Genomic DNA, 54,517 nt, shown 5'->3' on the forward strand with positions numbered 1-54,517 from the left:
CCGATCATGGTGAACTCGCCGTTGCGGAAGCGGAAGCCCGGGTCGCGCGTGGTGCGGAAGGAGAAGAGCGTGTCCGTCCAGTGGTGCACCGACAGCACCCGCTCCTCAAAATACTTGCTCATGGCCGGTTCGGTCCTCGAATCCCTGCGAGCCCCAGATCGGCGGCTCTTCTCGCACGTGCGGCAGTCCCGTCAAGGCATGACGGGGCTGCAATCGAATCGCAGTTCTTCTGCTTGGAATCGCTCTGAAATCTTAAAAAGGCCGTCCCTGCCTCACAGCGGCTTCAGGCCGCCCTCGATTTCGGCCCGGCGGGGCTCGAGGAAGGGCGGCAGGGCGAGACGCTCGCCGAGCGTCTCCAGCGGCTCGTCGGCGGTGAAGCCGGGCCCGTCCGTCGCGATCTCGAACAGGATGCCGTTCGGCTCGCGGAAGTAGAGGCTGCGGAAGTAGTAGCGGTCGACCGGCCCGCTCGACGGCATGCGCCGGGCCTTCAGCCGGTCGGCCCAGGCTGCGTAATCCGCATCGGGGATACGGAAGGCCACGTGGTGCACGGCGCCCGCGCCCTGCCGCGCCGGGGCCGAGACGTCCGGAAGGAGCTGGATCTCGGCCGCCGCCCCGCCCTGCCCCATCGCGAAGACGTGAACCGGCCCCTCCGGCAGCTCGAAGTCCCGCACGTGCCGCATGCCGAGCACGTCGGTCAGCACGGCGGCCGTATGCTCGGGCGCCGGCACCGCGAGGCGGATCGGGCCGAGGCCGAGGGTCTGGTGCTCGGCCGGCACCGGGCTCTCCGCCCACGGGTTGCCGGCCCCGTCATCGGCCACGAGGGCGAGGCGCTGGCCCTCGCCGTCCTCGAAATCGAGGGTGAGGCGGCCGTCGCGCGCGATCGCGCCGGCATGGTCCACGCCCTGGCGTGCCAGATGCTCGCGCCACCAGTCGAGGGAGCCGACCGGCACGCGCAGATGCGTGCGCACGATGCTGTTGCTGCCGCGGCGCTCGGGCGCGGTCGGCCAGTCGAAGAAGGTGAGGTCGCTGCCCGGCGCGGCGATCCCGTCCGCGTAGAACAGGTGGTAGGCCGAGACGTCGTCCTGGTTCACCGTCTTCTTCACCAGCCGCATGCCGAGGATGCGGGTGTAGAAGGCGAAGTTGTCCGCCGCCCGCGCGGTGATCGCGGTGAGATGGTGGATGCCGGTGAGTTGCATGGGTCTCGCGCTTTCGGTGGCCGGGACGGAGGGCGCGTGCGCTCCGTTTCCCGGGTCACCGGGTCGCCCGCGCCACCCCGATATGGGCTGCGCGGGCGCGTTCCGTCAGAAGTCGGTCGGACGGCCCGCCGCGACGACGAGCATCTTGCCGTCCGCGTAGGTGCGGGCGGCGGCGCGGCGGATGTCGGCCTGGGTCACGCCTGCGACCATGTCGTTGCGGCGCGCGATGTAGTCCATGCCGAGATTCTCGAAGGCGATCTGCACGAGCTGGTGCGCGATCTTGGTCGAGGTGTCGAAGCCGAGCGCGTAGGAGCCGGTCAGGTAGTCCTTCGCCTTCTGCAGCTCCTCGTCCGAGGGACCGTCCGCCACGAGGCGGTTGATCTCGTCGCCGATCACCGACAGCGCCTCGCCGACGCGCTCGTTCTTGGTGGCGGTGTAGCCCCAGATCATCGCGGTGGCGCGGTGGCTCACCAGGGACGTGCCGACCGAGTAGGCAAGACCGCGCTTCTCGCGCACTTCCTGGAACAGGCGCGAGGTGAAGGCGCCGCCGCCGAGGATGTGGTTGAGCACGTAGGCCGGGATGAAGTCCGGGTCGCGCCAGGGAATGCCCGCGAGGCCGAAGCGGATCACCGATTGCGGCACGTCGAGATCGACCAGCACGCGGCGGCCGAGATCCTTCACCGTGGTCTGCGGCACGGCACGGAGCGTGCCCGCCTCGGGCAAGGCGCCGAAGGCGCGGTTCAGCCCCTCGGAGAGCTGGTCGGCGCTGATGGCGCCGACCGCGGCGACCTTCACCTTGCTGCGGCCGACGATCAGCGCATGCATGGCGAGGAGGTCGTCGCGGGTGATCGCCGCGACGCTCTCGATCGTGCCCGAGGAGGGGCGGCCGTAGGGATGGCCCACGAAGCCCTCCCGGAAGAAGCGGCGGGAGGCGAGCACGCCCGGATCGTTCTGCTGGTAGCGCAGGCCGGCCATCATCTGGGCGCGCACGCGCTCGATCGCGTCCGGGTCGAAGCGGGGCTTGGCGAGGGCCAGGGCGAGGAGGTCGATCGCCTCGTCGGCATGCTTCACGAGCATCTTCAGCGAGCCGCCGATGGCGTCGGGGCCGGCATGGAAGGACAGCTCGATGGCACGCGCCGCCAGGCGCTCCTGGAAGGCGTCGGAGGTGAGGTCGGCCGCGCCCTCGTCGAGGAGGCGCGCGAGCATCTGCGCGCAGCCCGCCTTGCCCTCGGGGTCCTGCGCCGCGCCGCCCTCGAAGGTGAAGGCGAGCGCGATCATCGGCACGACCGGCGACTCCACGTGCCAGGCCTCGACGCCCGCGGCGCTCGGGACGGGGAGCGCCTTGGTCGGCGAGGAGGCGGTGCGGGTGTCGGTCTCGGCCAAGTTCATGGGAACCTCGTTGTTCTCGTTCGGCCGTGCGGGCGGCCGGTGCGGGCGCGGATCGTCGGTCGCCTACTCGGCGGCGATCGCGACCGGCGCGTCGGCGTCCCTCGCCTTCGTCAGGTAGCCGGTGACGGAGCGGGCCGGGGCGAGCCAGCGCTCCGCGGCGGCGGAGAGGCGGCCGAGCGTCACCGCCTCGATGTCGGTCGGCCAGCGCCGGACCTCCTCGACGGTCTCGCCGATGGCGAGCGCCGAGCCATAGATGCGCGCGAGCGAGGACTGGCTGTCCGACGAATAGACCGTCTCGGCCACGAGGCGGGTCTTGGCCCGCTCGATCGCCTCGGCGTCCAGCGCCTCGGCGGGTGCGCGGCGCAGGACCTTGTCGACCGCGTCCTCGAGCTGCTCCAGCGAGACGCCCTCGGAGGGCACCGCGTAGACGGAGAAGCGGGTGTCGTCGATCGCCGAGCCCATGTACCAGGCGCCGGCATTGACCGCGATGCCCTGCTCCAGGACCAGCTTGCGGTAGAGGTAGGAGGTCGAGCCGCCGCCGAGCACCTCGGCCAGGAGCTCCAGGTCGTGGCAGCCGCCGTCGCGGGCGGTGATGCAGGAGGGCGTGAGGTAGAGGCGCTGCAGCGTCGGCTGCTCGACCTTCGGATCGGCGACCGAAACCCGGCGAAGCGCCCGCGGCTCGGGCTCGCGGGGACGCACGCGCACCGGCCGGGCACCCTGCGGCGCGACGCGGCCATAGGTGGTCTCGGCGAGCCGGCGCACCTCGTCCGGGGCGACATCGCCCGCCACCACGAGGATGGCGTTCTCGGGGGTGTAGAAGCGCTTGTAGTAGGCGAGCGCGTGCTCGCGGCTCAGGGACTCGATCTCGTGCATCCAGCCGATGATCGGGATGCCGTAGGGATGGTGCACGAAGAGCGAAGCGGCCATCGCCTCGGAGAGCTGGGCGGAGGGGTCGGTCTCGACCCGCATGCGCCGCTCCTCCAGCACCACGTCGCGCTCGGGGCCGACCACAGCCTCTTCGAGGACGAGCCCGTTCATGCGGTCGGCCTCGAACGCCATCATCGTGCCGAGATGGTCGCGGGCGACGCGCTGGAAATAGGCGGTGTAGTCGTAGCTGGTGAAGGCGTTCTCCTGGCCGCCCAGGGCCGAGACCGTCTTCGAGAAGGCGCCGACCGGATGGTTCTCGGTGCCCTTGAACATCAGGTGCTCGAGGAAGTGGGCGATGCCGGACTGGCCGAGCGGATCGTCGGCCGAGCCGTTACGGTACCAGACCATGTGCGTGACCACCGGGGCGCGGTGGTCGGGGACGACGATCACGTCGAGGCCGTTGTCCAGGCTGAAGGCCGTCACCTCCGGGCCGCCCGCCTCCGAGCGCCCGTGGGGCGCCGCATCGGCGCGGCCGGCGCTGGCCCGCGGGCCTTGCGGAAACAGGGTGGGCGTCCCGTGCCTGAACAGATGCATACGCTCTTCCTCATCGCGGTCGCAGGGCGGAGTCCCTAAACCCCACGGGCAACCGTACCGGGCATCCCGAGCCGGCAATTCCCGTACCGGAGCCCATGTCTCATGTCGCGACGCCCTGGCCCTGTCGCAACCGGGCCACAGCGGATGTCGGCTACTGCCGGCGCTGCTGCTCGCGCAGATAGGTGCCGGGATCGGCCTCCTCGCGCTCGCGGCTGGGATTGTTGATCGGGTCGCTCGCATTGCGCACGACCTTGCGCGGCGGCTTGCGGTAGCCGGTCGGCGGCGCGGTCAGGCTGTCGCGGGTCGGCTCGACGTCGGAGGGCTCGGTCCGCTCGTCGGTGGCGCTCTTCATCAGGTCGAACGGATTGACCCAGAACGAATCGCGATTGCTGTCGCCCGGTTTGTACTCGTTGGTCCGCGGGATCTGCGCATCGGCGCGGCGGCCGCCGCGGATCTCGTCCGGCGTCAGCGTGGCGTTGTTGTCGTCGTAGCGGCCCTGGACCTGGTTGCCGCGCGGGGTGCGCCGCTCGGCCAGCTCGCGCTCGCGGGCGACGACCTCGGGCTCCTTCGGCCAGGACGGGTTGGCGACCTTCGCCCTGGGGGCGGGCAGCGCCTTGCCGTCGAGCTTCGGCGGCATCACCAGGGGCGCCCGCTCGCGGTAGTCGATCGGCGCCTGGTCCTTCTCGACGAGGCCGAGGGTGCTGAGCGTGTCCCGCATCACGGACCCGCTCTCCTGCGCGCCGGCCGCGGTCGCGGAGACGATCCCCGCAAGGGCGGCGGCGAGATGAACAGTCCAGCGATACCCGGTCATGCTGCCCCACAGGTTGGCCGGGTTCCGCTCGGCCCCCGCGGGGCCTCACGCCGCCGCGACGACGCGGCCTGATCCGGCTGCTCCGGCCTGATCCCGGTTTTCGGCGATCGTATGGCGCCTTGACTGCGCTGCACCAGGGCTTGTGACCGAGCCCTGTGGGTTGCTGTGGGATGTGGTGTGCCCGTCACAGCGGCGGCGCGGGGTCTCCGGACGCGCTGGACCGACCCGCCGGCCGCAGGCTGTCGAGGATCAGCCCGGCGACGCCGGCCACGATCGCCGCATCCGCAACGTTGAACACGTACCAGGACCATTGGCCCGCATGCAGGTGCACGAAGTCGAACACCGCGCCGTAGGCGGCCCGGTCGACCGCGTTGCCGAGGGCGCCGCCCGCGATGAGGCCGAGCGCGATGCCGAGGAGCCGTGAGCCGGCCCGGCGCATCCACACCGCCAGGGCCGCCGCCGCGACGAGGGACAGGGCCACGAGGAACCAGCGGCCGAGCCCGCTCTCCTGCTGGAACAGGCCGTAGGAGACGCCGCGATTCCAGACGACGACGAAGTCGACGAAGGGCCCGAGGCGCCAGGGCTGGCTCAGCACGAGGTCGGTGCCGAGATAGAGCCAGAGCTTCGAGGCCTGATCGAGCGCGAAGGTGGCGAGGAGCGCGGCGAGGCCGAGGCGGAACGGGGTCACCGCTCCGCCCCGCAGGTCGGGTCGGCCGGGATCACGCGGCGCTCGCGGCCGGGTGCGCGGCGTCCCACTCGCGCAGGGCCCGGGCGTCGCGCGGGGTCACGTCCGGATAGTCCGGATCCTGCCCGACCTCGGGCGTGACGCGCCAGGAGCGGGCGCATTTGCGCCCCTCCGCCGGCTGCGGCTCCACGGCGACGCCGCGGACGTCGTCGAGGCGGAAGGCTTCGGACGCCCCCTCCCCCGCGCGCACGGTGATGTCCGAGGTGATGCAGATATCGGCGAACTCGACGCCGTCGAGGGCGGCAAGGAGGTCGGGATCGGCCACGTGCACGACTGGCGCCGCCTCCAGGCTCGCGCCGATGCGCTTGGCCGCGCGCTCGATCTCGAGGGCGCCCGTCACCACCCGGCGCACCCGCCGGATCTTCTGCCAGCGCTCGGCCAGGCCATCGTCGCGCCATTCCGCCGGGGTGTGCGGCAGGGTCTGGAGATGGACCGAGCCGTCCTCGGACGGATAGCGGTCGAGCCAGGCTTCCTCGGCCGTGAAGGCGAGGACCGGCGCGAGCCAGATGGTGACGCGGCGGAAGGCCTCGTCGATCACCTGGAGGGCGGCGCGGCGGCGCACCGAGGAGGCCGGGTCGCAGTAGAGCGCGTCCTTGCGCACGTCGAAGTAGAAGGACGACAGGTCGCCGGTCATGAAGCCGTTGAGGTGCGCCACCACCCGCTTGGTATCGAAGGCGGCATAGGCCTCGCGGATCTCGGCATCGAGCTCGGCGAGCCGGTGCAGGATGAGCCGCTCCAGCTCCGGCATCTCGGAGAGCGCGATGTCGTCGCCCGCGACGCGGTGCGCCAGCGAGCCGAGCATCCAGCGCAGGGAGTTGCGCAGCTTCCGGTAGGTCTCGGCGAAGGTCTTGATGATCTCCGGGCCGATGCGCAGGTCGTCGGTATAGTCGGAGGCCGCGACCCACAGGCGCAGGATGTCGGCGCCCGAGTCCTTGATCACGCTCTGCGGCGCGACGACGTTGCCCTTCGACTTCGACATCTTCAGGCCCTTGCCGTCGAGCACGAAGCCGTGGGTCAGGACGATGTCGAAGGGGGCCCGCCCGCGCGTGCCGGCGGATTCGAGCAGCGAGGACTGGAACCAGCCGCGATGCTGGTCGGAGCCCTCCAGGTACATCACCCGGTCGTCGCCGCCGCCGCGGCGGCGCGTCACGCCCGAGAGGCCCGGGAACTGCTCGGGATCGTCCAGCACGAAGGCGTGCGTCGAGCCCGAATCGAACCAGACGTCGAGCACGTCCGTCACCTTCTCGTAGGCGGCCGGGTCGTGGTCGGGCTTCAGGAAGCGCGTGCCGTCGGCATCCGTGAACCAGGCATCCGCCCCCTCCTCACGGAAGGCGTCGAGGATGCGGGCGTTGACCGCCGCGTCGCGCAGGATCTCGCCGGTCTCGCGGTGGACGAAGACGCTGATCGGCACGCCCCAGGCGCGCTGGCGCGAGACCACCCAGTCGGGGCGGTTGGCCACCATGCCGTTGATGCGGTTGCGCCCCTGCGGGGGCACCCACTGGGTGTCCTCGATTCCCTGCAGCGCGACCTCGCGCAGGGTACGGTTGCCGAGGCTTTCCACCGGCCGGTCCATGCCGATGAACCATTGCGGCGTGTTGCGGAAGATCACCGGCTTCTTCGAGCGCCAGGAATGCGGGTACTGGTGGCGCAGCACGCCGCGGGCGATCAGCCCCCCGGCCTCGCTGAGCGCGGCGATGACCGCCTTGTTGGCGTCGCCCTTCTCGCCCTTCGGCGTCAGCACGCGGGTGCCGGTGAAGCCCGGCGCGGCTTCCGTCAGCACGCCGTCGGCATCCACCGTGTAGGGGATCGTGGTGTCGATGCCGCGCTCCCGCAGGAGCCGGCCGTTCGCCATCCAGAGCTCGAAATCCTCACGGCCGTGGCTCGGCGCGGTGTGGACGAAGCCGGTTCCGGATTCCTCGGTGACGTGGTCGCCGTCGAGGAGCGGCACGTCGAAGCCGTAGCCGCTCGCGTGCAGCGGATGCGCGAGCGTGAGGCCGCCGAGCTTGGCGGCGTCCACGTCGGCGACGCGCTCGAAGCCCGCGACGCGGGCGGCCTTGAACACGGAGGCGGCGAGCGAATCGGCGAGGATGTAGGTCTCGCCGGGCTTCGCCCAGTTCTCCTCAGGCGCCTCCGTGACGCGGTAGAGGCCGTAGGCGACCTTGCGCGAATAGGCGACGGCGCGGTTGCCGGGGATCGTCCAGGGCGTCGTCGTCCAGATGACGATGCGCGCGCCGGAGAGGGCGCCCTCGGCGCCCGCGCGGATCGGGAACGGCACGAAGATCGTGTCGCTGACATGCTCCTCGTACTCGATCTCGGCCTCGGCGAGCGCGGTCTTCTCGACCACGGACCACATCACCGGCTTCGAGCCGCGATAGAGCTGGCCGCTCATGGCGAACTTCATCAGCTCGCCCGCGATGGTCGCCTCGGCGGGGAAGGCCATGGTCGAGTAGGGATGCGACCAGTCGCCGGTGACGCCGAGCCGCTTGAACTCGGCGCGCTGCACGTCGAGCCATTGCGCGGCGAAGGCGCGGCATTCCTGGCGGAACTCGACGACCGGCACCGCATCCTTGTTGCGGCCCTTGGCGCGGTACTGCTCCTCGACCTTCCACTCGATCGGCAGGCCGTGGCAGTCCCAGCCCGGGACGTAGTTGGCCTCGTAGCCGAGCGTGCCCATCGCGCGGACGACCACGTCCTTCAGGATCTTGTTGAGCGCCGTGCCGATGTGGATGTTGCCGTTGGCGTAGGGCGGGCCGTCGTGCAGCACGAATTTCGGCCGGCCGCGGCCCTTGGCGCGCAGCTTCCCGTAGAGGTCGATACGCTCCCAGCGCTCGATCAGCAGCGGCTCGCGGGTCGGCAGGCCGGCCCGCATCGGGAACTCGGTGCTCGGCAGGTAGAGGGTCTTCGAGTAGTCACGGCCGGCATTCTCGGCGGCGGTCTCGGGGGTCGGCTCGCTCATCGGTTCGGGCGTCCTGGAAAGGGGCGGCCTGCATCAGGCCGTGCGGGCTTCTCGGCTGGCGGGCCGGCGGAGCTCTCGGCCGGCAGGGTGCGGGGAACCGCGTCCCGGCGTCCGCCGCACGGCGCCGCGGGGGCGCTCAGGCGGAGGCCGGGCCCGTAATTCGCGTCGCCGGACGGCCGCAGGAGAAGGCAGCGCTCAGATGCATCGGCCGGCTTCTAACAGCGGCCGGCCTGCCGCGCCAGACCGCCGGCCCGGACCGCCGGCATTGCGCACTGTTCCACAGGAAAGCGGCCGGGACCCCTGCCACCTTTCGCGAGCTGGGCCGTTGGGAACGTAGCGCCACGAGCCGGCAAACGGCCCTGCGCTGCCAGTCTTGAGGAACCCGCCATGAAGCACATCCTGATCGCGGCCGCGCTCGCGGCCTCCACCCTCACGCTCGGAGCCGCCGCACAGGCGCAGGGCCTCGTCGGCGGCGTCGAGCGCGGCTCCTCCGAGGGCAACCGGGTCGGCGGCCCGATCGGCGGCGTCGTGGGCGGCGCGGTCGGCGGCGCGGTCGGCACGGTGAACGGGGCGCTCGGGGTCGATCCCGGCCGGCGCGCCTACCGCACGGGCCTGCGCTCGCGGCCGGGCTACCCCCACCGCCGCTACCGTCACCGCCGCCACCGCTGAGGCGGCCTCCGGAGTGCTGCCCGATCGCGCCGCGACCGGGCAGCACTCCGGCGGCTGGCACGTCGGCGGGGGGCGTGAAACGTCGACCGACAGGAGGGTCGGGTCGTCAACCTGTCCAAACCGTCATGTTCCGAAAACCTTCCCACAAGGCCGGACGGGCCTAGATCGAGCCACGGTCAAGGTGCCGCCGTCGCGGCGCCGACCGGAAGGACAACAGGAGGAACCTGCCGATGTCCAAACGGACGATTCTCGGCCTCGCCGCCGCCCTCACGCTCGGCGGTCTCGGCGCCGTCACCACGGCCCAGGCCGCTCCCCTCGGCGCCGGTTCTGCCGCGAGCCTCGCCGGCACGGCCCCGATCGAGACGGTGGCGCAGGGCTGCGGTCCCGGCTGGGCCCGCGGCCCCTACGGTCGCTGCCGCCCCTTCGCCGCGCCGCCGCGCGCCTATGGCCGCCGCTGCTTCTTCCGCCCGACCCCCTATGGGCCGCGCCGCGTCTGCCGCTGGTAAACCGGCTCACGCCGAACGGTCGCCGAGGCCCCAGGCCTCGGCGATCAGCCCGTAGGAGCGGCGCCGGGCCGCCTGATCGTGGATCACCGACACGATCATGATCTCGTCGGCCTCGGTCTCCGCGGCCGCCGCGAGGAGCTTGGCCCGAAGCGTCACGGGCGAGCCGACATGCAGGCGCGCGCGTCCCTGTTCGATCCGCACCTGCTCGGACGTGCTGTAGGGATAGTGCTCGGCCTCCTCCAGGCTCGGAACCGGCCCGTACGCGCCGCGCTCCCGGCGCAAAGTCGCGAGCCGGGCGCTCATGGCGAGCCGCTCGGCCTCCGCATCCGTCTCCGCGCAGATCGCCGCCAGCGCCAGGATGGCGTGGGGCCGCTCGCCCCAGCGCGAGGGCTGGAACTGCTGCCTGTAGCTCCGCAGCGCCTCGCCCGCGTCGTGGCTCGCGAAATGCTGCGCGAAGGCGAAGCCGGTGCCGATCTGGGCGGAGAGCGCCGCGCTGTAATCGGACGAGCCGAGCAGGAAGAGCGGCGGCAGGGGCACGCCCGCCGGCATCACCGAGATCCTGCGGAAGGGATGGCCCTCGGGGAAGGCGCCCGTCTCCCACAGCATCAACTCCTGCAGGCGCTCCAGGAAGTCGTCGCCGGCCCGCGGCGCCTCGCGCCGCCGCAGCGCCTGGGCGGTGATCCCGTCGGTGCCCGGCGCCCGTCCGAGGCCGAGATCGATCCGGCCCGGGAACAGGGCCTCCAGCAGCTTGAACCGTTCGGCCACCATCAGGGGGGCGTGGTTCGGCAGCATGATGCCGCCCGAGCCGACCCGGAGCCGCGTCGTCTCCGCCGCGATCCGCCCGATCATGATCTCGGGCGCCGGGCTCGCGACCGAGGGCAGCGCGTGGTGCTCGGCCAGCCAGTAGCGGTGGTAGCCGAGCCCATCCACGTGGCGGGCCAGCGCGAGGCTGTCCTGGAGGGCGTCGGCCGGCGTCGCGCCGGCATTGACGAAGGAGAGGTCGAGGACGGAGAGCGGCAGCATCGCCCTCAGATGAGGATGCCCGAGCCCTTCCGTGAGGGCGCGGCTGGCGCGGGAGCCCTGCGCCACAGGCGTGACAGGGCCCTGGAACCGGGCCGGAGCCACCTTGCCGGCTCCGGACCAGACGCCTACGGTCCCGCCGCCGCGCCGCGGCCGACTCTTCTACAAGACCTCCGGAGCATCCCCCCATGGGCTTTCTGGCCGACGCCCTGTCCCGCGTGAAGCCGTCCGCGACCATCGCGATGACGCAGAAGGCGCGCGAGCTGAAAGCCTCCGGCATGGACGTGATCAGCCTGTCCGTGGGTGAGCCGGATTTCGACACGCCGGACCACATCAAGGAGGCGGCGATCGACGCGATCCGCCGCGGCGAGACCAAGTACCCGCCGGTCTCCGGCATCGTGCCCCTGCGCGAGGCCATCGTCCGGAAGTTCAAGCGCGAGAACGGCCTCGACTACAAGCCGAGCCAGACCATCGTCGGCACCGGCGGCAAGCACGTGATCTACAACGCGCTGCTTGCCACCCTGAACCCGGGCGACGAGGTGGTGATCCCCCGCCCCTACTGGGTCTCCTACCCGGAGATGGTGGCGCTCGCGGGCGGCACCGCGGTCTTCGCCGAGACCGACATGGCGCATGCCTTCAAGCTTCAGCCCGAGGAGCTCGAGCGGGTCATCACCCCGAAGACCAAGTGGATCATCCTCAACTCGCCCTCGAACCCGTCGGGCGCCGCCTACAGCCACGCCGAGCTGAAGGCGCTCACCGACGTGCTGATGCGCCATCCGCACGTCTGGGTGCTGACCGACGACATGTACGAGCACCTGACCTACGGCGACTTCACGTTCGTCACGCCGGCCCAGGTCGAGCCCGGTCTCTACGAGCGCACGCTCACCATGAACGGCGTCTCGAAGGCCTATGCCATGACCGGCTGGCGCATCGGCTACGCGGCCGGCCCTGAGCACCTGATCAAGGCCATGGACTTCATCCAGGGCCAGCAGACCTCGGGCGCCACCACCATCGCGCAATGGGCGGCGGTGGCCGCGCTCGACGGCACGCAGGAGCACCTCGCCCGCTTCCGCGCCGCCTTCCAGGACCGGCGCGACCTCGTGGTCTCGATGCTGAACCAGGCGACGGGCCTCAAGTGCCCGATGCCGGAGGGGGCCTTCTACGTCTATCCCTCCTGCGCCGCCCTGATCGGCCGCAAGACCGAGGCCGGGAAGACCATCGAGACGGACGAGGATTTCGTCACCGAGCTGCTTCAGACGGAAGGCGTCGCCGCCGTCCACGGCTCGGCCTTCGGCCTCGGCCCAAACCTGCGCATCTCCTACGCGACCTCCAACAAGGCGCTGGAGGAAGCCTGCACCCGCATCCAGCGCTTCTGCGCCTCGCTGCGGTAGAGCACTCTTGAGCCGAAGCGCACGCCGGTTCGGCTCAGAGAGCGCGTCACACAATGGCTTAGAGCCGCTCCGCCTTGGCTGGACAGTTCTCGTCCGGCCAAGGTTGCTCAGTCGGCAAGGCCGAGCATGACCGACAGCATGTGATTCAGGGCAAGCAACTCGGTTCCGGCGAGCCGGCCGAAGACGGGACCGCATTTCGCTCGCGATAGTGCGGTGACCTTGTCCACCATCACCTGCGACGCGACGCGCAGCCCGGTGTCGGGATCGGCCGGAACGGTCAGCCGGTAGATCGGCGCCTCGCGAAGCGTGCTTGTCAGAAGGCAGACGAGCACGCTGTCCGTTTCGGACAGCCAGTCCGATTGCACGACGACGGCTGGTCTCGGCTTGCCGTAGTCACCAGGAGCCGAGACGGTGATCAGATCGCCGCGCCTCACGCCTCTGGCCAGTCGGTCGCCGCCTCGATGAAGCGCAGCGCGTCCTCGTCCTCTGCGGCCCCGCGGAGCAGCGCCGCCTGACGCCGAGCCTCGGCCTGGAACTCCGAAGCTGACGGATCGGGCACCCAGACGCGCAGCAGCTTCATCCCGCGGCCGCCCTGGCTGCGCCGATCGCGATGGGACTTCGTCGGACCGTCGTCGGGCTTCGTCCGAGCCATGATCGCACTCCGATTCCGCGCCACCATGCCAGTCGGAGGGCGCCTTGCCTATCGGCAGCGGTCGCCCGCATCCCCAAGCATCGACCAGCGAGATTGCCGTCTCGCGCATCGGAACGTCGTGACGGCAACGCTAGTTCTTCCGGGGATTGGGACCAGGAGGAAAACCATGCGGATCGTCGCCACAGTGTCGGCCATCGCGTTGATGACGCTCGCGGGCGTCGGCGCGGCAGAGGCGAAGGGCTGCATCAAGGGCGCGATCATCGGCGGCGTCGCCGGCCATTACCTGGCCGAGCGCGGCATCGTCGGCGCCGTCGCGGGCTGCCTGGCCGGCCGCGCGCTCGCCAACCGGCGCGCCCGGCGTGAGGTCGATTACGGTTCCCGGGTCCGGGCACCCGATCCCGGCTACGCGTCGCGCGGCTATCCGCGCCGCGACTACAGCTACTGACGGGACCCTATCGGCTGGAGGGTGAGGCGACGGAGCCCGTCATCACGGGCTCCGGCGCGGCTTGCGCGCGGCGGGCGACCTCGCGGCGGTCGTGATCGAGCTTGTCCGCGGAGATGAGCGCCGCGGCGATCATCGCCCCGAGCGCCAGGGTCACCTTGGCCGCCTGCCAGATCCGTCCGAGCATCGCCGCAACTCTTCAGCCGAACCGGGACGCCCTCCGGCGCCACGGGCGAATTGTGCGCTGCACCCCTTCTCAAAGGTTTACGCGGGGGCGGCCATCCACGATTCAGTCGGCGGCTGTTGCAGCGAGAGCCTGGAACACGAGGGCGTGGCGCCGGGCCAGCGCGTCGATGTCGTGGGTGTAGCCGCCGCCGATCACCGCCACGAGCGGGATGCCGCGCGCCCGCGCCTGCGCGACGACGAAGCGGTCGCGCGCCTGGAGGCCCGCATCGCTGAGGCAGAGGCGGCCGAGCCGGTCGTCCCGGTGCGGATCAACGCCCGCATTGTAGAAGACGATGTCCGGCCGCAGCCCGTCGAGGAGGGGCGGCAGGCGCGCGGCGAGCAGATCGAGATAATCCGCATCCTCCAGCCCGTCCGCGAGGCCGATATCGAGGTCGCCCGCGATCTTGCGCGTCGGATAGTTCCGCTCGCAGTGGATCGACAGGGTGAACAGGTCCGGGTCGTAGGCGAGGCAGTCGGCAGTGCCGTCGCCCTGGTGCACGTCGAGATCGACCACGAGGGCGCGGCCGATGGCGCCCTCCGCCTGGAGCGCGCGGGCCGCCACCGCCACGTCGTTGAAGACGCAGAAACCCGCCCCCTGCTCGTGCCGCGCATGGTGGCTGCCGCCGGCCGTACTGCCGGCGAGCCCTTCGGCGAGCGCCAGGCGCGCGGCGAGCAGCGTGCCGCCGACCGAGGCGCGGGAGCGGCGCACGACGGTCTCCGTCACCGGCAGGCCGATGGCGCGCTCGATCTCGCGGGGCACGGCATGGGCGAGCACCGCATCGACGTAGGCGCGGCTATGGGCCATGGCGAGAAGGTCGGCGGAGGCCGGCTCCGGCGCGACGAAGCCGAGGGGCGCGAGGCCGTCCTCGGCGACGATCTCGGCGAGCCGCCCGTACTTCCGCATGGGAAAGCGGTGCCCGTCCGGCAGGCTGGCCTCGTAGGCCGGATGGAACACGATGGGCGGGATCATGCGGGCTCGGTTCGGCGCGGTGCCTGCGTGAACGTCATACGACTGATACAGCGCCACTGTTAGGGGGCTGCGGAACGGCGCGGCGGCAGGTCGCGCCCGGGACCGAGCCGGGGACGATGGCCGCATGATCGAGGCGAACGCGACCGTGCTGGCCTTGGGCGTCTGCGGCCTGCTCACCGTCGTGAATCTCGTGAGCTTCGGGCTCACGGCCCGGCGCATCGGGCGCGTGCGCGGCCCCTCCGCCTTCCCGGTGGATGCGCCCGTCTCGCTGGTGCGCCCGGTCTGCGGCCTGGAGCCCTTCAGCGAGGAGACGCTCGGCCGCAGCTTCCGCCTCGCCTATCCCGATTACGAGATCCTCTTCTGCGTAGCGAGCGCGCAGGATCCCGTCCTGCCGCTGGTGCGGCGGCTGATCGCGACGCATCCGCAGGTGCCGGCGCGGGTCATCGTCGGCGACGAGCGGGTGAGCGACAACCCGAAGCTCAACAATTGCGTGCGTGGCTGGGAGGCGGCGCGGCACGACTGGATCGTGCTCGCCGATTCGAACGTGCTGATGCCGCCCGACTACCTGCAGCAGATGCAGGCGGCCTGGCGGCCCGAGACCGGCCTCGTCTGCTCGACGCCGGTCGGCGCGCGGCCGGGCAGCTTCTGGGCCGAGGTGGAATGCGCCTTCCTCAACACGCTCCAGGCCCGCTGGCAGTACACGGGCGAGACGCTGGGCCTCGGCTTCGCCCAGGGCAAGAGCATGCTCTGGCACCGGCCCTTCCTCGAGGCGCGGGGCGGCATCCGGGCGCTCGCCGCCGAGATCGCCGAGGATGCGGCGGCGACGAAGCTGGTCCGCGCGGCCGGCCGGCGCGTCCACCTCGTTCCGGCCCCCTTCGAGCAGCCGCTGGGCCCCCGCCGCCGGCGCGAGGTCTGGGCCCGCCAGCTGCGCTGGGCGCGCCTGCGGCGGGTCACCTTCCCGCTCTTCTTCGCCCCCGAGATCGCGAGCGGCCTCCTCCTGCCCGCCATCGTCGCCGGATGGTTCGCGGGAACCGCGGAGGCCGCGATGGGTCTCGCCGCGATGGTCGTGACGTTCTATGCGGCCGAATACGCGCTCGCCTCGCGTCTCGGCTGGCACCGCTCGCCGACTATCCTGCTCGCCTTCCTCGTGCGCGACGCGATGATCCCGCTGCTCTGGGCCCGAGCCTGGATGCGCGACGCGGTTGTGTGGCGCGGCAACGCCATGGACATCCGTCCGAAGACCGCGCGGCGCTTGCCTGCGGAGGCCGGCGCGGCCTAACCCGGGCCGCGGGGCTTCAGGGCAGGCGTGCAGGGTGAAGATCGGCGGGCAGGCAGTGGGTGACGGGCTTTGCCGGCTGGCTTTCCGCCTTGGCGCACGGTCTACGGCTGGTTCCGGGGCTGGATCGAGAAAGGGCTGTTTGAGAGCTTGATGCGGGTTTTAGCGCGCCATCAGCGGCGGCGTTGCGGACGTCGGCCCGATCCACGGCTGGTGATCATCGACACACGGAGCGTCCCGTGCATCGGGGTGCGCGGGCCACGCGGCTACGACGGAGCCAAGAAGCTGGTCGGGCGCAAACGCGTGGCGCTGGTCGATGCCGAAGGCCACGTCCTCGCTCTCGCCGTCGTGCCGGCCAACGTGCAGGATCGCGACACGCTGCCCGCCCTCGATGACGGCAAGGAGCCGTGGCCCAGCCTGCGCCTGGCCATCCGCGATGGCGCCTTCACGGCTGGGCGCTGCCAAGAGTGGTGCAACCTTCACGGCATGCGCCACCGCGTCGTCGAGAAGGGCCCGGACCAGAGGGGGTTCGTCGCTCTGGAGCGACGCTGGCTCGTCGAGCGGACCTTGGGTTGGCTCAGCCACGGGGGCGGCCTGCTGCGCGAGCGCGCCGGCCGCCTCGATGTCGCCACCGGCCGTCTCGCCTGCGTTGCCAGCCTCATGGCCGCAAACGCCCTCAACAATCCGGCCTGAGATCACGCGCTCAAACAGGCTTTGAGCTGCATCGTGCCCCTCCGCACGCCGTGCCTCTTCCACGGGCTGTAGACCGATTTCGCTTCCGACGGAGGCGCGGGATGGAACCGATCTGGCACCCTGACCAAGCCGGAGACGACGATCCGGAGCCCTGGCAGATGGAGTAGGGCTGCGGCGCTCATACTGCGCTCGCGGTATCGATCGGACCGGCGGATTGCTGGCATTGGTCTCCGAGCCATGATGCAGCGTCAGTGTCATGGCTGTCCCCTTCCTCAAAGCGTGCGTAGCCGCTGGCCGAAGCATCGAAGGCGCTGTCACCGACCATCTCCATAGGTGACGAGATCCGGACACTCGCGGGCTGAGCGGCACGTTGCCCAGCCCGCATTTTCATCTCTGCGATACCCGACGCATCGAACTGCTTGGCGAATGCATAGGCTGGCACCGCTGACCTCATGCAAATTTAATAATCGCCTGACAGAATGAGGGCGAATCAAAGTGCGAGAGCAGCACTATGCAGGAAGAGCGTCGTATCGAGCCGCGGACGGATACCCTCAAGACAGGTCGTTTGCTCATCCCAGGCAAGCGCGAAATGTTCTTTTGCCTGACGCACAACCTGTCTGCGCGTGGAGCGAAGATCGAAGTCGAGGATCCGATGCGGGTCCCGGACGAGTTCGATCTCGTCGCGACTGAAGGAGCCGCCATGCTGCGTTGCCGGGTCCTCTGGCGCATCGGCACGAAGATCGGCGTGGTCTTCATTTGATCGTCCGAAGTCTTCCTCGATCGAGGCTCTGGGCCTGCCGTAGTGCTCGGCGCGGATCTGGAGGTGACCTGTGGCTGAATCTAATCCGTGTTGATGTGCAGGACGCCAGCATTCCCTAGGCTTCGGCAGTTGCCCGAGCCGAGAGGATCGTGTGAAAGAGCTGCCACCGCCCCCGGATTGCCCGTTCATCCGAAGGCTTCTCGATCTTCTGTTCATGTGCTCGCTCGGCATAAGTCCGGCGCGGGGCCAAATGCTTTTCAGTGAGCTCCTTACCCTAGAGATGGACGCGGAGCGTGGACAGGCTCCTGACGAGAGCCTGCGCGTCATCGCCACCGTCCGGCAGATTGCTGGCCGCGCGCTGGCAGCGCCACCTCCGCCAGGGTTGAATGGGTCCTGAGGGCCGCTCCCCGTACAAGCGTGGTCCTAGGGTCTGTCGTCACCTGATCCAATCGAGGGCTGCGGCGAGGCAGAGGACGCCTGTGAAGCTTGCAGCTTCTGCCGAGCAAGTTTCGAACCTTCCCAACCCGAGAGTCGGCTCTCGGCAGATGATTGATCTGGGTTAATGGTGTAGATTGGGGTGCTCACTGAGGTAGAGCGCCATGACGAAGTCGCAGCCAGACCATAAGCTCGGCAGCTCAGAATTTCATGGCTCTGCTCAATCGCAAGAAGCCAGGGAAGTAGAGGTGGAGAAATCATATAAATTGATCCAGCAAAGTCGCTTGCTTCTGGAGTGCGCTGCTCCGGATGCACTGTCGATCACATCTCCCTCTCTAGGCCTCAAAACATCCATGGATGAAAGAGGCGTCCTAGATCTGGATTGGATCCGTTCCACCAATCTCGCCCTGCACAAGGAGCGTGATGATCTCGTCCTGGCAGACAGGCATATCTGCGAGGGCGAGGAGCGTGTCGCTCAGCAGGTCGCACGGATCGCGCAGATGAGCGAGCAGGGCCAAGACACGACCCGTGCAAAGGACCTGCTGAAGACACTAGAAGCAGCGCTGGTGCAATGGCATGTGCACCGCCAAATCATCCTGGAGACGATTGCGCGGCACAGTGCGAGTTTGCCGGGTCAAGCTATATGAGCAACGGGCTGTGAACAGCTCAAAGCCTTTATCGCGGAGAACCTGCCTGTCGCGCCAGAGCGAGAAGCCGCTTCGTCTCGGCAAGCGTGGCTCGCAATGCCGTGCGCTCCTCTCGGATCGAGATGATCAACTCCGCCGTCCGCTGCATCGTAGTCACAGCTCTTCGAAAGCTTGCTGTCAAGGCGGGCGCAGTGGGCCCACGACCTCGATCCAGAACCTCTGAGAAGGGCACCTCCATCAGAAGGTTGCCGCTCTGATCCACGATCTCGAAGGTGTGCCGGTGCGGAATCGCTCCCGCGAGAGCCATCTCTGCGCTGAGGGCCGGGACTGTACGGTAGGCCTCAAGGTAGGCCGATTCGATCCCATCGAGCTCTACCCCGATCTCATCCTCATCGCATCCTGCCGGGCTGCGCAGGTGAAAGAAGAACAAGGGCATGGGTCCCTCGCTTCGAAAGCCTCTAAGCCCAGACAACCCGACCACACCGGTTTTGGATCACTGCCGTCGGAGCACGAGGAGGCATCCGGACTTTGCTGCCCTTCAGGCGGTGGCTCTGTTCAATGCCAGGTACCTGCCCTGGAACGTGACGGGTCCCACCTCGACGCCAACGACTGAGATCGTCACCCACAAACGATGCGTGGCAGTGCTCCATGTGCCCGATCCACGAACGGCTGCTCCGTATGCACTGCAGTCCGTTACGATCGTTTGGCTGTATGCCTGGTCGCTATCCAAGAGCCTGTTAGTCGGTTCCTGCCGGTAAAGTGCAGTCGACGGGCGGGCAAGGAAAAATATGCCATAACTTCTACTTGCAGTTGTATCTGGTTACGGATATCCCGACGCAGAGTGCAACGCGCACATGCAGGGATGTCCATGTCTGGCGCCGGTTTGGCAAGCGGTGGGGTTACGCGGAGCAGTCTTCAGGACGCGGTCGATGCGGCGGATGTGGCGGGTTCTTGGTCCTGGGATATTCCCGCCGATCGCGTCCGGGCCGACGCGCTGGTCGCGCTCCTCTTCAACGTCGATCCTGCTGAGGCCGAGAAGGGGGCTCCGCTTGAGACGTTCGTGTCTGGCATCCACCCCGAGGATCGTGAGCGTGTCGCCGGCATGATCAGCGATGGCGTCAGGACAAGCGGCAGCTTTCTGTCAGAATTCAGGGTGTGCTCGGCAGATGGCCGCATACGGTGGATCATCTCGCGCGGTCGGTTCGAGAAGGCAACGGCAGGCGTTGCGCCGAGAGGCCGTGGCATCATCATCGATATCACTCGGACACGCCTCGATGAGGAGGCGAGTGACCCAGCTATGCATGTACCGGTAGAAACGCCGCTACAACGAGCCGCGGGCAGCTTACTGGCAGGGCACAAGGCGATTGCTGAGATCGAGGATCAGCCATTGCTGCGCCAGGTCGCCGACCTGCTCTTATTGGAGGTAGGGCGAGTCCTCGGCGCACAGATCGAAAACGCTCGGCGCAAACGCATGAACTGAGAGCAGGCCAAGGCAGCGTCGAACCGATCTTTCGCTTACCACTCAGATTTGGCGGTATTCTGAACAAAATCCAGGCAGTGCTGGCGCAGCTGCGGACTCTTAATCCCGATGAAAGACTGAAGCAGCGTTGATGCCTCTGCTAGGCTAGCTGCCGCATCGTCCAGCTTTGCACTGGCGCTATTTCTGCCCTGCAGTACGGCCCTCGTCACTCCTAGGGCATCCGTTAGCAGATCGAGCGTGTGCCATGCAGAATCAGGCAGCTGCTCCAATGCCCCGCCATCTGCATGCTCTTTGAAGGCATTGTGATCGTCGGTCTTTTCGGCATGACCAGGGCCAACATGGACCATCTGCATCTCTGCTTTGGCAGGCTTCGGTGATAGGTGGATCGCCACGGAACGATCGAGCGACGCACCTATGATCACGCTCGACCTGTAGGCCAAAAGCGCTTTGCATGCAATTTAAAGTAGAGTGAACGCGCGGTTAATCGATTGCCGGCGTCGGCCGGCGGGACCGCCGCAATCCTGCGGTCAGTCCCGCCTTGGTCAGAACGTTGGCGTTAGGGCCTGATAGCATCTGCCGCAACTGACGAAGGCATTCAGCCGATCAGCGCGTCGCTTCCGCCGAGCAGGTGGAGATTGGCCTGAATATCCAGCAGTCCGTGCTCCGGCGTGAGCAAGCCGATGTTGCCGTGCAGATCCAGGATACCAGGCAAGTGCGCGTCGACATCAAGATTGAGGCCGTGATGCTCTAATCCAGTGAAGAGGTCACGAGCGCTCGAAGCTGCGACATCGAGGGAGTGGTCGGCTGTCGAAGCCACGTCTGCGATGATGTCAGATGCGGTCGAAGTTGCGCCGGTAAGCAAGTGGCCGACTTCAGCGGCAGCACCAATAAAAATCTGTCCGACGCTTGCGTTCAGATTAACATCGCTGTTCAGGTGGAGAAGGTTGGCGGCCTTGCATCAATGTGAATATTTGAAACGATGTTGCTGGCGATGCCTGAAATCGAATGGGCGGTTGACGATGTTATCTCCGTGACGGCGTGGCCGGTTTGCGTGATGACATCGCCGAGAAAATTGCCGAGGTTCAGCAAAGACATGGGATGCGATCCTTTCCCTGGAGCCGTCGCGTTCCCGAAAGACGCGACGATCCAAAAACAAGGAAGCAGATCCAGGGTTCTCGCACTTTCGGGATCACTGTTTTCAGTGTCTGGTAAAATCCTGAGCGGGCAATGTCGCGCGGGGGTAGGCCCATGGCGCATCGATTGCCACGAGAGCCGCGGAGCCTCCGTGGCAGCGCCCGACGCCTCGACCTCCTGTCCGCCCCCGAACGAAAACCTCAGGATCATTCCGGTAGGGCAAGCATGATCCCGAAGCCGCATCAGCGAGACCGCGACGCGCGACTGCGGCAGGTCGAGGAACGCCAGCCGGTCGTCCTACCGAGGCAGTGGCTCGTCCTTCTCATCGGAACGCGATGGCGGATCGCCCACGTCGTTGCGCCTTTTCAGGCTCTCGACGGCTTCGGCCACTCCACCGAACGTGTCGGCGATCGCCTCCGCATACGTCTGGACGATGAACTCAACTCGCTCAGGATCCGCCTGGCTGCCCGCAGCGTCGGTCTCTGAGGCGACGACAGCCACGTGATCTCGCGCCACTGCGCGGATGTGCTCGGGCGAGACATCGTGATCGGCGTAGAAGCGTGCAGCCACATCCATCACCAGTAGCTTCAGCGCCATCATGTCGGCACGGGCTTTCAGCGTCTCGTCCGGCATGCTCATGCTCAGATCCCTGGATCTTCTCGCGCCACTGCCAGCGCAGTCGCGCCTTCTAGCGCCAGCGAGATACCGTGTCTCGCTCGCCCGACTCGCCGGGCATTCTCAGAATGGTGCCGTGCCGCGGCCGAGCGTTTCCGCGCTGACCACGAGCCAGTTATCACGACCGAGACTGAGCGTCTGGGAAGCTTTCACTGCGCACGTGGGCTGAATTTTGGTCCTGGACAGCGTGTCCCGGTCTCCGCGTTCAGGTGCACCTGTGTCTTCCACAGCACCGTACAAGGATCGCATCCACCTGCGCGCGCCAGCAGCAGCATATCAGTCATAAGATCGACAATATCGCATTCGGCGACGTCGTTGCTTTCAGTCGGGTGGCGCCAACGGTGTTGGCAATCATCTTCTTGCAGGTAGAAGCCGAGCGTCTTACGGGCGAGTCCCACCCTCGCTGATACCGTAGGCATGGACGTCCTCCTTGACCGTCCGAGCTCGCAAATTGCTCAGCTAGGTTCGGTCTAGCGCAACGTACGTTCACGCTAACAGTCGGTTGCATTCAATGGTTCGCGGCATTGCGCCGTCCCCATCCCGAACGACGGACAAGTCGGTCGTTTCGTCAGCGAAATTCTGACCGCTGTCCGTTCGGCGAGGGTTTGATGTTCACAGGTGGCGAGAAGCTTTCCGGAACAGTCCAGAATGGAGACGGGTTGCACCGCTTCTCTGCTTTGAAGGCTAGTCCTCCGAATCGTCCTGCGAGAGAGGACAATTCGATCGTATCTTGGGAAGTACAGCTTCCTACTTGGACAGCGGCCCATCCTGCTCGATATGGAGCGATGGCAGGTCACCGGGCGGCTGGGGCTAGGAGGCGCCAATGCCGTACGGTGCCGATCAGCCGGCCGAGAACATCGCCTGGAAAACAGCCTGATTTCCAGCGATCAGGGTCGGCGCCTTGGGTAGATCCCGCCTCAGGCAGGATGCGAAGCCATAGTAGCAAGATAGCAGCTCGGGGTCGGGCGCACCGACGTACAGGCGCCGGCGGCCAACCTCATTACGGACCTCGATCAGCATCATGTCCTTCGGGCGACCGGAGGCGGCATACTGGTCGGCGAACAGCTCCTCGATATCGCTGCCTTGGCAGAGATCGAACAGGCGGGTGGCCCACAGCATCGAACGTCTCGTCGGTCCTACGCAGATCCCGAACCGCTAGGCCGCCCCATCTGGCCACGCCGTGCCGTTTGGCACTTGCCAGTGTAAGGGCTTGGCGGGGCCGACCGATCCCCCTCCCCCTCTGCCGGGGCCCCTGGGATCGGCGAGCGTATACGGGTGGTCGGGGCCACGACGTTTTCTGGTGCCAGGGTCCGAAACCCTGTGCCGGGGTAACAGGTGACAGCGCTTATGGCTGAGAATGGCGGGCCGAAATTCCTCTCCCGGGCTGAGTTCGCCCGGCGGCACGGCTTAGGCCGCAAGACCGTAACGGACTAGAAGCAAAAGGATTTGCCGGTTCTCGACGAGGCTGGCCGTGTTGATGTCGAGGCTATCGAATGGAACCTCGACCAGTGGCCAGATCGATGCCGAGCACGAGCAACGCGATCGGGAACCACCGTCGGAACCCCACCGGATCCATCCGCTGACGGACTACTTGGCCCCGAACATGCCAGTGAAGGCTGTTCCCATGACGACACGCCAGAGCAGGACGGTCGAGGTGTTGAGACGGCCCACGCTCGTGAGAACGAGGGCCTCACTTGGAGCCACTCGCGATCGCGTTGCGATCGGGAACGGCTCTAAGCTCTTGTTTTGACGCCCTCTCTTCCGCCGAGCCGGTGTCCACTTCGGCGGAGAGCGCTCTGGGCGTCGATCGTGAACTGAGCATGGTGACCTGCCGGAGCAGGCTCCCGAGCTGTTCGGCCGAGTAGGGCTTGTGCAGCAACTCGAAGCCGTGGCTGCCCTCCTTGGCGAGCACGTGGCTATACCCCGAAGCCAGCACCACCGGCAGATCAGGTAGGCGGCATCGTAGCTCCTCAGCCAACGCGAGGCCGCCCATGCCCGGCATCACCACGTCCGAGAACACCACGTCGAACCCGTCGCCGTCCGAGCCGAGCCGCTCCAGTGCTGCCTCGGCGTTTGATGCCTATTCCGGCGCATAGCCAAGGTCTTGCAGGATCTGGGTCGTGAAGTGGCCGACCTCGGCGTTGTCCTCGACCACGAGAACCTTCCGGCCAGCGCCATCAATTGTACTCGTCTCTCCAGACTGCTCGATGGCAGCAGTATCCGCCGCTTCGACCTCCGGCAGGTACAGCGTGAAGGTGGTGCCCTTGCCGACCTCACTCACGACGTCGATGTCGCCGCCCGACTGCTTGGCAAAGCCGAAGACCTGGGAAAGGCCGAGTCCAGTGCCTTTGCCCACTTCCTTGGTCGTGAAGAACGGCTCGAAGATGCGGGCGAGATCGCCCGGCGCGATGCCCGTACCGGTATCGGTCAGCGCTATCGCGACGAAGGTGGAGCGCGAGCTGGCGTGGCCTCGGATCGCCGGAAGTGGATGGTTGCGGGCCAACCTCAAGGTCAGCCTGCCCTCGCCGTCCATCGCATCACGGGCGTTGACCGCCATGTTCACCAGAGCGGTCTCAAATTGGCTGCGGTCGCAGTAGACGTGGCAGGGGGCGTCCGACGCCTCCAGCACAACCCGGATGCGAGCACCAGTGACCGTGTCGAGCATCTCGGCAATGCCGCGCAGGCAGGCGCCGACCTCGAAGGTCTCGGGCTTGAGCGCCTGCCGCCGGGCGAAGGCGAGAAGCTGGCCGGTGAGCTTGGCAGCGCGGTCGACCGTGTCCGACACCGCGTCCATGTAGCGCCGCCTCCGCTCCTCCGGCAGGTTCGGCCGGCGCAGGAAATCGACCGATGAGCGGATGATGGTCAGCAGATTGTTGAAGTCGTGCGCCACGCCGCCGGTGAGCTGGCCCACCGCCTCCATCTTCTGCGACTGCCGCAGCGCCTCCTCGGCGATCGCGCGCTCGCCGATGGCCTCGGCGGCACGCGTCTCCAGCATGACGTTCAACTCGCGCAGCTCCGCCTCGCGGGCGCGCAACTCTTCCAGGCGCGCCCTGGCCTCGTACTGGCGCCGACGCCCACGTAGAGCGGCGGTGACCACGCTGATCAGGGTCGTGGGGTGAAAGGGGCGTTCCAAGAAGCTGACGTTGCCGAGGATGCGCGTCAGGCGCGCTGCCGTCGGGCTACGATCCGCCCCGCCCTGGCGGGTGAGCACGATGAACGGCATGTCCGACCACGCCGGCTGTTCGCCGATCCAGCCGCTGAGCGGGGTTAGGTCGGCGGTGCGCACCGTCTCCTCGGTCACGAGCGCCGCCCCGGCGATCTCAGCGAGGCCCTGCACCAGTTCCGAAAGGCTCGGAACCACCAGCGCCGCGAGGCCGGATTCGGTGAGCAACTGCCGAGCCAGTGCGGCATCGCGCCCGTGCGGGGCGAGGACCAGCACGCGCTCGGACAGCGGGTTGTTCGGCACCGTCACGGTTGGTCGCTGTCCAGCAACGCTTGGTCCTTCACCAGAGTGGGTACACCGCGCAGCACGCCCTGGAAGTTGCGCAGCGGTTCGCCGACCCGCAGCCCCGTGCCTGTGATGCGATACTCGCGGATCGTGTCCTCGTGCGCACCGGTGCGCTTCTTCACGGCCGAAATCGCCCGACGTACCTGCCCGCGCGCCTCGAAGTAGCGCAACAGGATCACTGTGTCGGCGAGGTAGGTGACGTCAACAGGACTCCTCATGTCACCGACCAGACCATGCTGGGCCACGGTCAGGAAGGTCGTGGCACCTTGGCGGTTGAGATACTGCAGCAATTCGTGAACGTGCAGAATGAGCGCGTTCTCCTGCGGCATCGCCGCCTGGTAGCCGTTGAGGCTGTCGATCACGACGGTCTTTGCCCGCGCCTCGTCGACCTGACACCGCACGAGGTGGGCGAACTCGCCCGGCGACAGCTCGGCCGCGTCGACCTGCTCGATGGTCAGCTGACCCTGGTCGCGCAGGCCCGCGAGGTCGAACCCCATCGCCCGGGTGCGCTCCAGCAACACGCCGAGTTCCTCATCGAAGATGAACATTGCCGCCTTCTCGCCACGCGCGACGGCGGCGAGTACGTACTGGATCGCGAACAGCGACTTGCCGGTGCCGGCCGGCCCGAGGATCAAGGTGCTCGATCCTGCCTCGACACCGCCGCCGAGAAGGGCATCGAGTTCGATCACGCCGCTCCCGAGCTGATTGCGGACAAACGCCGTCTTATGCTCCAGAGCGATGAGGCGCGGAAACACACGCACGCCGCCGGTGGAGATGCAGAAGTCGTGGTAGCCGCCGCGGAAGCGCTGGCTGCGGTACTTGAGCACCCGCAGGCGTCGCCGCTCGGCGCCGTAGTCAGGCGCCAGCTCATCAAGGCGGACCACCGCGTGGGTGACGCTGTGCACGGTCTTGTCGAGGGCGTCGGCGGTGAGGTCGTCGAGCAACAGCACGGTCGTGCCCTGGCGCGCGAAGTAGTGCTTGAGTGCCAGGATCTGGCGCCGATAGCGCAGCGAGCCGCCGGCGAGCAGGCGGATCTCGGACAAGCTGTCGAGCACGACACGGGCCGGTTTGGTCGCTTCGACCTGCTCGAAGATCGCCTTCGTCGCCTCGCCGAGTTCGAGGTCGGAAGTGTAGAGCAGGCTTTGCTGCTGCTCGGCGTCGAGCAAGCTTTCGGGAGGGATCAACTCGTAGACGGTGATCAAGTCGCCGATCGTCCAGTCGTGCGAGCGGGCGGTCTCAAGCAACTCCTCGCGCGTCTCGGACAGACTGATATAGAGGCCGCGCTCGCCCCGGCGGGCACCTTCCAGCAGGAACTGCAAGGCAATTGTGGTCTTGCCGGTGCCGGGGTTGCCCTCCAAGAGGTAGAGGCGGTCGCGGACGAAGCCGCCGCTGAGCACGTCGTCGAGACCGAGGACGCCCAGCATCGCCTTGCCAGAGTAGTCGGGCGCGGGTTCGGTTTCAGTCTCGATGTCAGCAGCCATAGGCAATCGACTCCTTAGCCATCACAGCTGGCAGCGTGTGAGCGGGGATGGTTGGCGGCATCTTGGCGAGGTCTGCCTCGGCGCGAGGCGGGATCATGCATTTGCTGAAGATCAAGCCAGAGGTGGCCTGGCAATCCTGAAAGTCAGCGAGGCTGGGCAATATGCGCTCGCGCTGCACGGTGACCGGATGCAGCAGTCTAAGCTCAGGGCCGAACACAAAGGCAGCCATCTCTCCGCTTCCGTAACGTTCGACGCGACAGATGCCAAGCAGTGTATACACTACGCGCCAACTCATGCGCCGGGCGCAGGGCGTGCATATTCGTTTAGGGTTGGGGCCCGCGTCATCACCTCGTCCGCCTACCGCAAGATCTAACCGCACCCATGAGACACGAACAGCAGAAAGGGCGCCGCAGGGCACCCTTTCCACGCGATCGGCCCGGAGGATGGTCTCAAGCGCTCCTGCGCGCGCGCTTGGCCTTGGTAACGTCCTCGTCGACGTCACCCTCGGAGCCCTCGACGTTGATGCGCTGAGCGATCTCGGAAAGGAGCTGATCAGTCTTCTTCTCTTCCTCTAGCGTGGCATCGAGCAGCTTGGCCGCGTCCTCGTAGCCAAGCTGGCAAGCCCAGGTCTTGAGCGTGCCATAGCGGGCTATTTCGTAATGCTCGACCGCCTGCGCGCAGGCCGCGAGCACCGCATCGGCGGCCGGGCTGTCGCCGAAGTCTTCAAGGTCCTCCTCCATCTCGGCCGTCAGGCCCTGCATCGCCTCGCAGGTCTTGCCCCGGGCCGGCTTTCCGATAATCTCGAACACCTGCTGCAGACGCTCGACTTGATTGGCGCTCTCCTCGGCATGCGTCTCAAACGCTTGGCGCAGCTCCTCGTGCTCGGCAGCTTTGGCTGATTTCTTCAGGGCCCGTACCGACTGCCGCTCAGCGTAGTAGACATCCTTCAGAGTCTCGTAGAACGCATCCTGAAGTGTTTTCTGCTTGGTTGCCATGGAGCTCAGCTTCCGATTGTTGAATGGTCGAGGCCGTGGGAGTGGTCTCACTGACGGCCAGCATGGTAGAAACGTAGCTCCGGGCGCGTGGGTCCGAACATTATTCTGGGGGAAGCTGCAAATTTCGGGGAACCGGGTGGCCCGAAGCGGACGTGCGTCGGCAGGCGGGTGTGGAAAGCCGTCAGGTCTCGGGGTCTGCCAGCGGATGCCGGAAATCGGCGTACATCTGTCCCAGCGCTTCCTTAGTGAAGCCTTCAACGTGCGTGTTCATGGGGCCTGGCGTGCGTGTGATGCTGCCACAGCGCACGCCGCACGGACGACCGCGTCGACCTCGATATGATGGAGCATGTGCCCGATACCGGGAAGCTGCTCAAAGTGGGCAGTCGGGATCATCTGCGCGGCCATGCGACCATGCGCGAACGTGTTGACGACCTTATCGCTGCCGCCGCAGAGGATTCGGACCGGCACGCGACAGGCGCCGTAGCTTGCCAAGCTCCGGCTCAGACCGAGCCAGAGGGCGTTTGCGTCCTCACCCTCCGCGATCAACTGCGTCGCACGTCCCGCCATCGCGAAGGGGTAGCGGGCGGCGAAGTCCGTCGGCATCGGCTGCGGTGCATAGATTCCGGCCCAGAGAAGGCTCAGCAATGCCGGGTCGACCGTGACGCCGAGCAATTCGGTCAAGCGCTCGCCGAGGAGCGGCACGGCGCGGGGCCCGAACAGGATCTGCTCGAGGCGCGGTTCCGGGAAGCAGATCGGCGCCAGCGCGACGACGCCGGTAATCTCATTCGGATAGAGCATCCCGTAAGCGAGCGCGACGGCACCGCCGAAGGAATGGCCGAGGATGACCGGGCGGCGAAGACCCAGACGTCGGACCGCCTCGCGAATGAGTTCGGCCTGCCGCCAGGGCGAGGCGTCCGCGAGGCGCTGACGCACGCTGAAACCGTGGCCCGGCCGGTCGACGGCCACGACACGGAAATGCTGCGCAAGCGCCAGCGCTGGACCGAGCCACATGTCCTCCAGCGTCATCAGCGCGCCATGGATCGCGACGAGGTCCGGCCCCGAGCCGATCTCCGCCCAGGCCATCGTGCGATTCCCGGTCAAAGCCGTGATCGTGCGCGGAACGATGCGGCTGTCCGCGCTGGTCGAGGGCATTGGACCGGGCAGGTCCGCCTGAAGCAGGAGAGCGCCCATCTCAGTGCAGGCCTCTGTCGCGGCGCGCTCGGTCCAGCCCGAGCAGGACGGCGATTGCGGCAGCGAGGCCGACGCCGCCCGCTGCCGTAGCCAGCGGATGCAGGCTCGCCCGCGTATAGGCGCTCGTACGCATGACATAGCCAGGCTGATCGCCACGCGTCCGGCCCGTATCGTCCTGCTCCGGGCCGTGCAGCGCCCCCTCGGGCCGGCGCGGCTCGCCCCTGCGCTTCTGAAGTGCGATGATGGCGGGTGCGAGCAGATCGTAGGCGCCCGGCGCGAACTCCTTGGCCGCTGTGAACAGCTTGCCGGCGCCGCCGACCACGATGTCGCGCTGCGGGTGCTCCGCCGCGTGCAGGATCGCTTCCGCGACCGTCTCCGGCCGGTAGATCGGCGGCGGCAGCATCGGCTCGCGGTCCATGTAATTGCGCGCCCGCCGCGGCAGAGGGGTGTCGATCGAGGTCGGCTTGACGAGCGTGACCGCGATAGGGGCGCCCTCATGGCGCAGCTCCATGCGCAGGGCGTCTGTGAAGCCCTTCACCGCGTGCTTGGAGGCCGAATACATGCCCTGGAGCGGGAAGGCGAGATCGGAGGCCACGCTGCCGAGGTTGATCAGCGTGCCGCCGCGTCGCCGGAGATGCTCGACCGCCACGAGCGAACCGTAGACCGTGCCCCAGAAATTCGTCTGGATGAGGCGCCGATGATCCGTATCCGATACCTCGCGCAGGGCCCCGTAGATCGTCAGGCCCGCGACGTTCACCCAGGTGTCGAAGCCGCCGAACGCGGCGAACGCCCGGTCCGCGATGGCCTGAACCTCGGTAGGTTCGCCGACATCGGCGACCATATAGGCGCATCGCCCGCCCTCCGCCTCGATCTCCCTCTGAAGCTCGGCAAGGGCCTCACCGCTGCGGGCCGCGAGCACCACCGCCGCGCCGCGTCGCGCCGCCGCGCGGGCCGTGGCAAGTCCGATACCGGATGAGGCGCCAGTGATGACGATGACCTGCTCGGCGAGCGGCTTGCAGCGCCTCACCGGTCCGCCTTCTCGCCGGCGGTGGTCAACTCGATGTAGCGCAGCGTTGTTGGCCTGATCAGCTCGTGGATCCTCTGCGCCATGGCCTGCTCCTCCCGCAGCGACTGCTGGAAGGCGGCGTGATGGGTCTGCTGACCGGCGGCCTCGCCGATCACCAGAAGCGACTCATAGGCGGCGATCTCGAAGTTCTCGAAGGCGTGGTTGGCGAAGGTGTTCTTCAGGATCTCATCTTGAGCCGGCGTATGGCCGAGCGCCATCATGTTGCCGACGAAGCCGAGGAAGCCCTCCTTCAGAGCCGATGGTCGTTCGGCAAGGCCCTGCAGCGCCTCCTCCAGACGGTCGCGCTGGTCGTGCGTCTCCGCGATGTGGCGGCGCAGCGCCTGCTCCATCTCGGGATAGCGTTCGAGCCGCTCGACTTGCCGCTCCATGATCTGGAGCGCCTGCATCTCGACAGCATGGGTGTTCTTCAGGGCGGTGACATAGATGTCGCGTGCGTCCGTGGTCATGACGTGCGCCTTATTGGGATTGGCGGGGGGCTGTGACGGCCCGATACGCCATCAAGGTTGGCGGCAAGCGGCCAAGTTCCCCGCCTACGGCAATCGCTGGCTGGCCTGCTTTGGGCGATGCTCTTCGATGAGCGCGGCTGCCGCCTCACGACGGCGTAGGTACGGTCGCAAGATCCGGCATGCATCCGCGTCGCGGAACCCAAGGGGACGCTGGGCGATTGCTGCATCCCGGCGACGTTGGATCTTGTTGCGTATGTCCCTCTCGAAGAAGGTGAAGGTCGGTCTCGATGGGACCCGGATCCTCATCCTCGGGTCGCCCTGACGCTGGGGGCCGACCTGTTCCTGGCCGCGGAGCCGGTAGGGCGATTTCGGTCGGCCGTCGCCACCGGGGTCGTCACGTGCGGAAGCGCCCTCCTGTTCTGGTACGGGCTGGAGGCCTTGCAGGCCCGTCGTGTCAGGGAGCGGGAGCCCACCATGACCAGTCACCTGAACTCGAAGTAGATCGGTCTCGCGGCGGGTCTGGTGTCGTTCGGAGTGCTGACGGGGCTCTGGCACGTCCAACCGTTGCTGTTGAGGCAGCTGATAAAGACCTCAATGAATCAGTAATCTCGCCCAGAGGATCGAATGTCAGCGTTGACCGTATTGCTCCTTCGTCATGCCGAGAAGCCGGGCGGTGATTATCCCGGAGTCGGCAGAACATTCGAAGGCAAAAGGGACGACAAATCGCTCATCGTTCGCGGCTGGCAGCGCGCTGGCGCATGGGCAGCCCTCCTGGGATCGGGACTGAGCGCGGACTACCCGCTTCCGACAATCATCTATGCCGCGCGGCCCGAGCCAGTCACGGCGGAGGCGAGCTTCAGCCACCGGCCATGGGAGACTGCGCTACCGCTCGCGCGTCGTTTGTATCTCGATGTCAACACGCGATGGGGTGTCGGGCAGGAGCAGGCTCTGGTCGAGGAACTGACGAAGCTGACGGGGACCGTCGCGATCTTCTGGGAGCACAAGGCGATCCCAACCCAGATCATCCCCGCCCTACTTGGGAGCCAGTCGATCCCCGGTGTCCCGGCAAAGTGGGACAGCGACCGCTTCGACGTGGTCCTCCGTTTCGATCGCGCGACGCCGGACGCTCCGTGGTCATACCGACAGCTGTCCCCGCGTCTGCTGGATGGGGATAGCGATAAGCCATTCGCCGAATTGCGGACGCTCTGATCCGATCAGCCCCTGTCACGGACATCGACACGGGGGAAGACACAGCCGTTCGGGTTGGACTGCTACCGAGCATGTCGATGTCCTGCCGATTGCGCCGCTCGACCACCCTGGCCGCACCGGCGTCGATCTGGAAGAAGCCGCCGGCTTCGGGGTTGAGCAGGCTGTCGAACAGCGGAGGCGAGGCCATCTCCGGCACGCACCACCACGCCACGGCCCCGGCTGGCGTGACGAGGACGTCACGCACGCAAGAGCCATTGTCTTGACGCCCTCTCCGCCGAAGCGAGGCGGCCTTTGCCGGGCTACGGGCTCACGGGATGACGCGCGAGGCCCTGAGGCGCTCGAACAGGTCGAGAAAGGAATCGTCGGTCGGCTGGTAGTCGAGGAAGCCAAGGCGGCGGCTCTTGCTCATGTCGGTCACGACCTCGATGGGCCGGCCAAGGTCCGCATCCGTGTGCCAAGCGGAGGCGAGGCGGTTCAGGTCGGGCTCGACCAGCCCGTGCCGGGTCGCGAGCTCGGCCCAGAGCGGTGCGTCGCCGGCCATCTGACCCTCCAGCGGCCGGACCGTGCCGTCGAAGGGCGCCGCCTCCAGGCCGAACCAGTCCGCCAGGCGGCCCCACATCCAGCTCCAGCGGAAGACGTCGCCGTTCACGACGTTGAAGGCCTCATTGCGGGCGGCCGGCGTCGTGGCCGCCCAGGCGAGGTGCCGGGCGAGCAGCCGCGCGTCGGTCATGTCGGTCAGTCCGTTCCACTGCGCCGCCGAGCCCGGGAAGCGGAAGGGCCGGCCAGTCTCCCGGCAGAGCGTAGCGTAGGCGGCGAGCGTCACGCCCATGTTCATGGCGTTGCCCAGCGCGTAGCCGATGATGGTGTGGGGCCGGTGCACGCTCCATCCGAAGCCATCTCGACCCGCGGCGGCGAAGACCTCGTCCTCCTGGGCGTAGTAGAAGTTTTCGATGTCGAGCCGGCGCTGGTCCTCTCGGAACGGGGTCGCGGGCAAAGTGCCCTTCCCATAGGCCTCGAACGGGCCAAGATAGTGCTTCAGGCCGGTGACCAGCGCGACGTGACGCACGCTGCCCGCCGGCCGGAGCGCGTCGAGGAGGTTGCGGACCATCGCGGCGTTGACCCGGATGTTCTCGGCCTCGCTCTCCTGGCGCAGCCAGGTGGTGATGAAGACGTGGCTGGGCCGCACCTCGGCAAGCGCCTGCCGGAGGCTCCCGGTATCGAGGAGATCGGCCGCGAGCGGCTCGACGCCGGCAAGATCGCCGGGCGGCCGGCGCGCGAGACCGTGCACCGTCCAGCCTCCTTCGACGAGGTGCCGGGCGAGGTTGTTGCCGACGATGCCGCTGACGCCGGCGATCAGTGCCGTTCCGTTCATGGTGATCTCCGAACCGTTCGGCACCGAGCTAGCCCCTGTCCCGGCCCACCGCTAGACGGCACCGTTTGGGGTCATAGGCACCATGAGGTAACCACCATGAAGCCCGGCAGCGCGGACGAGGACTGGCGTGAGGATTGCGCGCCGCGGCGCGTGTTGGAGCTGTTCGCGACCAAGTGGACGAGCATGGTCCTGCACACGCTGCATGCGCGCCACGGTGGCCGGGCACGGACGGGCGTGCTCCACCGCAGCCTGCCGGGCATCTCCAAGAAGATGCTGACCCAGACGCTGCGCGAGATGGAAGGCAGCGGTCTCCTGACCCGGCACGTGGCCGGCACGGTGCCACCGGCGGTCGAGTACCGGCTTACGTCCCTTGGGACCCGCTTCGTCGAACCGGTCGAGCTCCTTTACGCCTGGGGCCGCGCGAATGCCGACGCGCTCGACGGCCTCGAAGCCCGGCCCACCTCCCGTCGCCAAGGTTGACCTCGCCCTCAGGGGACGGACGTCAACGAGTCTGGCCTCATTCGCCATGATACGATCTGCCCAGCCATTCGGGAGACAGCATGGCCGATCTCGCAGGGAACAAGGCGAACGTGATCGCCTTCTACGAGCTGATGTTCAACGCGTGCCAGCCGCGTGAGGCCATCGAGCGCTACGTTGGCAAGGAGTACATCCAGCACAACCCGCATGTGGCGACCGGCAAGGCCGGCTTCATCGCCTATTTCGAGCGCATGGCGCGTGAGTGGCCGGGCAAGCGGGTCGAGGTGAAACGGGCGATTGCCGAGGGAAATCTGGTCGTTCTGCATTGCTTCCAGCACTGGCCGGGCAGCCACGACTACGCGGCCATGGACATCTTCCGGCTCGACGAGAATGGGAAGATCGTCGAGCATTGGGACGTGCTGCAGGTCCTGCCAGAGATGTCCGCCAACCCGAACGGGATGTTCTGAGCGGCGAGCGGCTCGTTCACGCGCCTCGCTGCGTCACCGGGGCGAGAGCCATGCGGCGAAGAACTCGGCAAGCGCCTCCACCTTGGCGGGACGTGCCTGCGCACTGGGCGTGACGAAGGACAGCGATCCACCGGGCAGGCTCCAGCCGGGCAGCAGTATTAGCAAGCGTCCGTCGGCGAGGTACTCGGCCGCGATGAAATCCGGCAGCGCCGCCACGCCGATGCCTGCAAGAAGCGACGGCAGTCGTCGCGCGCAGGGCCTACATCGCCTCAATCGTGGACGCAGTGATCGTCACCTGCGACACCCTGCGCATCGTCGGCTTCAACGACAATCTCGCCGACGCCGTCGCGGGCCAGCCCAAACCGAAAGGAGTTCGCAATTCAGTTCAGGAGTGGTGCGGGTAGAGGGAATCGAACCCCCACGCCTTGCGGCTGGCGATTTTGAGTCGCCCGCGTCTACCAGTTCCGCCATACCCGCGCGGCGAGCCTCATCGCACAGGTTAGGCGTTGCGACCAGCCCCTCCCGAGACGCTCGCCCTCCCGTGTCGCGACCAAGCTGGTCAGCGGCCCGGACCTGTGCTCAAAGGGCGCGCCCTCCCAACGCACGCGACTGTGGTTCATGATCCGCCGCCTCTACGAGTGGATTCTCGCGCTTAGCGGCAAGCCCTCGGCGCCCTGGGCGCTCGGTGCCGTCGCCTTCGCGGAGAGCTCGTTCTTCCCCGTACCGCCCGACGTGATGCTGGTGCCGATGGCGGTGAGCCGCCCGGACCGGGTCTGGTTCTACGCCACCATCACCACCATCGCCTCGGTGCTCGGCGGCCTCGTCGGCTACGCGATCGGCGCACTGCTGTTCGACTCCCTCGGTCAATGGCTGATCAAGCTCTACGGGCTGCAGAACTCGGCGACGACCTTCCAGGACTCCTACGCCACCTACGGCCACTGGGTGATCCTGCTCAAGGGGCTCACGCCGATCCCCTACAAGCTCGTCACCATAACCTCGGGCTTCGCCCATTACAGCCTGTTCTGGTTCACCGTGCTCTCGGTGATCACCCGCGGCGCGCGCTTCTTCCTGCTGGCGGCCCTGCTCGGCCGCTACGGCGTGCAGATCCGCGGCGTGCTCGACAGGCATCTCAACGCCGTCGCCGCGATCTCGCTGGCGGTGATCGTCCTCGGCTTCGTCCTGTTCAAGGTGATCCTGTGATCAACGAGACCGCACTCCTGCGCCTCAAGCGGGCGGCTCTGGTCGTCCTGATCGGCTCCGTGCTGACGGTCGGCGGCGCGCTGGTGCTGGAGCATGTCTACGGCTACGCGCCGTGCAAGCTCTGCCTCACCGAGCGTCTGCCTTACTACGCCGCGATTCCCCTGGCGCTGGGCGGGCTTTTCCTCCCCGAGCGCCTGGCGCGCCTGGCGCTCGGCCTCGCGGCCGTGGGGCTGCTCTACGGGGCCGGGCTCGGGGTCTACCATGCCGGCGCGGAGTGGGGCTTCTGGCCGGGCCCGACCGATTGCGGCGGCGGCACCGGCCCGAACCCGAAGGAGGTCGGTGCCTTCCTCGACGCGCTGCAAAGCGTGAAGGTGGTCGATTGCTCGACCGCGGCGCTTCGGGTGCTGGGGATCTCGCTCGCGGGCTGGAACGCAGTGATCGCCTTCGTGCTCGCCTCGGTCGCCGGGACGAGCGCGGTCAAGCGGTAGGGCTTCCCTCCGCCGGACCGACATCCGGCGGCGGTCAATGCCTCAGTTCCGGTCGTCTGGCAGGACCGGCAGGGGGGCCACCTCGATGCCCTCCTCGACCAGGGCGCGCGCCTCGTCCGGGCTCGCCTGCCCGTAGATCGAGCGCTCCTCGCTCTCCCCGTAATGGATCTTGCGCGCCTCCTCGGGGAAGCGCTCGCCCACATGCTCGGAATTCGCCATCACGTGCTCGCGCACGGCGCGCAGCAGGGCGCGCATCTGGCGGGCGGGCTCGGCGATCATCGGCACCGGTTGCGCGGTCGCAGGGGCCGGTTCCGCCTTGTCGGTGCGCGCGAGGCGCGGCGCCATCACCGTCTTCGACACCTTCGCCGACTCGCAGACCGGGCAGGTCACGAGACCGCGGGCGACCTGCTCGTCATACGAGTCGGAGGACGGAAACCAACTCTCGAAGGTGTGGCCGGCCTCACAGGCGAGCGCGTAGCGGATCATGATCGGGGTTTCGGGTGCATACGCGGCGGTCAGGATCCGCCTCAAACGGAATATGGTGGCGGCGGGACCTCAGTGCGACCGGGCGCCGACGTGCTCGACGCGGAACGGCCGGGCATGGGCCAGGGCCGGGATGCGCTGGCGGGCATCGGCCACCCGCGTGAGGTCGATCTCGGCGAGGATGATGCCCGGCTCATTGCCGCCCGCATCGGCCAGCACCCGGCCCCAGGGATCGACGATGATCGAGTGGCCGAACGTGTCGCGCCCATCCTCGTGCCGGCCGCCCTGCGCGGCGGAGATCATGAACGAGCCGGTCTCGATGGCCCGCGCGCGTTGCAGCACGTGCCAGTGCGCCTCGCCCGTCTGCTGGGTGAAGCAGGCGGGCGCGGTCAGGATCGCGGCGCCGGCTTCCGCGAGCGCCCGGAACAGGGCCGGGAAGCGCAGATCGTAGCAGATGCCGAGGCCGATCGGGGCGAGCGCCGTCTCGGCCACTACGGCGCAGGCGCCGCCGGTATAGGTCGCGGATTCGCGCCAGGTCTCGCCGTTCGGGAGGTCGACGTCGTAGAGGTGGAGCTTGTCGTAGGCCGCGACGATCTCGCCCTCGGCATCGATCAGGAAGGCGCGGTTGGCGACCTTGTCGCCGTTCCTCACGGCGAGCGAGCCGATCTGAACCACCGTCTTCGTCTCCCGCGCCGCCTCGCGCAGGGCCGCCAGAACGGGATCATCCTCCTGCACCGTCACCACCTCGAACAGGCGGGAGCGGCTGCGCTCGACCAGCGAGGTCATCTCCGGCGTCTGCACGTATTGCGCGCCCGCCTTTGCCGCCTCGCGCAGGCCGGCCACCGCCGCGTCGCGGTTCGCCAGCAGGTCGCGGCCCGAGCGCATCTGCACGCATGCGGCGATGAAGGTCGAGGCCGTCTCAGGCATCGGCTGCATCCTTCAGGAGGGGATCGAGCTTGCCGCTGCGATCGAGGGCGTAGAGGTCGTCGCAGCCGCCGACATGGGTGTCGCCGACGAAGATCTGCGGCACGCTGGTCCGCCCGCCGGCCCGCTGGACCATGGTCGCGCGCGCACCGGCCGTCTTCTCGACGTCGATTTCCTGGAAGGCGATGCCCTTCTCCTTCAGCAGGCTCTTGGCCGCCGAGCAATAGGGGCACCAGGCAGTGGTGTAGATCGTGACAGGCGGCATGGACGCGTCCCGCGGATGGAACACGTCATATAGGGCGAGGGCGACCGCGCCGCCTATGGCGCCGGTGCCACGCGGCCCCGCTCAGGCCGCGAGCAGCTTCTCGACCTCGTTCACGAGATCGCGCAGGTGGAACGGCTTCGAGAGGACCTTGGCGTCCTTCGGAGCCTTCGAATCCGGATTGAGGGCCACCGCGGCGAAGCCCGTGATGAACATGACCTTGATGTCGGGATCGAGTTCGGTGGCGCGGCGCGCCAGCTCGATGCCGTCCATCTCGGGCATCACGATGTCGGTGAGCAGGAGCTCGAACGGCTCCTCGCGCAGGCGGTTGTAGGCCGAGAGCCCGTTGTCGAACGAGAGCACGTCGTAGCCGGCATTCTGCAGCGCCTTGGCGAGGAAGCGCCGCATGTCGTTGTCGTCTTCCGCCAACAGGATCTTCATCGGACGGTTCCGAACCCTCGATTCGACGTGTTCATTCCATAAAGGGAGCCGGTGGTAAACAAGAGGTTATGACGCCGGGCGCGTGCTGGGTGACGGAGCGCACGCGGTGTCGGCACCCGCCGCCGCGCAGGCCAGTGGACAGGTGCCGATCGGCATACCAGACTGGGGGGATGCGCAGAGCCGATCCAGGCGGGGTTCCTCGGACGCGATGACTGTCACAGACCAGGACCAGCCGGACGTCCTCGGCTTCTCGTCTCCCTTCGCCATCGACGAGCCGGCCGACCACACCCTGCCCTTCGTCTTCAACACCGGCCATTCCGGCTCGGTCTACCCGGCAGCCTTCCTCGCCGCCTCGCGCCTGCAGCCCCTGGCGCTGCGCCGCTCCGAGGACGCCTATGTGGAGCGCCTGTTCGCGCCGGTCGTCGCGATGGGCGCGCCGCTGCTGAAGGCGAACTTTCCCCGCGCCTATCTCGACGTGAACCGCGAGCCCTACGAGCTCGACCCGCGCATGTTCGACGGGCGCCTGCCGCCCTTCGCCAACACCCGCTCCATGCGGGTCGCGGGCGGCCTCGGGACGGTGCCGCGGGTCGTCGCCGATGGGCAGGAGATCTATGGCGGCCGCCTTGACGTGGAGGAGGCGGTGCAGCGCATCGAGCACCTCTACAAGCCCTATCACCGCGCCCTGCGCGCCCTGATCCAGCGCACGTCCCGCAGTTTCGGCCAGTGCTTCCTGATCGACTGCCACTCAATGCCTTCGTCGAGCCTCGGCCGCGAGGCGGACCCGAAGGCCGACATCGTGCTCGGCGACCGCTTCGGCACCGCCTGCGCGCCGGACCTGATCGAGCGGTTCGAGGCGGCGTTCCGGACCCGCGGCTTCGCGGTGGTGCGCAACAAGCCCTATGCCGGCGGCTTCATCACCGAGCATTACGGCGAGCCGAATCTCGGCCGCCACGCGCTCCAGATCGAGATCAACCGCGCCCTCTACATGAACGAGGCGAGCCTCGCCGTGACGAGCGGGTTCGACGCGCTGGTCGAGGCGCTGAGCTGGGTGGTCGCCACGGTGGCGGAGAGCTACGCCGATCCGATCCCGCGCAGCATCGCGGCGGAGTAGCAGCGGTTCGGAGCGGAAGCCGTTGGCCCAAGAAAAAAGGCCACTCCCGAAGGAGCGGCCCGAAGTCTAGGGAGGAAACGCCCAAGAAGGGCTGCGTGACCGCGACGCCATCGCGATCCCGCAATGCACAAAGTAAAGTGCGCCGCACAAAATGCAAGGGCGGATCGTCGAGCTTGCATGCATTCGCTGCATGAGACGACGGCGCCGCTTGCAGGAGCCTGCTCAGCGGCGGCGCCGGGCCATCACGCACCGTTCAGCAAACGCGCGATCTCGGCCTTCAGCGGCTCGGCGAGGTCCGGGCGCTCGAGCGCGTAGGCGAGGTTGGCGGTGAGGAAGCCGATCTTCGAGCCGGTATCGTAGGTCCGCCCCTCGTAGTGCATGCCGAAGAACTTCTGCTCGGCCATGAGCTTGATCATCGCGTCGGTCAGCTGGATCTCGCCGCCGGCGCCGGTCTCGCCCTTCTCGAGGATGGTGAAGATCTCGGGCTGGAGGATGTAGCGGCCGGAGATGATGTAATTCGACGGCGCGGTGCCCTGCTTCGGCTTCTCGACCATGCCGGTGATCTCGAAGGTCTGGCCGAAGGTCTTGCCGACGCTGACGATGCCGTACTGGTGCGTCTCCTCCGGCTTGACCTCCTCGGTGGCAATGACGTTGCCGCCGTGCCGCTCGTAGGCCGCGAGCATCTGCTGCATGCAGCCCCGGCTCAGCATGTCCGGCAGGAGGACGGCGAAGGGCTCGTCGCCGACGATCTCGCGCGCGCACCAGACGGCGTGGCCGAGGCCGAGGGGCGCCTGCTGACGGGTGAAGCTGGTCTGTCCGGCCTTCGGCAGGTCCTTCTTCAGCTCCTCGTAGGCGGCCTGCTTGCCGCGCTCCTGAAGGGTGCGGTCGAGTTCGTAGGCGATGTCGAAATGATCCTCGATCACCGCCTTCCCGCGGCCGGTGACGAAGATGAAGTGCTCGATCCCCGCCTCGCGCGCCTCGTCGACCACGTGCTGGACCACGGGGCGGTCCACGACCGTCAGCATCTCCTTCGGCACGGCCTTCGTGGCCGGCAGGAAGCGGGTACCGAGACCCGCCACGGGGAGGACGGCCTTGCGGATGGGTTTCATCATGCGAACCTAGTCGAGGAGGGATGTGGCCCGGTGACGGACTGTTCAGCGGTTGAGAGATAGCACGGCTTGGTGAACAGCAAGGATGCGGAACAACCCTGACGGGCTTCTTCCGTGAAAAAACCGTAGCCATAATCGGTCGGGCATCGCCGTCGCATCGATGCCGCAGGCAAGTGGGGGGCTTGAGGATGTCGGTTCTGGTGACGGGAGGCGCCGGCTATATCGGCAGCCATATGGTCCTGGCCCTGCAGGATGCCGGGCAACAGGCGGTCGTGCTCGACGATCTCTCGACCGGCTTCGACTGGCTGCTGCCTCCGGAGATGAAGCTCGTCCTCGGCGACGTCGCGGACGAGGCGCTGGTCGCGAAGACCATCCGCGAGAACGGCTGTGACGCCCTGGCCCATTTCGCTGCCCGCATCGTCGTGCCGGATTCCGTGGCCGATCCGCTCGGCTACTACCTCGCCAACACCGTGAAGACGCGCGCCCTCATCGAGGCGGCGGTGAAGGCCGGCGTGAAGCACGTGATCTTCTCCTCGACCGCGGCCGTCTACGGCGAGCCCGCGACCGTGCCGGTGCCGGAGGATCTGGAGACCAACCCAATCAACCCCTACGGCCGCTCGAAGCTGATGAGCGAGTGGATGATCCAGGACGCGGCGCGCGCCCACGGCTTCACCTACGTCATCCTGCGGTACTTCAACGTGGCCGGCGCCGACCCGCGCGGCCGCTCCGGCCAGTCGACGCCGAACGCCACGCACCTGATCAAGGTCGCGACCCAGGCGGCGCTCGGCCAGCGCAGTCATCTCGACGTCTACGGCACCGATTACCCGACGCCGGACGGCTCCTGCCTGCGCGACTACATCCAGGTCAGCGACCTCGCCGAGGCGCACCGCGTCGCCCTCGACCATCTCCGCTCCGGCGGCGAGAGCCTGACCCTGAACTGCGGCTACGGCCGCGGCTACTCGGTGCTGGAGGTGGTCGACGTGGTGAAGCGCGTCTCGGGCCGCGACTTCGAGGTGCGCCTGAGCCCGCGCCGCGCGGGCGATCCGGCCCGGATCGTGGCCGGCGCCGACCGCATCCGCGAGCGTCTTGGCTGGACCCCGCGCTACGACGACCTGGAGGGAATCGTGCGCCAAGCCCTGGACTGGGAGGCGGCGCTCGCCCGGCGCAACCGGCACTGAGATGCGCCCGCTCGTCGCGCTGGCCGTCGTCTTAGCCGCCCTCGCCGGGCCGGTCGGCCCCGCCGCCGCCCAGTCGGCGCCGAAAGCCGCGCCCTCGTCCGAGTTCGCCCGCTTCGTCGCCGCGCTCCGTCCCGAGGCGGAGGCGCGCGGCGTGTCGCGCGCGACTTTTGACGCGGCCTTCGCCGGTGTGACCGGACCGGACCCGGACATCCTCGCCAGGACGAAGCGGCAGGGCGAGTTCGGCCGGCCGGTCTGGGAATACCTCGTCGGCGCTGTCTCGGCGGGCCGGATCGCGCGCGGCCAGGCCCGCGGCAAGGCGCTCGCGGCGACGCTCTCCGCGATCGAGGCGCGTTATCGGGTGCCCGCACCGGTCCTGCTCGCCTTCTGGGGCGTCGAATCCGATTTCGGCGCGAGCGGGGGCAGCGTCCCGACGATCCGCGCTCTCGCGACCCTGGCCCAGGCCCGGCACCGCGGCGACCTCTTCCGCGGGGAACTGCTCGCCGCGCTCCAGATCCTCCAGCGCGGCGACATCACGCCGGATCGGATGAAGGGGAGCTGGGCCGGTGCCATGGGCCAGGTCCAGTTCCTCCCCTCGACCTTCCTGAAACACGCCGTCGATTTCGACGGAGACGGGCATCGCGACATCTGGCGCAGCGACGCCGACGCGCTCGCCTCGATCGCCGCTTACCTGGCGGATCTCGGCTGGAAGCCGGAGCTGTCCTGGGGCTACGCGGTGACGCTTCCCGACGGCTTCGACCTGACGCGCTACGCGGGCGATCTGTCCGACTTCGCGCGCCGCGGCGTGCGGCGCCTCGATGGCGGTGCCCTCCCCGCCTCGGGCGCGGCGAGCCTGTTCCTGCCCGGCGGGCTCGGCGCTCCGGCCTTCCTCATCACCGAGAATTTCGAGGTGATCCGCGCCTACAACACCTCCGATTCCTACGCTCTCGCGGTTGGACACCTCGCCGACCGCCTCGCCGGTGGACCGGCGCTCGCCGCACCCTGGCCGAGCGCCGCGGCGCGCCTCGATTCTGCGGGCCTGCGCGCGCTCCAGGAGGGGCTGAAGGCGGAGGGTCTCTATGCCGGCGATGTCGACGGCCGCGCCGGGCCGAAGCTGCGCGAATCGGTGCGGCGCTACCAGATCCGCGAGAATCTCCCCGCCGACGGCTACGCCACGCCCGCCCTCCTCGCGCGGCTCACCGGTCGGCCGTGACCCTTCGGTCGTCCGGGACCTTTAGCCGCCCTAGTTTCCTTCCTATGATCGCCGCGGCTCGCGCGAAGGATGGTTCGATGACGCTGGCGAAGCTTGCCTCGGTCCGTAGGTCCCTGCCTGCCCTCGCCTGCGCCGTGCTCGCCCTGTTCGCCGTCCCTGAGCCGGCCCGCGCCCAATGGGGCGACAGCTACGACCAGCCGCAGGATTACGGCTATCGGCGCCGGTCGCGCGACGCCTATTACCGCGACGACGGCTATCGCCAGCCGCAGCCGCGCCGCTACGCGCCGCCCCAGGAGGCGCCGCGGCAATTCTACTGGCCGTGGGAGGACCGGCCGCAGCAGGCCGCACCGCAGCCCCAGCAGAACTATCGGCGGCCCCGGCCCAAGCCGCCCGTCGGCACCGCGGACGGCGCGCGAGAGAGCCATCGCCCCGCCGTGAAGCGGCGGGTGCAGCCGCCGCCCGCGACCGAGGCTCCGAAGCCCGCGATCGCCAAGACCGAGCCGAGCGTGCGCATCGCGATCTTCGGCGACTCGCTGGCCGACCACCTGAGCCGCGGCCTCGACGATGTGTTCGAGGACAATGCGGATGTGGCCGTGATCGACCGCGCCAAGGGCGATAGCGGCCTCGTCCGCCGGGACGTGGTGGACTGGGCCAAGGCCGCCGAGGACTATCTCAAGGGGAACAAGGTCTCCTACGCCGTGGTGCTGCTCGGCGTGAACGACCGCCAGCCGATCCGCGAGGGCGACCAGAGCTACGAGGCGCTGAGCGACCGCTGGCGTGAGATCTACCGGGCTCGCGTCGAGGCGCTGGCGAAGGTCTTCCAGGACCAGAAGGTGCCGCTGATCTGGGTCGGAACGCCGCCGGTGCGCAGCGAGAGCCTGACCAAGGACCTCGCCGCCATCAACGACATCGTGCGCGAGGCCGTGCAGAAGGCCGGGGGCACCTTCGTCGATGCGTGGCCCGGCTTCGTGGACGACCGCAACCGCTTCGCGATGACAGGACCCGATCTGGAGGGGCAGGCGGCGAAGCTGCGGACGGCGGACGGGGTGCACTTCACCCGGGCGGGCGCGCGCAAGCTCGCCCATTTCGCCGATGTCGAGCTGAAGCGGATGATGGGGAGCGCGGCCCCCGCCACGCCTGAGGCGCCTGCCACCGCCGTCGCGCCGACCCAGGCGCCCGGCCTCGACGGCAGCCCGCCGAAGCTCGACGACGTCGCCGCGATCGACCGGCAGATCACCGCGATGCTGCCGAGCCTGCCCGAGCCGCCCGGCATCCCGGCGCTTCCAGTCAAGCCGGCAGCCGGGCCGGTGGTCCCGCTCGGCCGGGCCGAGATCTCGCCCGGCGGCACCCTTACGAGCGGACGTCAGCCGGACGGTGACACCTCGGGCAATGTCGAGCGCACCCTGCAACGTGGCGGCGCGCCCCTGCCGCAGCCCGGGCGCGCCGACGATTTCCGCTGGCCGCCGGGCTGAGCCGTCGCCTCAGCGCGGGAGGATGGACGAGCCCATCAGGTGCTCGTCGATGGCCTGGGCAGCCTGACGGCCCTCGCGGATCGCCCAGACGACGAGGGACTGGCCGCGGCGCATGTCGCCCGCCGCCCAGATCTTCTCGTCCGAGGTGCGATAGTCTTCCTCGTTGGCCTCGATGTTGCCGCGCTTGGTCATCGCGATGCCCGACTGCTCGATGAGGCCCTTCTCGATCGAGCCGGCGAAGCCGATCGCCATGAAGACGAGATCGGCCGGCAGCACGAACTCGGTGCCGGGGATCGGCTGGCGCCTCGCGTCGACGCGGGCGCAGACGACGCCCGTGACATGGCCCTTCTTGTTGCTCTCCAGGCGCAGCGTCGCAGCCTGGAACTCGCGCTCGGCGCCCTCGGCTTGGCTGGAGGAGGTCCGCATCTTGGTCGGCCAGTAGGGCCACACGGTCAGCTTGTCCTCGCGCTCCGGCGGGCGCGGCCGGATGTCGAGCTGGGTCACCGAGAGTGCGCCCTGGCGGAAGGCGGTGCCGACGCAGTCGGAGGCGGTGTCGCCGCCGCCGATGACGACGACGTTCTTGCCGGCCGCGATGATCGGCAGCTCGCCGTTGCCGCGCATCGGCTCGTTGCCGACCCGGCGGTTCGACTGGACGAGGTAGGGCATCGCGTAGTGCACGCCCTCGAAATCCTGGCCCGGGAGCTGCGGGTTGCGCGGATCCTCGGCGCCGCCGCAGAAGATCACCGCGTCGAACTCGGCCTTCAGCTCGTCGACCGACTTCGTGACGCCGATATTCTGGTTGTAGTGGAAGACGACGCCCTCGGCCTCCATCTGCTTCACGCGGCGGTCGATGTGCCGCTTCTCCATCTTGAAGTCGGGGATGCCGTAGCGCAGCAGGCCGCCAGCCTTCGGCTCGCGCTCGAAGACGTGCACGTCGTGGCCGACGCGGGCGAGCTGCTGGGCCGCCGCCATGCCGGCCGGCCCGGAGCCGACCACGGCCACCCGCTTGCCGGTGCGCTCGCTCGCGGGCTCGGGCTTGACCCAGCCCATGTTCCAGGCTCGGTCGGCGATCGCCTGCTCGATCGTCTTGATGGCGACCGGCTGGTTCTCGAGGTTCAGGGTGCAGGCTTCCTCGCAGGGGGCTGGGCAGACGCGGCCGGTGAACTCGGGGAAGTTGTTGGTGGAGTGGAGGTTGCGCGACGCCTCCTCCCAGTCCGACTGGAAGACGAGATCGTTCCAGTCCGGGATCTGGTTGTGCACCGGGCAGCCGGTCGGGCCGTGGCAGAACGGGATGCCGCAATCCATGCAGCGGGCCGCCTGCTTGGTAAGGTCGTGCTCGTCGAGCGGCAGCGTGAACTCGCGGAAATGCCGGATCCGGTCGGCGGCGAGCTGGTACTTCTGCTCCTGCCGGTCGAATTCGAGGAAACCCGTGATCTTGCCCATCGATCAGCCCCTGGGCTGGCGCGTCCCGTGACGGCGCTGCCCGCGTCTTCCGTTATCGTGAGAGCGTGACCGGGCGGCGAACCGCCCGGCCTGACGGCGGCTTCTATTCCGCCGCCACCGGCATCCGCGCCATCTCCATCTCGCGCAGCGCGCGGCGGTACTCCACCGGCATCACCTTCACGAACTTGGTGCGGTAGCTCGCCCAGTCGTCGAGGATCGCCTTGGCGCGCGGGCTGCCCGTGTACTTGAGATGGTTGGTGATGAGCTGCGACAGCCGCTCCTCGTCGTGGCCCGACATGTCGGCGAGGATGTCGACGCGCCCCTTGGTCTCCAAGTCGCCGTCCTGGTGGAAGCGGCGCATCAGGTCGTCCTCCTCCTCGACGGGCTCCAGATCGACCATGGAGAGGTTGCAGCGCTTCGAGAACGAGCCGTCCTCGTCCAGCACGTAGGCGATGCCGCCCGACATGCCGGCCGCGAAGTTGCGGCCCGTCTCGCCGATCGACACCACGACGCCGCCGGTCATGTACTCGCAGCCATGGTCGCCCATGCCCTCGACCACCGTGATGGCGCCGGAATTGCGCACGGCGAAGCGCTCGCCCGCGGCGCCGCGGATGTAGCACTCGCCCGCGATCGCCCCGTAGAGCACCGTGTTGCCCACCATGATGGTGCGGCCGTCCGGCGACCTCAGCGCCTCGCTCGGGCGGATGATCAGCTTGCCGCCCGAGAGACCCTTGCCGACATAGTCGTTGCCGTGGCCGGTGAGCTCGATGGTCACGCCGGCCGCCACCCAGGCGCCGAAGCTCTGGCCGGCGGTGCCGGACAGCTTCACCACGATGGTGTCGTCGGGCAGGCCCTCATGGCCGTGCGCCTTGGCGACGGCGCCCGACAACATCGCGCCCGCCGCGCGGTCAGAGTTGCGGATCACGTCCTCGACCACCACCGGCGTGCCGGTCTCGATGGCCGACGCCGCCCCTGCGAGCAGGCGCCGGTCGAGCACCGTGTCGATCGGATGGTGCTGGCGCTCGACATGGCGGATCGCCACCTCGGGGCCGACCTCCGGCCGGTGGAACAGCTTGGTGAAGTCGAGGCCGCGCGCCTTCCAGTGGTCGATCGCCTCCTTCTTGTCGAGGAGGTCGGAGCGGCCGATCAGGTCGTCGAGCTTGGTGAAGCCCATGCCGGCCATCAGCTCCCGCAGCTCCTCGGCCACGAAGAAGAAGTAGTTCACCACGTGCTCGGGCGTGCCCTTGAAGCGCTTGCGCAGCACCGGATCCTGCGTCGCCACGCCGACCGGGCAGGTGTTCAGGTGGCACTTGCGCATCATGATGCAGCCCGCCGCGATGAGCGGCGCGGTCGAGAAGCCGAACTGGTCGGCGCCTAAAAGCGCGGCGATCAGGGCGTCTCGGCCGGTGCGGAGTCCGCCATCCGCCTGCAGGGCGACGCGGCCGCGCAGGTGGTTGAGCACCAGCGTCTGCTGCGTTTCCGCGAGGCCGGTCTCCCAGGGCCCGCCGGCATGCTTGATGGAGGTCAGCGGGGCCGCGCCCGTGCCGCCGTCATAGCCGGAGATCGTGATGTGGTCGGCGCGCGCCTTGGCGACGCCCGCCGCGACCGTGCCGACGCCGACCTCGGAGACGAGCTTCACCGAGACGTCGGCCGCCGGGTTCACGTTCTTCAGGTCGAAGATCAGCTGGGCGAGATCCTCGATCGAGTAGATGTCGTGATGCGGCGGCGGCGAGATCAGGCCGACGCCGGGCGTGGCGTAGCGGACCTTGGCGATCTTGGCGTCGACCTTGTGGCCGGGCAGCTGCCCGCCCTCGCCGGGCTTGGCGCCCTGCGCGACCTTGATCTGCATCATGTCGGCGTTGACGAGGTACTCCGTCGTCACGCCGAAGCGGCCCGAGGCCACCTGCTTGATGGCCGAGCGGCGCGAGCGCCCGTCCGGCAGGGGCTTGAAGCGCTCGACCTCCTCGCCGCCCTCGCCCGAGTTCGAGCGGCCGCCGAACGAGTTCAGCGCGATGGCGAGCGTCTCGTGCGCCTCCTTCGAGATCGAGCCGTAGGACATCGCGCCCGTGGCGAAGCGCTTGACGATCTCCACCGCCGGCTCGACCGCGTCGATATCCACCGGCTGCCGGCCGATCTCCGCCGCATTCTTGATGCGGAAGAGCCCGCGCAGGGTCTTCAGGTGGTTCTCCTGCTCGTTCACGATCCGCGCATATTCGCGGTAGCGCTCGGGCAGGTTGAGGCGCACGGCGTGCTGGAGCGTCGCCACCGTGTCCGGGGTCCAGGTATGGGTCTCGCCGCGCAGCCGGTAGGCGTACTCGCCGCCGACATCGAGGGCGTTGCGGTAGATCGGCGCGTCGCCGAAGGCGTCGCGGTGACGGCGCGCCGTCTCCTCGGCCACCTCGGCCATGCCGACGCCCTCGATCATCGTCGCGGTGCCGAAGAAGTCCTTCTCGACGAAGGACGAGTTCAGGCCGATCGCGTCGAAGATCTGCGCCCCGCAATAGGACTGGTAGGTGGAGATGCCCATCTTGGACATCACCTTCAGCAGGCCCTTATCGATCGACTTGATGTAGCGGTAGATGATCTCGTCATCGACGAGGTCCGGCGGGAACTCGTCCTTCATCGCGATCAGCGTCTCGAAGGCGAGATAGGGGTTCACGGCCTCGGCGCCGTAGCCGGCGAGGCAGGCGAAGTGGTGCACCTCGCGCGGCTCGCCCGATTCGACCACGAGGCCCACCGAGGTGCGCAGCCCCTTGCGGATCAGGTAGTTGTGCACGGCCGCGGTGGCGAGCAGCGCCGGGATCGGGATCCGGTCCGGCCCCACCGCGCGGTCGGTCAGGATGATGATGTTGTAGCCGCCGCGCACCGCGGCCTCGGCCCGGTCGCAAAGGCGGTCGAGCGCGCCCTCCATCGCCGCCGCGCCGGATTCAGCCGGGAAGGTGATGTCGAGGGTGCGGGTGTCGAAGCGGTCCTCGAAATGCGAGATGGAGCGGATCTTCTCCAGGTCGCTGTTCGTCAGGATCGGCTGGCGCACCTCGAGCCGCTTGCGGCGCGAGGCCCCCTCCATGTCGAGCAGGTTCGGCCGCGGCCCGATGAACGAGACGAGGCTCATCACGGCCTCCTCGCGGATCGGGTCGATCGGCGGGTTCGTCACCTGCGCGAAGTTCTGCTTGAAGTAGCTGTAGAGCGGCTTCGGCTTGTCGGAGAGCGCGGGCAGCGGCGTGTCCGAGCCCATGGAGCCGACCGCCTCCTGGCCGGTCACGGCCATGGGCTGCATCAGGAGCTTGAGATCCTCCTGGGTGTAGCCGAAGGCCTGCTGGCGATCGAGCAGGCTCACGTCCGAGCGCGACTCGCGCGGCTGCACCGGGCGCAGGTCCTCCAGCACGATCTGGCTGTTCTTCAGCCACTCGGCATAGGGGTTGGCGCCGGCGAGCTCGCCCTTGATCTCCTCGTCGGAGACGATGCGGCCCTTGGCGAGGTCGATCAGCAGCATGCGGCCCGGCTGCAGGCGCCAGGATTCGACGATCTTCTCGTCCGGGATCGGCAGGGTGCCGAGCTCGGAGGCGAGCACCACGAGCCCGTCGTCGGTGACGATGTAGCGGGCGGGCCGCAGGCCGTTGCGGTCGAGGGTGGCGCCGATCTGGCGGCCGTCGGTGAAGGCCACCGCGGCCGGGCCGTCCCACGGCTCCATCAGGGCGGCGTGGTATTCGTAGAAGGCGCGCCGCTCCTCGCTCATCAGCGGGTTGCCGGCCCAGGCCTCGGGGATGAGCATCATCATGGCATGGGCCAGCGGGTAGCCGCCCATCACCAGGAACTCGAGCGCGTTGTCGAAGCAGGCGGTGTCGGACTGGCCCTCGTAGGAGATCGGCCAGAGCTTCGAGATGTCGTTGCCGAACAGCTCCGAATCGACGCTGGCCTGGCGCGCGGCCATCCAGTTCACGTTGCCGCGCAGCGTGTTGATCTCGCCGTTATGCGCGACCATCCGGTAGGGGTGCGACAGGCGCCAGGTCGGGAAGGTGTTGGTGGCGAAGCGCTGGTGCACGAGGGCCAGCGCCGAGACGAAGCGCTCGTCCTTCAGGTCGAGGTAGTAGCCGCCGAGCTGGGTCACCAGCACCATGCCCTTGTAGACGATGGTGCGGCTCGACACCGAGACCGGGTAGAACTCCATCAGGCGCTTGTCCTCGCGGCCGGCCGCGTAGACCTTGCCGGAGATGACCTTGCGCGCGACGTAGACGCGCCGCTCGAAGGCGTCGTCGTCGGTGACGCTGGCGGGGCGGCCGATGAAGACCTGGCGGTGATGCGGCTCGGATTCGAGCACGGCCTTGCCGAGGTCGGCCGAGTCGACCGGCACGTCGCGCCAGCCGAGCAGGGGCAGACCCTCGTCGGCGAGCGACTTGGTGACGATGTCCTCGATGATCGCGCGCGGCTCGTCGGCCTTGGGCAGGAAGAGCTGACCGATGGCGTATTGGCCGGCCGGGGGCAGCTCGAAGCCGAGGCGCGAGCATTCCTCCGCGAAGAAGGCATGCGGGATCTGGGTGAGGATGCCGCAGCCGTCGCCCATCTTCGGGTCGGCGCCGACCGCGCCGCGATGGTCGAGGTTCTCCAGGATCTTCAGGCCCTGCTCGACGATCGCGTGGCTGCGGCGGTCGCGCATGTCGGCGATGAAGCCGACGCCGCAGGCGTCGCGCTCATGGCCCGGATGATAGGCGCCCTGCGCCGCCGGCAGGGCCGGATCGCGCACGATCAGCGGCGCGGGGCCGCCACGCGGCGCCGGGGCGGAATTCGCGTTGCCCGAAGCTGCCATGCCCGACTCTTTCCTCACGTTCACCACGACCACCTGCGCCGCCACGCCCGGCATCCGAGCATGTTTCGTGCCCGTTCATCCATGGATGCCGGGCTGTCAATTCATCTCGTCGGGTGAGGCCGGGTCTTCCCCAAGGGGAAGCGCCCGCCGCCCGCGGGCTCGCCGCCGGCCCTTGAAGTCAGCCGGCGCGGGCCTGGACCGCCGCTCCGGCGATCGACGTCCGCCGTTTCTTCGACGCCGCCGCGCGCATCGGGCGAGATCCCTGCCTTGAGAACGGGCTGCCGGTCCGGCCGCCCCGCTGACGTAAATGGGACAGGCGTACTGTCCTAATGCTGGAAAGTGACAGATTTCAGGGGTTCCAGCAAGAGGTGTTCCGCGTCCGCTTGCGCCGCGGGCCGGTCACCGCCATGGCGGCGCATCCGCGCCCCCGCCAAGTCCCCGCAATCTCGCCCGAATCGTGCCGTCTAACCGCTCACGCCGAGCACAAGCGGCATGCGGGCAATGAACCTGCCGGCGCGGTTCCGGACCAGCGTATCGGGCTCCGGGGCCGCGCCTCCGCCAGCCGGCAGCGCGAGCATCAGCGGACGGGACACCTCGGGACACGCATGAACCTCGGGACACGCTTGGATACCGGCCTGCAGGCGAGCGGGCGAATCGCGCGCGGGACCGCGACCGGGGCGCAGCCGCGCCCGCGGCGCCTCCGGATGATGGCGGCCGTCGCCCTCCTGGCGGGCCTCGCCCAGATCGGCCTCGCGCAGCAGGGCGCCCTGGCCCAGGCCGTCTTCGAGGACGACATCCTGCCGCCCCGTGCCGTGGCCTGGCGGCTCGCCGACCGCGGCTTCACCGGAATCGGCCGGCCGCGCTTCGACGGGCGCGCCTACGTGGTCGAGGCATTCGGCCCCAATGGCGCGCGCCTGCGCCTCTTCGTCGACCCCGAGGACGGCGAGATCCTGTCGCGCCAGCGGCTCGACGCGCCGGTCGAGGTGGTCCGCCCGCGCCCGGCCGCGCCGGGCTACGGCTGGACCGAGGAGGACGAGATGCGCGGCCCCGGCCGCGTCGCCGAGCGCCTCGTGCCCCCCGCCGACATCCCGGGCGCCGGGCGCAGCGGCGTCTATCCGCCGCGCGGCATCGCCCCGGCCCCCGCGCCGGTCCCGGCTGTCCCGGAGCCCGGCCGCCGCGAGCCTGCGCCCGCCGCCGCCAACCCCGCGGGCAATCCCTACGGGGTGAACCCCGATTCCGGCCGGACCGCGCCCGCGCCGCGCAAGGTCGCCCGCGTGGCGCCCGCCCCCGACCTGCGACCGGTCGAGGCCAAGCCCGCCCTCCGCAACGCCCCGGAGGCGCCGAAGCCCGCCGCGGCGCGGAAAGCCCCGGTGGATGCCAAGGCCGATGCGCCCAAGGCCGACGCGCCCAAGGCCGACGCGCCGAAGGCGCCTGAGGCGGTCAAGCCCGCCGAGGCGAAGCTCCCGGAGGCGAAGCAGACCGAGGCGAAGCCCGTGGAAACGAAGGCCGCCGAAGCGAAGCCGGCCGCGCAGGAATGGAAGGACCCGCCCGAGGGAAGGCGCAACGTCCGCGTCATCGGCGGCGCCACCGTCGTGCCCGGCACCGTCGAGAAGGACGGGGCCGCGGCGCAGTAGTTCGGCGAGGCCTGTTCAGGTGCGAGCGGGCCTCTCCTCCCCACAGATCTCGGGCTTGCCCGAGATCTATCCTTGCCCATCCAGATCGGGCAGGCCCGATCTGGATGGGGAGGAGCCGGAGGTGGGGGTGGCGCAGGATCGGGCGTCACGGTGCCTCCTGAGCCACCCCCACCCCTGACCCCTCCCCGCAAGGGGGAGGGGAAGCCCGATCCTGAAAGGTCGGGTGCCGAAATACGGCCTCAGGCGCTCAGGCGCTCCCCGCCGCAGAAGCTCGTCAGCGTGTCGGAGCGGGCGATGGCGCAGAGCGTCATGCCGTGCATGCGCGCCCGGGCCAGGGCGAGGGAGGTCGGCGCCGAGATCGCGACGATCACCGCCGCGCCGAGGCGGGCCGTCTTCTCCACCATCTCGAACGAGCAGCGGCTGGTGATCACCGCGAAGCCGGAGGCCGGGTCGCGGCCCTCGCGGATCAGAGCGCCGATCAGCTTGTCGAGGGCGTTGTGGCGGCCGACATCCTCGCGCGCCGCAAGGAGGGTGCCGTCGAGATCCGCCCAGGCGGCGGCGTGCACCGCCCGGGTCTCGCGGTTGAGCGCCTGGGCGTCCGATAGGGCCGCGAGCGCGCGCTCGATGGCGCGGAGCGAGACGCGCAGGTCCGGCGCGCCGCGGGTCTCGGCGGTGGGCAGGGCGGCGAGGTCGTCGATGCCGCAGACCCCGCAGCCGGTGCGGCCGCTGATCGCGCGCTTGCGGGCGAGGTGCTCGCGCAGGCGGCCCGGCACGAGGTCGATCAGCACCCGCAGGCCCTCCTCCGCCTCCTCGACGGCGACGCCGCGGATCTCGTCGGCGGATTCGACGATGCCCTCGGTGAGGCTGAAGCCGTAGGCGAAGTCGGCGAGGTCGGCGGGCGTCGTCATCATCACGGCGTAGGGCACGCTGCCGTAGACGAGGTTCACCGGCATCTCGACGGCGAGTGCACGGGTCTCCTCTACCGGCGGCGCCTCGCTGTAGGCGAGGATCCGCGTCGGCACGCGGACGGAGGTCGGCGGAGCGTTCGAGAGGTCGGCGCTGTCGGGGTCGGTCGCGGGCATCGGCTGCTGACGGGTTACCGGTCGGAACCCCGATATAGCAGCGGCGCGGCGATCATGCTCGCAGGGCCGCGGCGATGCGCCGCCGGGCCGTCGCTTTCCTGCCGCTTGCCGGCCCAGAAAGCGCATCATGCGACGCTTGTACGGTTGCGCCTTGCACGTCCATGTGATCTGACACCGCGATCGGAAAGCCCAGGCCTGACGGCCGGCCTTCCGCGGGGTCGATCGCGTCCGCAAAGCCCACGTCGATGGGTCGCGGGACGATCAGAATAACAGTCTCCAAGGGGAGCAGGCGAGAGACACATGCGGACGGCGCGGACGAAAACACCATTCTTGTCAGGGGTGGCCGCGTTCGGCGCCCTCCTCGTCACGTCGGCACAGACGTTCGCCGCTGGCATCGGCCAGCCGGTGCCGTGGCAGATGGACCGCCAGGTCGCGGTCACCGAGAACGCCCGGGACATCCATACCTTCGAGATCGGCCTGCACTGGCTCTCGCTCGCCATCTCGCTCTTCGTGCTGGGGCTGATCCTGTGGTGCGTGTTCCGCTTCAGCGAGAAGCGGAACCCGACGCCTTCGAAGACCACCCACAACACCGCCATCGAGGTGGCCTGGACCATCGTCCCGGTCCTCATCCTGGTCGCCGTGGCGATCCCCTCCTTCCGCCTGCTGCGCACGCAGCTCTCCGATCCGAAGGCCGACGTGACGGTCAAGGTGATCGGCCACGCCTGGTACTGGTCCTACGAGTACCCGCAGACGGAGGCCGGCGGCGGCTTCACCTTCGACGCCAACCTCGACGAGGACAAGCAGCCGAAGCTTCTGGCCACCGACAACGACATGGTCGTGCCGGTGAACAACATCGTGAAGATCCAGGTCACCTCCACCGACGTGCTGCATTCCTGGGCGCTGCCGTCCTTCGGCTTCAAGATCGACGCCGTGTCGGGCCGCCTGAACCAGTTCTGGTTCAAGGCCGAGCGCGAGGGCACCTATCACGGCCAGTGCTCCGAGCTCTGCGGCCAGCGCCACGCCTACATGCCGATCACGGTCCGCGTGGTCAGCGACGAGGCCTACGCGCAGTGGCTCACCGAGGCCAAGACGAAGTACGCCCGCCTCGACGACGGCGCCAAGTTCGCCGACGCGCGCTGACGGACAAGCCTTGCGCGGGGCCGCCGGCCCCGCCCTTTCGCGAGATCAGACAGACCTAACGCCTAAGGTTCTCATCCATGGCCACAGCCGCAGCACATGCGGGGCATGACGCCCACCACGACCACAAGCCAAGCTTCTTCGCACGCTGGTTCCTCTCCACGAACCACAAGGACATCGGCACCCTCTACCTGCTCTTCGCCTTCTGCGCGGGCATGGTGGGCGCGTTCCTGTCCTTCGGCATCCGGATGGAGATGGAGGAGCCGGGGCTCCAGTACTTCTCCAACCCGCAGACCTACAACGTGTTCGTCACCGGCCACGGCCTCATCATGGTGTTCTTCATGGTGATGCCGGCCCTCATCGGCGGCTTCGGCAACTGGTTCGTGCCGCTGATGATCGGCGCGCCGGACATGGCGTTCCCGCGCATGAACAACATCTCGTTCTGGCTGACGGTGGCGGGCTTCATGAGCCTCGTCTGCTCCCTCTTCGTGGAGGGCGCGCCGGGCGCATCGGGCGCCGGCACGGGCTGGACCGTCTATCCGCCGCTCTCGGCCGCCGGCCATCCCGGCCCCGCCGTCGACTTCGCGATCTTCGCCCTGCACCTCTCGGGCGCGGGCTCGATCCTCGGCGCGATCAACTTCATCACCACGATCCTGAACATGCGCGCCCCGGGCATGACGCTGCACAAGATGCCGCTCTTCGCCTGGGCCGAGCTCGTCACCGCCTTCCTGCTGCTCCTGTCGCTCCCGGTCCTCGCCGGCGCGATCACGATG

The 54,517-nt window shown here is 68.5% G+C and carries 55 protein-coding genes, 1 tRNA gene and 2 pseudogenes (1 of these 58 cut by a window edge); 21 read left to right on the top strand and 37 right to left on the bottom strand.

All coding sequences use genetic code 11. The features are described from left to right. The 7 genes and pseudogenes from MTDSW087_RS15740 to ileS form a co-directional block, all read right to left on the bottom strand. A pseudogene (locus MTDSW087_RS15740) lies at positions 1 to 122 on the bottom strand (ferredoxin--NADP reductase); the annotation flags it as partial. Between the two features lie 150 nt (positions 123 to 272). Then, positions 273 to 1,196: a ring-cleaving dioxygenase gene (locus tag MTDSW087_RS15745; protein ID WP_144765512.1), complete on the bottom strand. Its 924-nt coding sequence runs from the start codon at positions 1,194 to 1,196 to the stop codon at positions 273 to 275. Positions 1,197 to 1,301: 105 nt separating this feature from the next. Then, positions 1,302 to 2,585: a M16 family metallopeptidase gene (locus tag MTDSW087_RS15750; protein ID WP_144765514.1), complete on the bottom strand. Its 1,284-nt coding sequence runs from the start codon at positions 2,583 to 2,585 to the stop codon at positions 1,302 to 1,304. Positions 2,586 to 2,648: 63 nt separating this feature from the next. Further along, positions 2,649 to 4,046, bottom strand: a complete 1,398-nt coding sequence (locus MTDSW087_RS15755; protein ID WP_144765516.1) for a M16 family metallopeptidase — start codon at positions 4,044 to 4,046, stop codon at positions 2,649 to 2,651. Between the two features lie 151 nt (positions 4,047 to 4,197). Continuing rightward, the gene (locus tag MTDSW087_RS15760; RefSeq protein WP_144765518.1) at positions 4,198 to 4,857 is read right to left on the bottom strand and encodes a hypothetical protein; all 660 of its coding nucleotides are present in this window, start codon (positions 4,855 to 4,857) and stop codon (positions 4,198 to 4,200) included. 184 nt (positions 4,858 to 5,041) lie between these two features. Continuing rightward, entirely contained in the window at positions 5,042 to 5,545 is a 504-nt protein-coding gene (gene lspA, locus MTDSW087_RS15765; RefSeq protein WP_144765520.1) for a signal peptidase II, read from the bottom strand. A gap of 31 nt (positions 5,546 to 5,576) precedes the next feature. Further along, complete coding sequence (ileS, locus tag MTDSW087_RS15770; RefSeq protein ID WP_144765522.1) at positions 5,577 to 8,558, bottom strand: isoleucine--tRNA ligase; 2,982 nt, start codon at positions 8,556 to 8,558, stop codon at positions 5,577 to 5,579. A 387-nt stretch (positions 8,559 to 8,945) separates the two neighbouring features. On the opposite strand from ileS, the gene MTDSW087_RS15775 reads away from it, so the two are divergent. Next, positions 8,946 to 9,227: a hypothetical protein gene (locus tag MTDSW087_RS15775; RefSeq protein ID WP_144765524.1), complete on the top strand. Its 282-nt coding sequence runs from the start codon at positions 8,946 to 8,948 to the stop codon at positions 9,225 to 9,227. 230 nt (positions 9,228 to 9,457) lie between these two features. Beyond that, positions 9,458 to 9,733, top strand: coding sequence for a GCG_CRPN prefix-to-repeats domain-containing protein (locus MTDSW087_RS15780; protein ID WP_144765526.1), 276 nt, complete (start codon positions 9,458 to 9,460; stop codon positions 9,731 to 9,733). Between the two features lie 6 nt (positions 9,734 to 9,739). Here the strand turns inward: MTDSW087_RS15780 and MTDSW087_RS15785 are convergent, their stop codons facing one another. Further along, positions 9,740 to 10,756 (bottom strand): LLM class flavin-dependent oxidoreductase, encoded by a 1,017-nt coding sequence (locus MTDSW087_RS15785; RefSeq protein WP_144765660.1) that lies wholly within the window; start codon positions 10,754 to 10,756, stop codon positions 9,740 to 9,742. A gap of 185 nt (positions 10,757 to 10,941) precedes the next feature. Here MTDSW087_RS15785 and MTDSW087_RS15790 point away from each other — a divergent pair, with 185 nt between their 5' ends. Beyond that, entirely contained in the window at positions 10,942 to 12,144 is a 1,203-nt protein-coding gene (locus MTDSW087_RS15790; protein ID WP_144765528.1) for a pyridoxal phosphate-dependent aminotransferase, read from the top strand. Between the two features lie 107 nt (positions 12,145 to 12,251). Here MTDSW087_RS15790 and MTDSW087_RS15795 read toward each other — a convergent pair whose 3' ends face one another. Both MTDSW087_RS15795 and MTDSW087_RS15800 read right to left on the bottom strand, forming a co-directional pair. Continuing rightward, positions 12,252 to 12,578, bottom strand: coding sequence for a type II toxin-antitoxin system PemK/MazF family toxin (locus MTDSW087_RS15795; protein WP_144765530.1), 327 nt, complete (start codon positions 12,576 to 12,578; stop codon positions 12,252 to 12,254). Continuing rightward, on the bottom strand, positions 12,575 to 12,796 hold the full coding sequence (locus MTDSW087_RS15800; protein WP_144765532.1) for an antitoxin MazE-like protein: 222 nt from the start codon (positions 12,794 to 12,796) through the stop codon (positions 12,575 to 12,577). Before MTDSW087_RS15800 ends, MTDSW087_RS15795 begins: the two co-directional genes overlap by 4 nt. Before the next feature lie 166 nt (positions 12,797 to 12,962). Here MTDSW087_RS15800 and MTDSW087_RS15805 point away from each other — a divergent pair, with 166 nt between their 5' ends. Continuing rightward, positions 12,963 to 13,241 carry a hypothetical protein gene (locus MTDSW087_RS15805; protein ID WP_144765534.1) on the top strand — a complete coding sequence of 93 codons (279 nt, stop codon included), beginning with the start codon at positions 12,963 to 12,965 and terminating at the stop codon, positions 13,239 to 13,241. A 7-nt stretch (positions 13,242 to 13,248) separates the two neighbouring features. On the opposite strand, the gene MTDSW087_RS30175 is transcribed toward MTDSW087_RS15805, so the two are convergent. Then, positions 13,249 to 13,425: a hypothetical protein gene (locus tag MTDSW087_RS30175; RefSeq protein ID WP_186383862.1), complete on the bottom strand. Its 177-nt coding sequence runs from the start codon at positions 13,423 to 13,425 to the stop codon at positions 13,249 to 13,251. Between the two features lie 102 nt (positions 13,426 to 13,527). Further along, positions 13,528 to 14,433 (bottom strand): histone deacetylase family protein, encoded by a 906-nt coding sequence (locus MTDSW087_RS15810; RefSeq protein ID WP_186383863.1) that lies wholly within the window; start codon positions 14,431 to 14,433, stop codon positions 13,528 to 13,530. A 124-nt stretch (positions 14,434 to 14,557) separates the two neighbouring features. Here MTDSW087_RS15810 and MTDSW087_RS15815 point away from each other — a divergent pair, with 124 nt between their 5' ends. The 4 genes from MTDSW087_RS15815 to MTDSW087_RS30840 all read left to right on the top strand — a co-directional run bounded on the left by MTDSW087_RS15815 (position 14,558) and on the right by MTDSW087_RS30840 (position 18,244). Further along, a complete protein-coding gene (locus MTDSW087_RS15815) occupies positions 14,558 to 15,712 on the top strand; it encodes a ceramide glucosyltransferase (protein WP_144765536.1) in 1,155 nt (384 codons plus the stop codon). A 150-nt stretch (positions 15,713 to 15,862) separates the two neighbouring features. Then, complete coding sequence (locus MTDSW087_RS15820) at positions 15,863 to 16,402, top strand: transposase (protein WP_373322038.1); 540 nt, start codon at positions 15,863 to 15,865, stop codon at positions 16,400 to 16,402. Between the two features lie 511 nt (positions 16,403 to 16,913). Next, complete coding sequence (locus tag MTDSW087_RS15825) at positions 16,914 to 17,162, top strand: PilZ domain-containing protein (protein WP_144765540.1); 249 nt, start codon at positions 16,914 to 16,916, stop codon at positions 17,160 to 17,162. Between the two features lie 599 nt (positions 17,163 to 17,761). Then, complete coding sequence (locus tag MTDSW087_RS30840) at positions 17,762 to 18,244, top strand: hypothetical protein (RefSeq protein WP_238179548.1); 483 nt, start codon at positions 17,762 to 17,764, stop codon at positions 18,242 to 18,244. Between the two features lie 28 nt (positions 18,245 to 18,272). On the opposite strand, the gene MTDSW087_RS15835 is transcribed toward MTDSW087_RS30840, so the two are convergent. After that, complete coding sequence (locus tag MTDSW087_RS15835; RefSeq protein ID WP_144765542.1) at positions 18,273 to 18,680, bottom strand: DUF6894 family protein; 408 nt, start codon at positions 18,678 to 18,680, stop codon at positions 18,273 to 18,275. 432 nt (positions 18,681 to 19,112) lie between these two features. Here MTDSW087_RS15835 and MTDSW087_RS15840 point away from each other — a divergent pair, with 432 nt between their 5' ends. Beyond that, positions 19,113 to 19,724 (top strand): PAS domain-containing protein, encoded by a 612-nt coding sequence (locus MTDSW087_RS15840; RefSeq protein ID WP_144765544.1) that lies wholly within the window; start codon positions 19,113 to 19,115, stop codon positions 19,722 to 19,724. 35 nt (positions 19,725 to 19,759) lie between these two features. Here MTDSW087_RS15840 and MTDSW087_RS15845 read toward each other — a convergent pair whose 3' ends face one another. The 13 genes and pseudogenes from MTDSW087_RS15845 to MTDSW087_RS15905 all read right to left on the bottom strand — a co-directional run bounded on the left by MTDSW087_RS15845 (position 19,760) and on the right by MTDSW087_RS15905 (position 30,241). Beyond that, on the bottom strand, positions 19,760 to 20,116 hold the full coding sequence (locus MTDSW087_RS15845; RefSeq protein ID WP_144765546.1) for a hypothetical protein: 357 nt from the start codon (positions 20,114 to 20,116) through the stop codon (positions 19,760 to 19,762). 203 nt (positions 20,117 to 20,319) lie between these two features. Then, positions 20,320 to 20,586: a hypothetical protein gene (locus MTDSW087_RS15850; protein ID WP_144765548.1), complete on the bottom strand. Its 267-nt coding sequence runs from the start codon at positions 20,584 to 20,586 to the stop codon at positions 20,320 to 20,322. 68 nt (positions 20,587 to 20,654) lie between these two features. Continuing rightward, a complete protein-coding gene (locus tag MTDSW087_RS30180) occupies positions 20,655 to 20,819 on the bottom strand; it encodes a hypothetical protein (protein ID WP_186383865.1) in 165 nt (54 codons plus the stop codon). Between the two features lie 336 nt (positions 20,820 to 21,155). Beyond that, positions 21,156 to 21,497, bottom strand: a complete 342-nt coding sequence (locus MTDSW087_RS15855) for a hypothetical protein (RefSeq protein ID WP_144765550.1) — start codon at positions 21,495 to 21,497, stop codon at positions 21,156 to 21,158. Positions 21,498 to 21,682: 185 nt separating this feature from the next. Further along, positions 21,683 to 21,952 (bottom strand): hypothetical protein, encoded by a 270-nt coding sequence (locus tag MTDSW087_RS15860; RefSeq protein ID WP_144765552.1) that lies wholly within the window; start codon positions 21,950 to 21,952, stop codon positions 21,683 to 21,685. A gap of 421 nt (positions 21,953 to 22,373) precedes the next feature. Further along, positions 22,374 to 22,652 (bottom strand): hypothetical protein, encoded by a 279-nt coding sequence (locus MTDSW087_RS15865; RefSeq protein ID WP_144765554.1) that lies wholly within the window; start codon positions 22,650 to 22,652, stop codon positions 22,374 to 22,376. A gap of 571 nt (positions 22,653 to 23,223) precedes the next feature. Continuing rightward, a pseudogene (locus MTDSW087_RS15875) lies at positions 23,224 to 24,576 on the bottom strand (ATP-binding protein); the annotation flags it as partial. 425 nt (positions 24,577 to 25,001) lie between these two features. Continuing rightward, entirely contained in the window at positions 25,002 to 26,522 is a 1,521-nt protein-coding gene (locus tag MTDSW087_RS15880) for an ATPase domain-containing protein (protein ID WP_144765556.1), read from the bottom strand. After that, complete coding sequence (locus MTDSW087_RS15885) at positions 26,512 to 26,751, bottom strand: hypothetical protein (RefSeq protein WP_144765558.1); 240 nt, start codon at positions 26,749 to 26,751, stop codon at positions 26,512 to 26,514. The genes MTDSW087_RS15880 and MTDSW087_RS15885 overlap by 11 nt, the downstream gene beginning before the upstream one ends. A 220-nt stretch (positions 26,752 to 26,971) precedes the next feature. After that, positions 26,972 to 27,517: a YciE/YciF ferroxidase family protein gene (locus MTDSW087_RS15890; protein ID WP_144765560.1), complete on the bottom strand. Its 546-nt coding sequence runs from the start codon at positions 27,515 to 27,517 to the stop codon at positions 26,972 to 26,974. A gap of 267 nt (positions 27,518 to 27,784) precedes the next feature. Further along, on the bottom strand, positions 27,785 to 28,708 hold the full coding sequence (locus tag MTDSW087_RS15895; RefSeq protein WP_144765562.1) for an alpha/beta fold hydrolase: 924 nt from the start codon (positions 28,706 to 28,708) through the stop codon (positions 27,785 to 27,787). Position 28,709: 1 nt separating this feature from the next. Then, positions 28,710 to 29,735: an SDR family oxidoreductase gene (locus MTDSW087_RS15900; protein ID WP_144765564.1), complete on the bottom strand. Its 1,026-nt coding sequence runs from the start codon at positions 29,733 to 29,735 to the stop codon at positions 28,710 to 28,712. Next, positions 29,732 to 30,241, bottom strand: a complete 510-nt coding sequence (locus MTDSW087_RS15905; RefSeq protein WP_144765566.1) for a ferritin-like domain-containing protein — start codon at positions 30,239 to 30,241, stop codon at positions 29,732 to 29,734. The genes MTDSW087_RS15900 and MTDSW087_RS15905 overlap by 4 nt, the downstream gene beginning before the upstream one ends. Before the next feature lie 624 nt (positions 30,242 to 30,865). On the opposite strand from MTDSW087_RS15905, the gene MTDSW087_RS15910 reads away from it, so the two are divergent. Further along, positions 30,866 to 31,450, top strand: a complete 585-nt coding sequence (locus MTDSW087_RS15910) for a histidine phosphatase family protein (protein WP_144765568.1) — start codon at positions 30,866 to 30,868, stop codon at positions 31,448 to 31,450. Positions 31,451 to 31,757: 307 nt separating this feature from the next. On the opposite strand, the gene MTDSW087_RS15915 is transcribed toward MTDSW087_RS15910, so the two are convergent. After that, positions 31,758 to 32,822: an SDR family oxidoreductase gene (locus tag MTDSW087_RS15915; protein WP_144765570.1), complete on the bottom strand. Its 1,065-nt coding sequence runs from the start codon at positions 32,820 to 32,822 to the stop codon at positions 31,758 to 31,760. Between the two features lie 96 nt (positions 32,823 to 32,918). On the opposite strand from MTDSW087_RS15915, the gene MTDSW087_RS15920 reads away from it, so the two are divergent. Both MTDSW087_RS15920 and MTDSW087_RS15925 read left to right on the top strand, forming a co-directional pair. Beyond that, complete coding sequence (locus tag MTDSW087_RS15920; RefSeq protein ID WP_144765572.1) at positions 32,919 to 33,302, top strand: winged helix-turn-helix transcriptional regulator; 384 nt, start codon at positions 32,919 to 32,921, stop codon at positions 33,300 to 33,302. Positions 33,303 to 33,382: 80 nt separating this feature from the next. Next, entirely contained in the window at positions 33,383 to 33,766 is a 384-nt protein-coding gene (locus MTDSW087_RS15925; RefSeq protein ID WP_144765574.1) for a nuclear transport factor 2 family protein, read from the top strand. A gap of 33 nt (positions 33,767 to 33,799) precedes the next feature. Here MTDSW087_RS15925 and MTDSW087_RS15930 read toward each other — a convergent pair whose 3' ends face one another. Both MTDSW087_RS15930 and MTDSW087_RS15935 read right to left on the bottom strand, forming a co-directional pair. After that, positions 33,800 to 34,039, bottom strand: a complete 240-nt coding sequence (locus MTDSW087_RS15930) for a LysR substrate-binding domain-containing protein (protein WP_280525272.1) — start codon at positions 34,037 to 34,039, stop codon at positions 33,800 to 33,802. Between the two features lie 119 nt (positions 34,040 to 34,158). Beyond that, a tRNA-Leu gene (locus tag MTDSW087_RS15935) sits at positions 34,159 to 34,243 on the bottom strand. Positions 34,244 to 34,384: 141 nt separating this feature from the next. On the opposite strand from MTDSW087_RS15935, the gene MTDSW087_RS15940 reads away from it, so the two are divergent. Further along, entirely contained in the window at positions 34,385 to 34,966 is a 582-nt protein-coding gene (locus MTDSW087_RS15940; RefSeq protein ID WP_144765578.1) for a YqaA family protein, read from the top strand. Further along, positions 34,966 to 35,454, top strand: a complete 489-nt coding sequence (locus tag MTDSW087_RS15945) for a disulfide bond formation protein B (RefSeq protein ID WP_186383869.1) — start codon at positions 34,966 to 34,968, stop codon at positions 35,452 to 35,454. Before MTDSW087_RS15940 ends, MTDSW087_RS15945 begins: the two co-directional genes overlap by 1 nt. A gap of 42 nt (positions 35,455 to 35,496) precedes the next feature. Here the strand turns inward: MTDSW087_RS15945 and MTDSW087_RS15950 are convergent, their stop codons facing one another. The 4 genes from MTDSW087_RS15950 to cpdR form a co-directional block, all read right to left on the bottom strand. Beyond that, positions 35,497 to 35,940, bottom strand: a complete 444-nt coding sequence (locus MTDSW087_RS15950; RefSeq protein WP_144765582.1) for a DUF1178 family protein — start codon at positions 35,938 to 35,940, stop codon at positions 35,497 to 35,499. A gap of 69 nt (positions 35,941 to 36,009) precedes the next feature. Then, positions 36,010 to 36,864, bottom strand: coding sequence for a carbon-nitrogen hydrolase family protein (locus MTDSW087_RS15955; RefSeq protein WP_144765584.1), 855 nt, complete (start codon positions 36,862 to 36,864; stop codon positions 36,010 to 36,012). After that, on the bottom strand, positions 36,857 to 37,126 hold the full coding sequence (gene grxC / locus MTDSW087_RS15960) for a glutaredoxin 3 (RefSeq protein WP_144765586.1): 270 nt from the start codon (positions 37,124 to 37,126) through the stop codon (positions 36,857 to 36,859). Before grxC ends, MTDSW087_RS15955 begins: the two co-directional genes overlap by 8 nt. A gap of 81 nt (positions 37,127 to 37,207) precedes the next feature. After that, complete coding sequence (gene cpdR, locus MTDSW087_RS15965; RefSeq protein WP_003603128.1) at positions 37,208 to 37,564, bottom strand: cell cycle two-component system response regulator CpdR; 357 nt, start codon at positions 37,562 to 37,564, stop codon at positions 37,208 to 37,210. Positions 37,565 to 37,772: 208 nt separating this feature from the next. Here cpdR and MTDSW087_RS15970 point away from each other — a divergent pair, with 208 nt between their 5' ends. Then, a complete protein-coding gene (locus tag MTDSW087_RS15970) occupies positions 37,773 to 38,675 on the top strand; it encodes an N-formylglutamate amidohydrolase (RefSeq protein WP_144765588.1) in 903 nt (300 codons plus the stop codon). Between the two features lie 242 nt (positions 38,676 to 38,917). Here MTDSW087_RS15970 and galU read toward each other — a convergent pair whose 3' ends face one another. Further along, a complete protein-coding gene (galU, locus tag MTDSW087_RS15975; protein WP_144765665.1) occupies positions 38,918 to 39,784 on the bottom strand; it encodes a UTP--glucose-1-phosphate uridylyltransferase GalU in 867 nt (288 codons plus the stop codon). Positions 39,785 to 39,972: 188 nt separating this feature from the next. Between galU and galE the strand changes: the two genes are divergently transcribed. The 3 genes from galE to MTDSW087_RS15990 all read left to right on the top strand — a co-directional run bounded on the left by galE (position 39,973) and on the right by MTDSW087_RS15990 (position 43,644). Continuing rightward, the gene (gene galE / locus MTDSW087_RS15980; protein ID WP_144765590.1) at positions 39,973 to 40,962 is read left to right on the top strand and encodes a UDP-glucose 4-epimerase GalE; all 990 of its coding nucleotides are present in this window, start codon (positions 39,973 to 39,975) and stop codon (positions 40,960 to 40,962) included. A 1-nt stretch (position 40,963) separates the two neighbouring features. Then, a complete protein-coding gene (locus tag MTDSW087_RS15985; RefSeq protein ID WP_144765592.1) occupies positions 40,964 to 42,172 on the top strand; it encodes a lytic murein transglycosylase in 1,209 nt (402 codons plus the stop codon). 77 nt (positions 42,173 to 42,249) lie between these two features. Next, positions 42,250 to 43,644, top strand: a complete 1,395-nt coding sequence (locus MTDSW087_RS15990; RefSeq protein WP_144765594.1) for an SGNH/GDSL hydrolase family protein — start codon at positions 42,250 to 42,252, stop codon at positions 43,642 to 43,644. Between the two features lie 9 nt (positions 43,645 to 43,653). Here MTDSW087_RS15990 and MTDSW087_RS15995 read toward each other — a convergent pair whose 3' ends face one another. Both MTDSW087_RS15995 and gltB read right to left on the bottom strand, forming a co-directional pair. Beyond that, positions 43,654 to 45,087 carry a glutamate synthase subunit beta gene (locus MTDSW087_RS15995; RefSeq protein ID WP_144765596.1) on the bottom strand — a complete coding sequence of 478 codons (1,434 nt, stop codon included), beginning with the start codon at positions 45,085 to 45,087 and terminating at the stop codon, positions 43,654 to 43,656. Between the two features lie 103 nt (positions 45,088 to 45,190). Continuing rightward, entirely contained in the window at positions 45,191 to 49,891 is a 4,701-nt protein-coding gene (gene gltB, locus MTDSW087_RS16000; RefSeq protein ID WP_144765598.1) for a glutamate synthase large subunit, read from the bottom strand. 605 nt (positions 49,892 to 50,496) lie between these two features. Between gltB and MTDSW087_RS16005 the strand changes: the two genes are divergently transcribed. After that, positions 50,497 to 51,525 (top strand): hypothetical protein, encoded by a 1,029-nt coding sequence (locus tag MTDSW087_RS16005; RefSeq protein WP_238178628.1) that lies wholly within the window; start codon positions 50,497 to 50,499, stop codon positions 51,523 to 51,525. 239 nt (positions 51,526 to 51,764) lie between these two features. On the opposite strand, the gene fdhD is transcribed toward MTDSW087_RS16005, so the two are convergent. Further along, positions 51,765 to 52,607, bottom strand: a complete 843-nt coding sequence (gene fdhD / locus MTDSW087_RS16010) for a formate dehydrogenase accessory sulfurtransferase FdhD (RefSeq protein WP_144765600.1) — start codon at positions 52,605 to 52,607, stop codon at positions 51,765 to 51,767. A 300-nt stretch (positions 52,608 to 52,907) separates the two neighbouring features. Between fdhD and coxB the strand changes: the two genes are divergently transcribed. Further along, entirely contained in the window at positions 52,908 to 53,747 is an 840-nt protein-coding gene (gene coxB / locus MTDSW087_RS16015; protein ID WP_144765602.1) for a cytochrome c oxidase subunit II, read from the top strand. Positions 53,748 to 53,824: 77 nt separating this feature from the next. Next, positions 53,825 to 54,517, top strand: the 5' portion of a protein-coding gene (gene ctaD, locus MTDSW087_RS16020) for a cytochrome c oxidase subunit I (RefSeq protein WP_144765604.1). Its footprint extends 936 nt past the window's final position; only the first 693 of its 1,629 coding nucleotides appear in the window; the start codon lies at positions 53,825 to 53,827; its stop codon lies off the right edge, out of view.

The sequence above is a fragment of the Methylobacterium dankookense genome (assembly GCF_902141855.1).
Taxonomy (GTDB): domain Bacteria; phylum Pseudomonadota; class Alphaproteobacteria; order Rhizobiales; family Beijerinckiaceae; genus Methylobacterium; species Methylobacterium dankookense.

Coding starts and splice junctions, on each gene's coding strand:
- MTDSW087_RS15745 (WP_144765512.1), bottom strand. CDS start 1,196: ATGCAACTCACCGGCATCCACCATCTCACCGCGATCACCGCGCGGGCG.
- MTDSW087_RS15750 (WP_144765514.1), bottom strand. CDS start 2,585: ATGAACTTGGCCGAGACCGACACCCGCACCGCCTCCTCGCCGACCAAG.
- MTDSW087_RS15755 (WP_144765516.1), bottom strand. CDS start 4,046: ATGCATCTGTTCAGGCACGGGACGCCCACCCTGTTTCCGCAAGGCCCG.
- MTDSW087_RS15760 (WP_144765518.1), bottom strand. CDS start 4,857: ATGACCGGGTATCGCTGGACTGTTCATCTCGCCGCCGCCCTTGCGGGG.
- ileS (WP_144765522.1), bottom strand. CDS start 8,558: ATGAGCGAGCCGACCCCCGAGACCGCCGCCGAGAATGCCGGCCGTGAC.
- MTDSW087_RS15775 (WP_144765524.1), top strand. CDS start 8,946: ATGAAGCACATCCTGATCGCGGCCGCGCTCGCGGCCTCCACCCTCACG.
- MTDSW087_RS15780 (WP_144765526.1), top strand. CDS start 9,458: ATGTCCAAACGGACGATTCTCGGCCTCGCCGCCGCCCTCACGCTCGGC.
- MTDSW087_RS15785 (WP_144765660.1), bottom strand. CDS start 10,756: ATGCTGCCGCTCTCCGTCCTCGACCTCTCCTTCGTCAATGCCGGCGCG.
- MTDSW087_RS15790 (WP_144765528.1), top strand. CDS start 10,942: ATGGGCTTTCTGGCCGACGCCCTGTCCCGCGTGAAGCCGTCCGCGACC.
- MTDSW087_RS15800 (WP_144765532.1), bottom strand. CDS start 12,796: ATGGCTCGGACGAAGCCCGACGACGGTCCGACGAAGTCCCATCGCGAT.
- MTDSW087_RS15805 (WP_144765534.1), top strand. CDS start 12,963: ATGCGGATCGTCGCCACAGTGTCGGCCATCGCGTTGATGACGCTCGCG.
- MTDSW087_RS30175 (WP_186383862.1), bottom strand. CDS start 13,425: ATGCTCGGACGGATCTGGCAGGCGGCCAAGGTGACCCTGGCGCTCGGG.
- MTDSW087_RS15810 (WP_186383863.1), bottom strand. CDS start 14,433: ATGATCCCGCCCATCGTGTTCCATCCGGCCTACGAGGCCAGCCTGCCG.
- MTDSW087_RS15815 (WP_144765536.1), top strand. CDS start 14,558: ATGATCGAGGCGAACGCGACCGTGCTGGCCTTGGGCGTCTGCGGCCTG.
- MTDSW087_RS15820 (WP_373322038.1), top strand. CDS start 15,863: ATGCGGGTTTTAGCGCGCCATCAGCGGCGGCGTTGCGGACGTCGGCCC.
- MTDSW087_RS15825 (WP_144765540.1), top strand. CDS start 16,914: ATGCAGGAAGAGCGTCGTATCGAGCCGCGGACGGATACCCTCAAGACA.
- MTDSW087_RS30840 (WP_238179548.1), top strand. CDS start 17,762: ATGACGAAGTCGCAGCCAGACCATAAGCTCGGCAGCTCAGAATTTCAT.
- MTDSW087_RS15835 (WP_144765542.1), bottom strand. CDS start 18,680: ATGCCCTTGTTCTTCTTTCACCTGCGCAGCCCGGCAGGATGCGATGAG.
- MTDSW087_RS15840 (WP_144765544.1), top strand. CDS start 19,113: ATGTCTGGCGCCGGTTTGGCAAGCGGTGGGGTTACGCGGAGCAGTCTT.
- MTDSW087_RS30180 (WP_186383865.1), bottom strand. CDS start 20,819: ATGTCTTTGCTGAACCTCGGCAATTTTCTCGGCGATGTCATCACGCAA.
- MTDSW087_RS15855 (WP_144765550.1), bottom strand. CDS start 21,497: ATGAGCATGCCGGACGAGACGCTGAAAGCCCGTGCCGACATGATGGCG.
- MTDSW087_RS15860 (WP_144765552.1), bottom strand. CDS start 21,952: ATGCCTACGGTATCAGCGAGGGTGGGACTCGCCCGTAAGACGCTCGGC.
- MTDSW087_RS15865 (WP_144765554.1), bottom strand. CDS start 22,652: ATGCTGTGGGCCACCCGCCTGTTCGATCTCTGCCAAGGCAGCGATATC.
- MTDSW087_RS15880 (WP_144765556.1), bottom strand. CDS start 26,522: ATGGCTGCTGACATCGAGACTGAAACCGAACCCGCGCCCGACTACTCT.
- MTDSW087_RS15885 (WP_144765558.1), bottom strand. CDS start 26,751: ATGGCTGCCTTTGTGTTCGGCCCTGAGCTTAGACTGCTGCATCCGGTC.
- MTDSW087_RS15890 (WP_144765560.1), bottom strand. CDS start 27,517: ATGGCAACCAAGCAGAAAACACTTCAGGATGCGTTCTACGAGACTCTG.
- MTDSW087_RS15895 (WP_144765562.1), bottom strand. CDS start 28,708: ATGGGCGCTCTCCTGCTTCAGGCGGACCTGCCCGGTCCAATGCCCTCG.
- MTDSW087_RS15905 (WP_144765566.1), bottom strand. CDS start 30,241: ATGACCACGGACGCACGCGACATCTATGTCACCGCCCTGAAGAACACC.
- MTDSW087_RS15910 (WP_144765568.1), top strand. CDS start 30,866: ATGTCAGCGTTGACCGTATTGCTCCTTCGTCATGCCGAGAAGCCGGGC.
- MTDSW087_RS15915 (WP_144765570.1), bottom strand. CDS start 32,822: ATGAACGGAACGGCACTGATCGCCGGCGTCAGCGGCATCGTCGGCAAC.
- MTDSW087_RS15920 (WP_144765572.1), top strand. CDS start 32,919: ATGAAGCCCGGCAGCGCGGACGAGGACTGGCGTGAGGATTGCGCGCCG.
- MTDSW087_RS15925 (WP_144765574.1), top strand. CDS start 33,383: ATGGCCGATCTCGCAGGGAACAAGGCGAACGTGATCGCCTTCTACGAG.
- MTDSW087_RS15940 (WP_144765578.1), top strand. CDS start 34,385: ATGATCCGCCGCCTCTACGAGTGGATTCTCGCGCTTAGCGGCAAGCCC.
- MTDSW087_RS15950 (WP_144765582.1), bottom strand. CDS start 35,940: ATGATCCGCTACGCGCTCGCCTGTGAGGCCGGCCACACCTTCGAGAGT.
- MTDSW087_RS15955 (WP_144765584.1), bottom strand. CDS start 36,864: ATGCCTGAGACGGCCTCGACCTTCATCGCCGCATGCGTGCAGATGCGC.
- grxC (WP_144765586.1), bottom strand. CDS start 37,126: ATGCCGCCTGTCACGATCTACACCACTGCCTGGTGCCCCTATTGCTCG.
- cpdR (WP_003603128.1), bottom strand. CDS start 37,564: ATGAAGATCCTGTTGGCGGAAGACGACAACGACATGCGGCGCTTCCTC.
- MTDSW087_RS15970 (WP_144765588.1), top strand. CDS start 37,773: ATGACTGTCACAGACCAGGACCAGCCGGACGTCCTCGGCTTCTCGTCT.
- galU (WP_144765665.1), bottom strand. CDS start 39,784: ATGAAACCCATCCGCAAGGCCGTCCTCCCCGTGGCGGGTCTCGGTACC.
- galE (WP_144765590.1), top strand. CDS start 39,973: ATGTCGGTTCTGGTGACGGGAGGCGCCGGCTATATCGGCAGCCATATG.
- MTDSW087_RS15985 (WP_144765592.1), top strand. CDS start 40,964: ATGCGCCCGCTCGTCGCGCTGGCCGTCGTCTTAGCCGCCCTCGCCGGG.
- MTDSW087_RS15990 (WP_144765594.1), top strand. CDS start 42,250: ATGACGCTGGCGAAGCTTGCCTCGGTCCGTAGGTCCCTGCCTGCCCTC.
- MTDSW087_RS15995 (WP_144765596.1), bottom strand. CDS start 45,087: ATGGGCAAGATCACGGGTTTCCTCGAATTCGACCGGCAGGAGCAGAAG.
- gltB (WP_144765598.1), bottom strand. CDS start 49,891: ATGGCAGCTTCGGGCAACGCGAATTCCGCCCCGGCGCCGCGTGGCGGC.
- MTDSW087_RS16005 (WP_238178628.1), top strand. CDS start 50,497: ATGAACCTCGGGACACGCTTGGATACCGGCCTGCAGGCGAGCGGGCGA.
- fdhD (WP_144765600.1), bottom strand. CDS start 52,607: ATGCCCGCGACCGACCCCGACAGCGCCGACCTCTCGAACGCTCCGCCG.
- coxB (WP_144765602.1), top strand. CDS start 52,908: ATGCGGACGGCGCGGACGAAAACACCATTCTTGTCAGGGGTGGCCGCG.